The sequence below is a fragment of the Aureimonas sp. Leaf427 genome, from assembly GCF_001425485.1.
GTDB lineage: Bacteria > Pseudomonadota > Alphaproteobacteria > Rhizobiales > Rhizobiaceae > Plantimonas.
The window spans coordinates 169,422-227,092 of the sequence record NZ_LMQW01000001.1; the positions used below are offsets into that span (position 1 = coordinate 169,422).

The window sequence follows — 57,671 nt, forward strand, 5'->3', positions numbered from 1 at the left end:
CGTTGCGGCTTTTCGACGGAAAAGCCGCTCTCGTGATGGGGTCGGGAATGCGGCCCGCTCCTTGGAGCGGGCGGGTCTATGCCGTCAGGCGCCTATTCGGCCGCCTCCTGCATCCGGATCGACGGACCGAGTTCGCCGCGCGCGTAGCGCTTGGCCATGTCGTCGAGAGGGATCACCTTGATCGTCGAGGCCTTGCCCGCCGTGCCGAACTGCTCGTTGCGGTCGATGCAGAGATCGCGCAGCGCGTCGAGCGCCGGCTGGAGGAACTTGCGCGGATCGAACTCCTGCGGCTTCTCCTGCGCGATGCGCCGGAACTGCCCGGTCATGGCCATGCGGCAGTCCGTGTCGATGTTGACCTTGCGCACCCCGTGCCGGATGCCGCGCACGATCTCCTCGACCGGTACGCCCCAGGTCTGGGGCATCTCGCCGCCATACTTGTTGATGATGTCCTGCAGCGCCTGCGGCACCGAGGACGAGCCGTGCATAACGAGATGCGTGTTCGGCAACTTCCGGTGGATCTCTTCGATGATGCTCATCGCCAGGATGTCGCCGTCGGGCTGGCGGGTGAACTTGTAGGCGCCGTGCGAGGTGCCCATGGCGATGGCGAGCGCGTCGACGCCGGTGCGCGCGACGAAGTCCACCGCCTGATCCGGATCGGTCAGGAGCTGGTCGTGCGAGAGCACGCCCTCCGCCCCGTGGCCGTCCTCAGCCTCCCCCTGCCCGTTTTCCAGCGAGCCGAGGACGCCGAGTTCGCCCTCCACCGAGGCGCCGACCCAATGGGCCATGCGTGTGACGCGCTCGGTGATGTCCACGTTGTATTCGTAGTCGGCGGGCGTCTTGGCGTCCGCCTTCAGGGAGCCGTCCATCATCACGGAGGTGAAGCCGTGACGGATGGCCGTCATGCAGGTGGCCTCGTCGTTCCCGTGGTCCTGATGGATGCAGACCGGAATCTGCGGATACATCTCCACCAGCGCGTCCATCATCTTGGACAGCATGATGTCGTGCGCATAGGACCGCGCGCCCCGCGAGGCCTGGAGGATGACGGGGGCGTCGCACTTCGACGCCGCCGCCATGATGGCGAGTCCCTGCTCCATGTTGTTGATGTTGAAGGCGGGGACGCCGTAGTCGTGCTCGGCCGCATGGTCGAGGAGCTGTCTCAGTGTGATCTTGGCCATGCGGTCGGTTCCTCCAGGTCGTGAGGCCTCTTAAGAGGCGCGTTGCTCCGGCGCGGCCGGGGGCGCCTTCAGGATCTCGATGCCGGGAAGCTCGCGCCCCTCCAGCCATTCGAGGAAGGCGCCGCCGGCCGTCGAGAGATAGGTGAAGTCGTCGGCCGCGCCCGATGCGTTGAGCGCCGCGACCGTGTCGCCGCCGCCCGCCACCGTGACGAGCGTGCCGGCCTTGGTGAGCCGCGCCGCCGCCAACGCCACCGCGTTGGTCGCGGCGTCGAAGGGCGTGATCTCGAAGGCCCCGAGCGGGCCGTTCCAGAGCAGCGTCCGGCAGGTCTCGAGCGCCGCGGTGATGGCCGCGATCGTCTTCGGCCCGACGTCGAGCGCCATGGCGTCGGCCGGGATGGCATCGACGCCGACCGTCTCGTTCGCGGCATTGGCCTTGAACTCGCGGGCGACGACGAGGTCCACCGGCAGGTGCAGCTGGCAGCCCGCCTCCTCGGCCATGCCCATGACCTTCTTCGCCGTCTCCAGCGCGTCCGGCTCGTAGAGCGACTTGCCGACGTCGTGACCCTGCGCGGCCAGGAACGTGTTCGCCATGCCGCCGCCGATCACGAGGTGATCCATCTTCGGCACGAGAAACTCCAGAACGCCGATCTTGGACGAGACCTTCGCGCCGCCGACAAGGGCGGCGACGGGGCGCTTGGGCGTCGTCAGCGCCGCCTCCAGCGCGCCGACCTCGGCCATCAGCGACGGGCCGGCATAGGCCGGAAGGATCGTCGCCAGCTGGTATGTCGAGGCATGCGCCCGGTGGGCGCAGGAGAAGGCGTCGTTGACGTAGAGATCGCCGACCACCGAAAGGCGCAGCGCGAAGTTCCGGTCGTTGGCCTCCTCGCCGGGATGGAAGCGCACGTTCTCGAAGACGGCGATCTGCCCGTCCTTGAGCTCGCCCGCGACCGTCTCGGCCTCGGGGCCGACGCAGTCGTCGGCAAAGCGCACGGGGCGCTTCAGGATCTCTGCCAGCGCGTCGGCGACGGGCCGCAGCGAGAAGGCGCGGTTCACCTCGCCGTTCGGACGGCCGAGATGGCTGAGGATGACGACCTTCGCGCCGCGATCGGCCAGATCCGCGACGGTCGGCGCGAAACGCTCCAGGCGCGTCGCGTCGGTGACGCGGCCGTCCTTCATGGGCACGTTCACGTCGGCCCGGATGAGGACCGTCTTGCCGGCGACGTCGACGCCGGCGATGGGACGAAGCGCGCCGCTCAACCGACCAGCTCCTTGGCGTTGGAGACGATTGCGTCGGCCGTGATGCCGAACATCTCGTAGAGCTTGGGCGCGGGGCCGGAGGCGCCGAAGGAATTCATGCCGATGAAGCGGCCGCTCTCGCCGATCCAGCGATCCCAGCCGAAGCGCCCGGCCGCCTCGATGGCGATGCGCGGCGCGGTGCCGAGCACGGACTTGCGATAGGCCTCGTCCTGCTCCTCGAAGAGCTCCCAGGAGGGCATGGAGACGACGGCGGCCCGGATGCCCTCGGCCTTCAGCTTCTCCGCGCCGGCCAGCGCGATCTCGATTTCCGAGCCCGTGGCCAGGATCGTCACCTGACGTGTCCCGCCTTCGGCTTCGCGCAGGACATAGGCGCCCTTGCGCGAGCGGTTCTCCGCGACGTCTCCGGCGCGCACGACCGGCAGGTTCTGGCGCGACAGCGACAGGACGGACGGACGGGTCGTCTCCGTCATCGCGATCTCCCAGGCCTCGGCGGTCTCGATCGCGTCGGCGGGGCGGAAGACCAGCATGTTCGGCGTCGCGCGCAGCATGGCGAGATGCTCGATCGGCTGATGCGTCGGGCCGTCCTCGCCAAGACCGATGGAGTCATGGGTCATGACGTAGATGACGCGGATGCCCATCAGGGCGGAGAGACGCATGGCGCCGCGGGCATAGTCGGAAAAGACCATGAACGTGCCGCCATAGGGGATGAACCCGCCATGCAGCGCGATGCCGTTCATCGCCGCGGCCATGCCGTGCTCGCGGATGCCGTAGTGCAGGTAGCGGCCGGAGAAGTCGCCGGGCTTCACGCTCGTCATGCCCTTGGTGAGGGTGAAGACCGAATGCGTGAGGTCGGCCGAGCCGCCGATGGTGATGTCGGTGGCGTCGTTGATGACCTGGAGCGTCGCCTCGGAGGACTTGCGGGTCGCGATCTTCGGCTGCTCGACGGAGAGCTTCTCGCGGAAGGCGGACATGGTCTCGGCGAAGTCCGCCGGCAGCGTCGCGGCGTTCGCCGTCTCGAACTCGGCCTTGCGGTTGGACGAGGCGAGGCGCTTGTCCCACTCGGCCTTGGCCTTGGCACCCTTCTCGCCGACCGTGCGCCAGCCCTTCACGACCGCGTCCGGCAGGACGAAGGGCTCGGACTCCCAGATCAGCTCCTTGCGGGCGACCGCGATCTCCTCGTCGCCGAGCGGGGCGCCATGCGCCTTCTCGGTGCCGCGGACCTTCGGCGAGCCGTAGCCGATGACCGTGCGGCAGGCGATCAGCGCCGGCTTGTCCGAGTTGCGCGCCTTGGCGATGGCCGCGTGGATCGCGTCGTCGTCATGGCCGTCGATCGCCACCGTCGTCCAGCCGGCCGCCTCGAAGCGCTTCAGCTGGTCCATCGAGGTCGAGAGCGAGGTGCGCCCGTCGATCGAGATCTCGTTGTCGTCCCAGAGCACGATCAGCTTGTTCAGCTTCAGGTGCCCGGCGAGATCAATCGCCTCGTGGCTGATGCCCTCCTGAAGGCAGCCGTCGCCGGCGATGACATAGGTGTAGTGATCGACGATGTCGTCGCCGAAGCGCGAATTGGCGAGACGCTCGGCGATCGCCATGCCGACGGCGGTGGCGATGCCCTGGCCGAGCGGGCCGGTCGTCGTCTCGATGCCGAGCGCATGGCCGTATTCGGGATGGCCGGCGGTCTTGGCGCCGATCTGGCGGAAGTTCTTGAGCTGGTCGATCCCCATGTCGGTGTAACCGACGAGATGGTGGATCGCGTAGAGCAGCATCGAGCCGTGGCCGGCCGAGAGCACGAAGCGGTCGCGGTCCGGCCAGGACGGGTTCGCCGGATCGATCTTCACGAAGTCGCGGAAGAGGACGGTCGCGACGTCGGCCATGCCCATCGGCATGCCAGGATGGCCGGAATTGGCCTTCTGGACGGCGTCCATGGCGAGGGCGCGGATGGCGTTCGCCATGTCGCGGGGATTGCGGTCGACCGTGCCGTCGGCGGGCTTGGGGGTGGAGAGAACGTTGGACATTTCAGCCTTCGAAATCAGGACGCGCGTCGCTTGCGCTCGATGAGCTGCAGGATCAGCGGCGTCAGGATGAGTTGCATGGCCAGATCGAGCTTGTTGCCCGGGACCACGATGGAGTTCGCCCTCGACATGAACGAGTTCGGGATCATCGAGAGAAGATAGGGAAAGTCTATACCCCGCGGGATCGCGAAGCGGATGACGAGCATCGACTCGTCGGGTGTCGGAATCCAGCGCGCGATGAACGGATCGGACGTGTCGACGATCGGCACGCGCTGGAAATTGATGTTCGTCAGGGCGAATTGGGGACAGATGTACTTCACGTAGTCCGGCATGCGCCGGAGGATGACGTCCATCACCGCCTCGGTGGAGTAGCCGCGCGTCGCCTTGTCCCGGTGGATCTTCTGGATCCATTCGAGATTGATGACGGGAACGACGCCGATCTTCAGGTCCACGTGCTGCGCGAGATCGACCGTGTCGGTCTTCACGCAGCCGTGGAGACCTTCGTAGAACAGAAGGTCGCTTTCGGGCTGGAAAGCCTGCCAGTCGCTGAAGGTGCCGGGATTGGCACCGTAGATCTTGGCCTCTTCGGCATCGTGGATGTAGTGGCGCGTCTCGCCGCGACCCTTGCGGCCATAGTCCGCGAAGACCTCTTCCAGCTTCTCGAGGACGTTCGCCTCGGGGCTGAAATGCGAGAAATGCTTGTTCCCGGAAGCGTCTTCCTCCGCGATCTTGTCCTTCATCGCCTGGCGGTCGTAGCGGTGGAACGCGTCGCCCTCGATGAAGACCGCATCCACCCGCTCGCGCCGGAAGATCTGCTCGAAGATCCGCTTCACAGACGTGGTCCCGGCACCGGACGAACCCGTGATCGCGATGATGGGATGCTTGGCGGACATCGACTTCTCCTCCAGACGAATGATCAGGCCCTGAACAGGCTTCTTTTTCCAAAGAGCGGCGAGCGGTCGCCGATGGCCGACGGATCGGTCAGGTAGCGGGTGACGCGCGCGACCTCGCGGGCCGAGCCGAACACGAGCGGGGTGCGCTGGTGGAGGGTTTCGGGCACGATATCGAGGATGCGGGTCACGCCGTCCGTCGCCGCGCCGCCGGCGTTCTCGACGCAGAAGGCGATCGGATTGGCCTCGTAGAGGAGGCGCAGGCGGCCCTTCTGGTAGCCCTTCCGCCCGTCGCCGGGGTAGAGGAAGATGCCGCCGCGAATAAGGATGCGGTAGCAGTCCGCGACCATCGAGGCGATCCAGCGCATGTTGAAGTCGCGCTCGCGCGGTCCCTCCGTGCCGGCCAGGCAGTCGTCGATGTAGAGGCGCATCGCCTCGTCCCAGTGGCGGTAGTTCGAGGCGTTGATAGCGAACTCGCTGGCCTTCTCGGCGATGCCGATGGAGGGGCGGAACTCGACATAGCCGCCGAAGCTCGGCGAGAAGGTGAAGACATGCGTCCCGTTGCCGAGGCTGAGGACGAGGAGAAGCTGCGGCCCGTAGATGAAGAAGCCGGCAGCCAGCTGCCGCGAACCCGGCTGCTTGAAGACGCTCTCCGCGTCCGAGCGATGCGCCTCGGAGACGGGCAGGATGGAGAAGATCGTGCCGATCGAGACGTTGGTCTCGATGTTGGACGAGCCGTCCAGCGGATCGATGGCCAGCGCCAGGGCGCCGTCGGGCTTCAGGGCGACGGACTCGTCCTGCTCCTCGGAGCCGTAGAAGGCGATGTCGGAGGCCTTGGCGGCTTCCAGGAAGACGCGGTCGGCGAGGACGTCGAGCTCTTTCTGGATGTCTCCGCCGCCATTGCCGACGTCGCGGCTGGCGCCGAGATTGTCGGAGGACGAGCCCTGGATGATCGTGTTGCGGACCTTGACGGAGGCGGCGGCCAGATGCCGAATGGCATCCGCGACCTTCAACCGTATCGGGTCCGTCCCGGCCTCAGAGCCGAGATGGGCGTCGAGTGACGATGCCATGCGTTTCTCCCTGTCGGTTCCCGGAGTTCTATGACCCCGTGTCCCCGATACAGTCAGACTATGCAGAGTGCGACGCGCTTAGTAAAATTTATTCTCTTTACCTACGTCGTAACTTTTACTAATCATCTGAAATGCGCACCCTGACCCTCCGCCAGCTCCGCTCCGTGCAGGCCATCGAGCGCCACGGCACGATCGCCGCCGCCGCCCGGACGCTTGGCCTGACCGCACCGGCGATCACTTTGCAGATCAAGCAGTTGGAGGAGGAGTTCGGCCTCATGCTCTTCGACCGCACGAGCGACGGCATGCATCTGCGCGAGGCCGGGCATGCAGTCCTGCGGGCAGCCAACGCGATCGAGACGGTGCTGCGCGGGCTCGGCGACGAGATCGATTCCATCAAGGGCCTGCGCCACGGCTCGATCCGGCTCGGCGTCGTCTCCACGGCCAAGTATTTCGCGCCGCGCCTGATCGCCGCCTTCGGCAAGGAGCATCCCGACATCGACATCAAGCTCACGGTCGGCAATCGCTCGGAGATCATCGACATCCTGCGGTCCTACCGGCTGGACCTCGCTCTGATGGGCCGCCCGCCCCGCGACTTTCCGGTGAAGGCGGAGGCCTTCGGCGACCATCCGCTCGTCATGATCTCCGCGCCCGACCATCCGCTGGCGCAAAAGCGCGACATCGAGAAGGCCGAGCTTCTCGACCATGCCCTCATCATCCGCGAGACGGGCTCGGGGACGCGCAAGGCGCTCGAGACCTTCTTCAGCGCCCTGCCCGATGCGCTGGACCGCGACACGGTGGAGATGGATTCCAACGAGACGATCAAGCAGGCCGTCATGGCCGGGCTCGGCATCGCCTTCATCTCCGCCCACACGGTCGCCTTCGAGGTCGAGATGGGACGGCTCGCCGTTCTCGACGTCGTCGACATGCCGATCCGCAAGCAATGGTTCGCCGTCTCGCGCACCGACCGCGTGCCCTCGCCGGCCGAGGACGCCTTCAAGAGCTTCCTCTCCAACCGCGGCGCGAGCTTCCTGCCGCTGCTCGACCGCCTCTATCCCGCGGGCGCCATCGGCGAGGCGTGAGGCTCGCCGAGAAGCCGCGCGGTGCGCAGGGCCGCGAGGTCCTTGGAGCCCGTGCAGAAGCAGGCGATCCGAAGCTCGGTCTCGACCCTCTCGAAATGCGCGGCGATCGCCTCGGCGGAGGCTTCGGCGGCGGCCAGCCCCGCCGCCGCCTGCCCAGCGAGATCGGCGCCGAGCCGGATCGCCCGCGCCACGTCCAGCCCGTGGCGAACGCCGCCGGACCCGACGACGACGCTGCCCGGGCACGCGGCCCGCACGGCGGCGATCGCGGTCGCGGTCGGGATGCCCCAGTCGGCGAAGAGGAGCGCGGTGTCGCGCGCCGCCGGCGTCGCGGCGCGCTCGGCCTCGACCGCCGCCCAGCTCGTGCCGCCCGCCCCCGCGACGTCGAGCACGCCGACGCCCGCATCCACGAGCCGCCGCGCCACGTCCGCCGACAGGCCTGCGCCGACCTCCTTCACCACGACCGGCACGGACAGGCCCCGCACGAGGCCTTCGATCGCCGCGAGCGCGCCCTTCCAGTTGCGGTCGCCGCCCGCCTGCACGGCCTCCTGCAACGGGTTCAGATGAACGATCAGCGCATCGGCCTCGATCATGTCCACCGCCCGCCGGGCCTCGTCGATTCCGTAGCCGAGAACGAACTGCGCGGCGCCGAGATTGGCGAGGATCGGAACGTCGGGCGCGAGCCGCCGCAGGCTCGCGTCGAGCCCGCCATTCCCCCGCCCCTCGATGGCGATGCGCTGCGAACCGACGGCCAGCGCGATGCCCCGCGCCTGCGCCACCTCCGCCAGACGCTCGTTGATCGCCGCCGAGCGCGCGGGTCCGCCGGTCATGGACGAGATCAGGAGCGGCGCCTTCAGCCGGCGGCCGAGAAACGCGGCGGAAAGGTCGATCGCGTCGAAATCGAGCTCCGGCAGCGCCTGGTGTTCGAAGCGTACGGCATCGAACCCGCTGGCCGCGCGCGGCGCCGCCAATCGCGGCGCGAGCACGATATCGAGATGCCGGTCTTTACGATCTCCGATCGCGCTCTCGGTAGTCGATGAATGTCCTGCCGTTTGGGGCCGTTCCATGCGGTCCTTTCGTCGCAGGCGTGCAAAACATAGGGCTCCCTGCCTAGTCGGACTTGGTCAAGGCCGTGCTAGGATCAAGGGATGCAGCGGCTTGGGGACGCAATGGCAGGGCGTAAATCTGACGATGGCGGGCAACGGCCCCTCGGCACTCCGCTCGTCGGCAGGACGGGAGGCTCCAGGACACGCGCGCCCGAAACGCTGAGCGCCTATCGCGCCCGGATCGACGCGCGGCTCGCCGAGCTTCTGCCGCGCGGCCTTCCCGGCCATGCCGCGCTCGGCGAGGCCTTTGCCGACAGCCTTCTCGCGCCGGGCAAGCGCCTGCGCCCGCTGATGACGGTGATCGCGGCCGAGGATCTCGGCGGGCGGACGGAGCCTGCGATCGACGCGGGCTGCGCGGTCGAGATGGTGCATGCGGCCTCCCTCGTCCTCGACGACCTCCCCTGCATGGACGATGCGGCGCTGCGTCGCGGGCGCCCGGCCATCCATGTCAGCCATGGCGAGGACCTCGCCGTCCTCGTCGCCGTGGCCGGTCTCTCCTCCGCCTATGGAACGCTGGCCGGGATCGAGGGCCTTGGCCCCGAGGCGCGTGCCGAATCCGTCGCGATCCTGTCGCGCGCCGTCGGCGTCTGCGGGCTCGTCGGCGGGCAGTTCGAGGATCTGAGGCGCGGACGCACCGAGCGCGGCGTCGCCGAGATCGCGGCCGCCAACGGGCTGAAGACCGGCGTGCTCTTCTCCGCCTCCGTCGAGATCGGCGCGGTCACGGCCGGCGCGTCCGAAGCGGTGCGCGCTCGGCTCCGACACTTCGCGCGCGAGCTCGGCCATGCCTTTCAGCTGCTCGACGACCTTCTCGACGGCGCTTCCGATCCCCATCTCATCGGCAAGGACGTCGGCAAGGACATCGGCAAGTCGACCATCGTCCAGCGCATCGGCGCCCCCTCCGCGCGGCGCCGGATGGAGCGTCACGTGGAAGCGGCAAACGCCGAATTGACGAGCCTATTTGGACCCGACAGCCGGCTGCATCGTCTGGTCGCGGCCATTTTCGACGCCGAACCGGTTATGAGAGCGGCGGCGGACGAGGCGGACGACCGGGTCGGCCAGGAGATCGGCGCCCGCTGAGGGTCCTCCTCCCGGCCGCATGCCGCGACGGGCGTCGGACCATGAACGTGCACGAGGAATTCGACCGATGAGCCTATCGAGCTGGCCCGTCCTCATAGCGGTGACGCTTCTGACCGTCGCGGGCATGGAGGTCTTCGCCTGGTGGGCGCATCGCTTCATCATGCACGAATGGGGCTGGGGCTGGCACCGCTCCCACCACGAGGAGCGCGAGGGCCTGTTCGAGAAGAACGACCTCTACGCCGTCGTCTTCGCCGGCTTCTCGATCCTGCTCTTCTTGCTCGGCCATGTCTTCGCGATCCCGCTGATCACGGCGTTCGCGACCGGCATCACGATCTACGGCTTCCTCTATTTCGTCGTGCATGACGGGCTCGTCCACCAGCGCTGGCCGTTCCGCCACATTCCCCATCGCGGCTATGCCAAGCGCCTCGTCCAGGCCCACCGCCTCCACCACGCGGTCCAGGGCCGCGAGCACGGCGTCTCCTTCGGCTTCCTCTACGCCCCGCCGATCGAGAAGCTCCAGCGCGAGCTGAAGGCCTCGGGCGTCATCGCCCGCGAGCGCGATCTGGCGCGCGGGCGGGAGGCCGCCCGGGCTGGACAGTGATCTGCACTCATGGTTCGCTGCCGCAGATCGGTCGGGGGTCTATGAAGGCGGATGCGGATCGGCTTCGATGAAAGCAAGCGTGTATCGAACCTCATCAAGCATGGAGGGCTCGACTTCAAAGATATCGATCGATCGTTTTTCGACAGCGGAAAGATTGCCATCGCGAAATCCGGGCGACTTATGGCAATCGGCCCCTTTCGAGGGCGTTTGATCTCCATCGTGTTCACGAGACTTGGAACGGAAAGCCTCTCGATCGTGTCGATGAGACCAGCCAGTCGGAAGGAAAGAAGATTCTATGAAGACACTGTTACCTGACATCACGGACGAACGGGAGGCGCAAATCCAGCGCATGATCGCGTCCGATCCGGATAACCCGGAAGCGACGGACGAAGAGCTGGCATCCATGCGCCCGTTCAAGGAGGTCTTCCCGGATCTCTACGCCTCGATGCAGCGCGAATTTATCGTCGAGGAGATGTCTCCCATGCGCGAGGTGTCGATCGAGTTGGAAGAGACAGTAATCGAGAAGTATAAGGCGACCGGTGTGGATTGGCAGATGCTGGTCAATGACGTGCTGAAACGAGCTAAGATCTAAACTTGCGATCCAGGGACTGCTCGCTGTCCGACACCTCGAACGCAACTCAGAACGTCGTCACATCGTGGCGCCAAAGCTTGGCATCCCGACCCACGGCCGTGCCGCGCCGCGGCCCGAACGCCACGACCGCTCCCTTCGCCACATGGCCGAGCTTGTCCGCCTTCGAGGTCGAGACCCGTCCGTCCCAGGCCTTCGGCCCCGCCGCGACCACCCGCAGCCCGATCTCGCGATAAACGCCGAGCGCGGTCGCGACGGCCCAGGCCGAGCGGCGCGGAAGCGCGTCGATGCCGATGCGGGCGGAGGCGTAGTAGGGCTCGGCCGCCGCGACGAGGCGCCCGGCCAGCCGCGCCACCCGCTCGCGGTTCTCCGGCGCCCCCACGGCTCCGCGCTCGATCCCCTCCTCCGCCAACCAGTCCGCCGGCAGGTACAGGCGCCCGACCTCCGCATCCGGCACGATGTCCCGCGCGATATTGGTCAGCTGGAAGGCGAGGCCGAGATCGGCCGCGCGCACCAGAACCGCCGGATCGCGCGCGCCCATGACCCGCGCCATCAGCACGCCGACGACGCCCGCGACGTGATGGCAGTAGTCGAGCACCTCCTCGAAACTCCCGTAGACCCGCCCTTCCGCGTCCATGCGGAACCCGTCCAGATGCTCCAGCGCGAGCGCCAGCGGCAGGTCGTGGCTTCGCGCCACACGCTGCAGCGCCTGGAAGGCCGGCTCCGCCATCGGCTCGCCCGCGAAGGCGCGGCGGGTGCGATCCTCCAATAGGGCGATCCGGTCGAGCGGCGTCGTAGCGCTCGCCGATCCCGCCGCATGGCCGTGGTCCTGGTCGTCGACGACGTCGTCGCAATGCCGGCACCAGGCGTAGAGCATGACCGCGCCCTCGCGCGTCCGGGCGTCGAAGAGGCGCGCGGCGGCGGCGAAGCTCTTGGAGCCCCTGGCGATCGTCGCCTCCGCGGTGGCGCCGAGATCGCGCCCGGCGGCGATCGTCTCAGACATGGGCGGCATCGGCGATCATCAGGCCGGCGGTGGCCTTGGCCGAGCCGACGACGCCCGGCACGCCCGCGCCCGGATGCGTGCCCGCACCGACGAAATAGAGGTTCGGGATCACGTCGTCGCGGTTGTGCGGGCGGAACCAGGCGCTCTGCGTCAGCACGGGATCGAGGGAGAAGGCGGAGCCGACATGGGCGTTCAGCTCGTCGCGGAAATCGATCGGCGTGAAGATGCGGCTCGTCACGAGATCGGCCTTCAAGCCCGGAATGTAACGCTCCTCCAGATAGTCGAGGATGCGGTCGCGATACTTCGGCCCCTCGCTCTCCCAGTCGATGCCGGCCTTGCCGAGATGAGGCACGGGGGCGAGCACGTAGAAGCTTCCCGCCCCCTCCGGCGCGAGCGAGGGATCGGTGACGCAGGGATTGTGGAGATAGAGCGAGAAGTCGTGCGGCAGCGTCGCGCCGTTGAAGATCTCGGCGATGAGGTCGCGATAGCGCGAGCCGAAGCAGACGGTGTGATGGGCGATGTCCGGGCGATGCGTCTTCAGGCCGAAATAGATGACGAAGAGCGACATGGAGAACTTGCGCTTCTTCAGCCGCTTGGCCGCCGCGGCGCCCCGCTTCGTGCCGCGCAGGAGATGATCGTAGGTGTGGACAACGTCGCCGTTGGAGGCGACGAGATCGGCCGCGAACCGCCGTCCGTCGCGCAGCACCACGCCGGTCGCCCGGTCGCCCTCCATCTCGATCCGGTCGGCCTCGGCATCGAGCTCGATCGTGCCGCCGAGATCGGTGAAGAGCTTCGCCATCCCAGCGACCAGCGCGCCCGTGCCCCCGCGCGGAAACCACACGCCCCATTGCCGCTCCAGCGCATGGATCAGCGCGTAGATCGAGGAGGTCGCGAAGGGATTGCCGCCGACGAGCAGCGAGTGGAACGAGAACGCCTGCCGCAGATGCTCGTCCTCGATGAAGCCGGCGACCTTGGAATAGACGCTGCGCCAGGCTTCGAGCTTGGCCAGCGCCGGCCCCGCCTTCACCATGTCGCGAAAGTGCAGGAAGGGCACGGCGCCGAGCTTCAGGTAGCCCTCCTCGAAGACGGCCTTCGAATAGGCGAGGAAGCGCCGGTAGCCCTCGACGTCGCGGGGGTTGCGCGCCGCGATCTGCCGGTCGAGCCCGTCCTGATCGTTGACGTAGTCGAACGTGTCGCCATCCTCCCAGGCCAGCCGGTAGAAGGGGCTGACGGGCAGGAGCTCGACATAGTCGGACATGCGCCGGCCGGCGCTCGTCCAGAGCTCTTCCAGTGCGGACGGATCGGTGATGACGGTCGGCCCGGCGTCGAAGGTGAAGCCCTTGTCCTCGTAGACATAGGCCCGGCCGCCAGGCTTGTCGCGCCTCTCGAGGACCACCGTCCCGATGCCGGCGGACTGGAGGCGGATCGCCAGCGCGAGCCCGCCGAAGCCCGCGCCGATCACGACGGCGCGTCTGGGTCGGCTCGTTTGTGTCGGTCTGTCCAGCATCAGGCGGCGTCCTCGGGGGAGAGGCTTCGGGGAAAGGCGAGCGCGCGCAGCGCCCGGCCGACGGGAACGGGCGGCTTGCCCGCAAGAATGCGCGCCTTGTCGCCGAGCGAGAGCCGCGCGGCGTAGAAGCGCGCGATCAGATCCTCGGGCAGGCGGTGGAAATGCTGGAGGATCTCGTAGCGCCGCTCGGAGGCGCCGGCGAGAAAGAGCATGCGGTTGAGCAGGCGGAAGAACCGCCGCTCGCGCCAGAGCCGGATCGAGTGATCGCGCGTCGCCGCGAAGAGCGCGGGCGCGGAAAGATCGGGCAGCCCCGCCACGAGATCGGCGAGCCGCACGGCATCGGGCAGCGAGTAGCCCGTCGTCGGGTGGAAGAGCGCGGCGGAGAGGCCGGAGGCCGCGACCCCTGCCCGGTCCGCCCAGAAGCCCTCGATGTCGCCACCGAGCGCGATGGGCAGAATGCCCTCCTCCTCGCGCAGGACCTCCGCCGCCGCCCAGCCCCGCTCCGCGACATAGGCCGCGATGCGAAGCGCCAGATCCGCGCCGTCGAGACCCGGACCATCGGCGTAATAGGTGTCCTCGACGAGAAGGCGGCGCTCGTCGAAGGGCAGCGTGTAGACGAAGCGGTAGCCGTCGTCCTGCGCGACCGTCGCGTCCATGACGACGGGGGCACTCAAGCCGTGCGCAGCGCTCAGGCGAAGCTCGCGGCCGAGAAACTTCTGGTAGCCGATGGAAAGGCGCGCGCTCGGCCGCGGCCCGCGCCCGTCGATCACGGCGGCGGCCGCGATCTGCGTTCCATCCGATAGCGTCACGCCGTCCGGCCGCAGTTCGGCGACCCGCATCCCGCAGCGAACGAGCCCCGGCCGCCCCGCCTGCAGCACCTCGGCGAAGCGCTCCGACGTGACGGAGGCATAGCCCGTCCCGAGCCGTCGCAGGCGCCGGGGAAACCGCACGTCGTAGGCCGGCCAGCGATGCACGACGAAGGGCGCGAGCCACGCGGCTTCCGCCTCCGACAGATCGCCTGCGTGAAAGCTCCAGGTGTGGTTGCCGCCGGGCGCCGCCTCGGCCTCCAGAACGAGCACGCCGATGTCCGGCCGCAGCACGGCCAGCCGATGCGCGATCAGCCCGTTGGCAAGCCCGCCGCCGACGAGGACGAGGTCGAACCGCTCAGGCAAGTTCGGTCGCCCGCCAGCTGGCGGCCTCTGCCGGTAGAACGCCCTCGATCAGATCCGCCGCCAAATCCGCTCCGCCCGATGCCGCGATCTCCCGGCCAATGGCGGCCGCGCGGTTGCGAAAGGCAGATGAGGCGAGAAGCGCGTCGAGGGAAGAGGCGATGCGCCGGGGAGACAAGAGGACGCGGGAGGAGCGTAGGCCCACCCCGTGATGCACGATGCGCGCGGCGACGCCCGGCTGGTCGAAGGCGATGGGCAGGCAGAGCATCGGCACGCCCGCTGCCAGGGCGTCCATCACCGTGTTCATGCCGCCATGCGTGATGCAGACGGAGGCGCGCGCGAGAACCGCTGCCTGTGGCAGGTCGGCGAAGACGTGATCGGCGTCGAGGCTCGCGGCCTCCTCGTCCGACAGGCCGCCGCAATGGGAAACGACGAGCGAGGCGCCGACCGAGCGGCACCCTTCCGCCATCGCGCGGAACAGGCCGAGCCGGTGCCCCTGCAGCGTTCCGAGCGAGGCAAAGACGAGGGGGCGCCCGGGATCGGGCGTGAAGGGCAGCGGCGCCGCGCTCGCGGCGGGCGCCTCCCGGATCGGCCCGACCGCATGGAAGATCGGCGAGGGCGGGCGTGGAAAGTCGAAGCCGGCCACCGTCTGCGAGAGGCGAAGGGTCGGCGAGAGACAGTCCGTCAGCGTCGAACGGGACCGCAGTCCGAACCGCTCTGCCCAGGCCTCGATCGTGCGGCGCTGTTCGGTCAGAAGGATCTTCGCGATCCGCGCGCCGCCGCGATTGCGCTTCAGCCCCTTGCGGCTGGGATCGTAGGGCCAGCCGAGATAGGGCGGCGGCATGCCGGGCACGGTCTCGACCGGCAGCGCCGCCGCGACGGAGACGAAGGGCAGGCCGAGGCTCGCCGCGACCAGCCCCGCCGCCGGCTCCATCTCGTCGCCGACGAGGACGTCCGGCCGGACCTCGCGCAACAGTCCCGGCGCGTCGCGGCAGAGCGCCTCGGTAAGGGCGGCCGTGTCGGAGACGGTGCGCAGGATGCCGAGCGGCCCCGTCGGCCGCGCCGCGCGGCGCAGCAGGCCCGCCGGATCGAGCCCCTCGACGGCGCCGACCGAGAGAACCCGCCGCCCCGGCCGCACGAAGCGCTCCGCGCCCGCGTTCAGGACGAAGACCGACTCGTGGCCGCGCGCCTCCAGCCGTCCGGCGAGGGCTTCGAAGACCCGGATGTGGCTCGGGAACGGCGGACAGACGAGGGCGAAACGGGCCATTGCGAGTGTACTTAGGGCATTCGCCGCCCGGCGGCGACGGGGCCGGATGCCACGCGGCAACCAAAGCGGGCCTTCGACGTTCGAACCGGCGACATGACCGACTTGCTCGCGCCCCGCCCCGCCGACCGCACCAGCCCTTTTCCGATGCGGCCGGGCAGGCGCTGCCTTGCCGGCCTCGCCATCGTCGCCGCCATGGCCGCCATTCTCTTCGCCATGGGCCGCGACCTCACCTGCCCCTGCGGGATCGTGCGCCTCTGGCAGCCCGGCCTCGACCCCGCCGAGAACTCGCAGCAGTTCGCCGACTGGTACTCGCTCCTCCACATCGTCTTCGGCATGGGCCTTGCGCTCTTCGTCGCCAAGATGCGCCCGCGCTGGTCGCTCGGCGCCCTCCTCCTCAGCGCCCTCGTCGGCCACTCCATCTGGGAGATCGCCGAGAACACCCCCTGGATCATCGGCCTCTTCTCCGGCGGCGTGAACGCCCCGCACTACGAAGGCGACAGCATCCTCAACTCCCTCGGCGACACGGTCTTCGCGCTCGCCGGCGCGCTCTTCGCGCGGCGGATGCCCTTATGGGCGAGCCTCGCCGTGGTGCTGGCCGTCGAGATCGCGGTGACGGTCGCGATCGGCGACGGGTTCGTGATCGGAACGCTGCGGTTGCTGGGAGTGGATGTCTGACAGGGCTCGATCGACCGGCACCCGCAGGAGACGATTGCGCCCGATGCGCCGCTCCATTTCGAAGACGGCCGTCACGCCCATAGGCGACGACCCGAATGCCTGATCAGCCCGCGGCCTGTTGCACCGGGTAGAGCGAAGACATGGCGCGGGTCTCGACGCTAGGACGGTCGTTATCGGCGGCGGCGGCTTGGACGACGCCGCCCCCTTGCCGCTTGGCCTCGTAGGATGCGGCGTCGGCGCTTTGCAGAAGGACATCCAGCGTCGTGGCATCGTGCGTCGCAACGCAGTATCCGAGGCTCAAGCCGACCGTCACGTCGAAGCCGCCCACCCTGCAGGGCTCGGTGAGACGAGAATGGATCGTCTCGGCCAAGATGCGCGCCTCGCCATCGTCGCGAAGACCGGCTTGCACGAATACGAACTCGTCGCCGCCGAAGCGGGCCGCGATGTCGCGGCCCTTGCACAAGGCCTGGACGCGGGACGCCAAGATGCACAGGAGTTCGTCGCCCGCTGCATGCCCGAGTCGGTCGTTGATCAGCTTGAATCCGTCGAGATCGAAGGCATGGACCGCGATCCGCCGCCGCTCCAAGCTTGGAAGACTCTCGAAGAATTCTCGCAGCGAGAGCCGATTGTGAAGTTTGGTCAAGGCATCGCGGCGCGCGAGATTGGCCATCTGAAACTGCATGCTGATCCGATCGTGAGCGAACCGGTAGGCATGCGCGATGCTGGTCATGGACCCGAAGAAGAAGATCAGGAACACGCACGCGATCACATGAAGCGCCCCGATGTCGGACAGCGCGCACATGACGATGCCGGGCAGCGCCGCGATCGTCACGGCCATGGCCGCAATGCGGGGGCGGGTCGAGAGACGGCCGACGATACCCGAGCAGTATCCGAAGATCAGGCCCGTCGCGAGCAGTTTGACGGTGAGATCCGGCTCGTGAAAAAACACGCCGGCGGACGCGCCGACCGACAGGGCCACGCAAAACGTCGTCAGGCTATGCGCCATCTCGAACCGGCGGGCCTCCGAAAGCGATAGGGGCCCTTGAGCGATGCGCGATCGGTGAAACCCGACGACGCCGAGCTTTGCGATGGAGGCCACGCCACCGTAGGCGACGGCGGCCAAGCCTGCCGGCATCGACGTATCGACCCAGACATACGTTCCGATGACCATGATCGTCAGGGCCATAATGGCGTTCGGAAAAGCGCCATTGGCCAGATCGGCGACTAATGCCTGGTAGACGTCATCGGTCTCACGCACAAAATACATTGTCGAAGGCCTTCCAGCGTTGGACAAACATACGAAGGGCCGAGACGCTTCGGATGGACCGATAGCGCGGATGATCGCCGAAGAAACTTAAATATCTGCCGTAGGGGCATGGCTGGTCGTGCCCTCGGCCTTCACGCCCCCGTCCCCGCCGTGCCGCCCGTCTCAAGCGCGTCTCCTCCAGCTTCGGGGCCGCGATCGACGGGACACCGCCCTGCACCGCTCGATGGGAGGCCGATACCGCATCCTCTCCTCCATCGGGGCGAAGCCACGCCCGGCGGTTGACGCAACCTCCGGCTCGGACAAATGGATGGCAAAGCATCCCTAGGAGGACCGATGACGATCCATCAGACTGCGGGAGGCGGCTCTGCGGCCGACCTCTTCCCGACGCATGTGCTCGGCCGTCCCGAGGTGCGCGACCTGCCGCCGGCGCCCAAGGATACGCGGCGGATCATCGGCCCCGGCATCGTCGCGGCCGGCGTCGGCCTCGCCTCCGGCGAGTTCGTTCTCTACCCCTACATCGCGAGCCAGGTCGGCCTCGTCTTCGTCTGGGCCGCGCTCGTCGGCGTCATGACGCAGTTCTTCCTCAACATGGAAATCGAGCGCTACACGCTAGCGACCGGCGAAACCGCGCTGACGGGTTTCAGCCGGTTCTGGCGCCATTGGGGCCTCGTCTTCGCCCTCATGACCTATTTCGCCAATCTCTGGCCGGGCTGGGTCACGAGTTCGGCGACCATGCTGACCTTCCTCTTCGGCGGCGAGGCGAGCTGGATCGCCATCGCCATGCTGATCGCCATCGGCCTCATCCTGACCCTCGCACCCACCGTCTACGTCGTGCTGGAGCGCATGCAGATGGTGAAGGTCGCGGCGGTCGGCCTCCTGATCGTCGTCTCCGGGATCTTCGTCATTACAGCGGATGCCTGGGCCAGCCTGCCGGAGATCGTCACCCGGGCCTCGATCCCGGCGCAGGAGCTCGGCTTCGCCCTGCTCCTCGGAGCGCTGGCCTTCGCGGGCGCGGGCGGCGGGCAGAATCTCTGCCAGTCGAACTGGATTCGCGACAAGGGCTTCGGCATGGGCCAGTACGTGCCGAAGATCACGAGCCCGATCACCGGCGAGCCGGAAGCCGCGCCGTCGACGGGCTTCGTCTTCGAACCGACGCCGGAGAACATGGCCCGCTGGGACCGCTGGTGGCGTTTCGCCAATCTCGAGCAGTTGCTGACCTTCGTGCTGATCACCTTCATCACGATCATCTTCACCTCGCTCCTCGCCTATGCGACCGTCTACGGCGAGGAAGGCCTCGCCAATTCGATCGCCTTCGTGCAGCGCGAAGGGCAGGTTCTGGCCGAGCGCGTCGGCGGCTGGTTCGGCGCGCTGTTCTGGCTGATCGGCGCCTTCTCGCTCTTTGCGGCGGGCACCGGCATCGTGGACTATACGAGCCGCGTGGCGGCAGACGTTCTGCGCACGTCCTATCTGAAGGACAGCAACGAGAGCCGGCTCTACTTCATGCTCGTCTGGGGTCTCGTCGTGGTCGGCGTGATCGTTCTTCTCGTCGGCCTCACCCAGCCGCTCGTGCTCCTCGTCATCTCGGCCTGCGTCGGCGGGCTGATGATGTTCATCTACTCGCTGCTGCTCATCCGCCTGAACCGCAAGGTGCTGGTGCCCGAAATCCGGCCCGGCGCCGTGCGGGTGGCCATGCTCGTCTGGTCCTTTCTCCTCTTCGGAGGCCTGTCGATCCTGACGATCGTCCAGCAATTGCCGAAGCTTTGGAGCGCGGGCTGAGCAAGAGCCGAGTTCGGCTTACGAGAATGGCAGGCGCCCGCCATGGGCGCCTGCCATAAGGCAGCGGTCGAAGTTCGAAGAACCAGCCTGCTTCGGGGAAAGCCTGCGCTTACAAGGTCGTCGAACGCCGCGCCGCCCGCCGCAGCCTCGCCTCGTCCAGCTTCGGCGCCGCGATCGACTGGACGGAGCGCCAGCCCGTGCCCGTGATCGTCACGACCCGGTTGCCGCGAAAGTCCGTCTCGGCCGTCACCAGCCCGCGATCGGCCATGTAGCCGATGAGGAAGCGGCCCCGCGAGGGCGAGTGGCTGCCATAGGCACGGGCGAGCGCCGCGTCGTCCGGCAGGGGTTCGCCGGCCCGGGCGGCTCTGGCGAGCATGAGATAGACGCCCTGCATCTCCTCGGGCAGCGCGTCCGCGCGCTCGATCACGACCTGCCATTCGGGATCGTCCGCCGCGTCCGAGACGCCGGCCCTTGCCAGCGACAGGCGGCGGCGGAAGGCGGGCATGTCGGTTTCCGCGCCGCGCAGGCGCTTCAGGCGGCAGTGGACGAGGAAGTCCTGGTAGAGAACGGGCACCGGCCGGTAGGCGGCTTCGGGGTCGGAGAGCATGTCCTGGAAGATCGCCTCGACCAGCACCTCGCGGTCCTCGGGCGAGCGCACGTCCTCGTCCTCCGGCGCCTCGGCCTTCGCGGCGGAAACGCGCTCCAGGAGATCGCGCATCGGCACGCGCTCCCGCGAGCGCACGACCGGCATCTCCTCTTCGCCGCCGGCGGGCGCGGAGAAGATGAGATCCTGCATCTGGTCGCGGGTCATCTCGGGCAGCGCCATCAGCGAGGGCCGCCCCGTGCGGCCGCGCGTCTCGACCGAGCCGATGCGGATCGGCACCGGGCGGCGCGAGAGCGCGGGGCCGAGCGCCACGAAATGGCCGGGCTCAAGATCGCGGAACCGCTCGGCCTGCCGGCGTTCCAGGCCGAGGAGATCGGCCGCGCGCGCCATGTCGATGTCGAGGAAGGTGCGGCCCATCAGGAAGTTCGAGGCCTCGGCCGCGACGTTCTTGGCAAGCTTGGCCAGCCGCTGCGTCGCCACGATCCCGGCGAGCCCGCGCTTTCGCCCGCGGCACATGAGGTTCGTCATCGCCGCCAGCGAGACCTTGCGCGCCTCGTCGGAGACCTCGCCGGCGATGGCGGGCGCGAAGATCTGCGCCTCGTCCACGGCGATCAGCATGGGAAACCAGACGCTGTGATCGGCCTCGAAGAGCCCGTTCAGGAAGGCGGCGGCGCATTGCATCTGCACCTCCGTGTCGAGGCCCTCGAGGTTGAGGACGACGGAGGCGCGGTGCTGGCGGATGCGCGCGGCGATGCGCTGAAGCTCGGCCGGCGTGCGGTCGGCATCGACCACGACATGGCCGAAGCGCTCGGCGAAGGAGACGAAGTCGCCCTCGGGATCGATGATCGCCTGCTGCACCCATTCCGCGCTCTGCTCGAGCAGGCGGCGCAGGAGATGCGACTTGCCGGAGCCGGAATTGCCCTGGACGAGAAGGCGCGTCGAAAGCAGCTCCTCCAGATCCATCTCCGCCGGCTCGCCGGTGGCGGTCGTGCCGAGATCGACGGCGACTTTCATCGGGAAACCTCCTGAAGGGACGGGCGAGCCCGAGGAGATAACACCCGGCGCGGTCGAGGAGTCGGGTGCTCCGCCGGATTCCCACAGCTTATCCCGGAAATCCCGTCCCGCCCGTCACTTCGGCTCCGGCACCATGCGCACTGGGCCTGCGGCCGGCGCGGGCAGGCCGGTGGTCTTGGCGTCGCCCAGATGGGCGTCGAGGAAGCGCAGCGCGTCGGCGACGGAGACGCGCCAGAGGTCCCAGGTGTGGTCGCCGTCGGTCATGCGGAACTCGATCGGCCGCTCGTCCGCGCGCATCGTCTCGAAGAGCGCGATGCCGCCGCGCCAGAGAAGATGGCTGTCGTCGTCGCCGACCGTCACGAAAGTCGGCGGAAGCGCGATGTCGCCTGCGATGGCGCGCGCGATCAGCGTGAAGACATTGGCGGCATTGAAGCGCAGCGGCTGGAAGGGCGTGCCGAAGGCGCCGCCGAAATGCTGGCCCTCCGGCGGCTGGTCGATGCCGATCTCGACCGTATCGGCGTCGAGCCGGTGGAAGTAGCGGCTGTCGCGGATCAGCCCGAGCGCCTCGGCGGAGAGGCCGAACTCCTCCGGCGGCACGTTCTGCCAGATCGCGGGCGACAGGGCGGCCACGGCGCCGAAGCGCTCGGGCGCCCTGAAGGCGAGCCGCAGCGCGCCCGCACCGCCCATGGACAGGCCGGCGATCGCCCGGTGGGCGGCGTCGCGGCCGACCGGAAAGCTGGCCTCGACAGCGGCCGGCAGGTCGCGCAGCAGCGCCGTCTCGTAGTCTCCGGGTCCGCCGACGGCAGCGCTGTCCACGTACCAGGAATTGGAGCCGTAGGGCATGACGACGAGGACGGGCCGGATCTCGCCGGCTGCGATCAGCCGGTCGAGCGTCGCCCCGACATCGCCCTCCTCCTCCCAGTCCCGCGCGGTGCCGTCGAGCCCGTGGAGGAGGTAGAGAACGGGCCAGCCGTCGGCGGGCGCCGTACCCTGCGGCACGTAGACGCGCGCGGTCTGCGAGCTGCCGAGCGCCGGCGAGGAGAAGTCGAAATCGGCAAAGGTTCCCGCCGCCGCCGCCGGGCAGGCTGCGGCGAGAAGGCCCACGAGCGCGAGGCCGAGACGCGACACGTCCATCCGCGCCGGCTCTACTTGCCGGAGAGCCAGGTGTCGTAGTCGGAGACGAGGAGATGCAGCGGCGCCTCGTCCTCCTCGATCGTGGAGAAACGGCCGATCGGCTGGCGGAAGATGTTGTCGGTCACGTCGTCGTTGACGGTCGAGACCTCGCCGATCAGCACGTCGGCGCCCTCGCCCCAGAAGGCGTGCCAATGGTGCGGCATGAGCGTGACGCTCTCGCCGGGCAGGAGGCGCAGCTTGTCGCCGGCCTTCAGCCTGCGGGCGAGGCCGTCCGTATAGACCTCCACGTCGGCCGTCTCGTCGACGCCGCCGTCGGGCGCGCGGGTGTAGAGCTCCAGCGTCAGCGTGCCGCCGCCTCGGTTGATGATGTCCTCGGCCTTGATGTCGTGCCGGTGCATCGGGGAGATCTGGTCCTGCCGGGAGATCATGATCTTCTCGGCGTAGAGCATGCCGCGCCCGGAGGCGAGATCGGCATTGTCGCCGTTGCGCACGGTGAAGAGGAAGAGCCCGAGCGCGTCGAACTTGCCCTGCCCGTAATCGGTCACGTCCCAGCCCATGCGGCGCTCGATAATCGTCTTCATCTCGGGCAGCCGGTCCTGCATCTCCTTCGGCGAGAGATAGGCGAAGGGCGGCATGACATAGCCGAAGGAGCGGATGAAGGCGTCGCCCTCGCGCAGGATCTCGTTGACGCGGCTGCGTTTCATGGAACTCTCCCTGGGGCCGGGCCATCCGTCACGAGGATGGTGCGGCAGTCGTTGACATTGGTGAAGGTCGGGCCGGGCACGAAGAGATCGCCGATCGCCTCGAAGAAGCCCGTGGAATCGTTGCGCGCGAGGAACGCGGCGGGGTCGAGCCCGGCGGCGGAGGCGCGCTCGAGCGTATCCGCGAGCGCGAAGGCGCCGGCGGGATCGCTGGCAAGGCCCGTGCCGCCGTCGGTGCCGTCCGTGTCGGCGCTGAGCGCGGCGATGCCGGCGGCGCCGCCGAGCTCCAGAGCCAGCGCCAGGGCATATTCCTGGTTCGGCCCGCCCCGGCCCTCGCCCCGGATCGTGACGGTGAGTTCGCCCCCCGAAAGGATCGCGACGCGGCGCCCGGCGGCCCGCGCCTCGAGGGCGAGCGCCGCATGGCGCGCGGCGACGTCCCGCGCCTCGCCCTCGAGGTCGGAGCCGAGGAGAACCGGCTCGTAGCCGAGCGCCCGCGCCTTGTCGGCGGCGGCATCGAGGGCTGCGGCCGGCGTCGAGACGATGCGGTAGGTGGAGCCGTCGAAGGCGGGATCGCCGGGCTTGGGCGTCTCGCTGGCGGGGTCGTCCAGAACGGCGCGGCAGGCGGCGGGCAGGTCGAGGGCGTAGCGCGCGACGATGGCGCGCGCCTCCTCCAGCGTGGAGGCGTCCGGCACGGTCGGGCCGGAGGCGATGACGGACGGGTCGTCGCCGGGAACGTCGGAAATGGCGAGCGTCGCGAGCCGCGCCGGCCGGCAGGCGGCGGCGAGGCGCCCGCCCTTGATGGCGGAGAGATGCTTGCGCAGCGTGTTGATCTCGGCAATTCCGGCGCCCGAGCGCAGGAGCGCCTTCGTCACCGCCTGCTTGTCCGCCAGCGTGATCGCGCCGCGCGGAAGAAGCCAGTTGGCCGAGCCCCCGCCCGAGATGAGAGCCAGCACGAGATCGTCCGCGCCGGCGCCCTCGGCCAGCGCCATGACGCGACGCGTGGCGTCGAGGCCGGCGGCGTTCGGCAGGGGATGGCCGGCCTCGACCACCTCGATCGACCCGGCCGGGCAGCCATAGCCGTCCCGCGCGACCGCGATGCCGAGGAGCCGATCGGCCCCGAGCCCATGCGCCTGCCGATAATGCGCCTCGGCGGCCGCGGCCATGCTCGCGCCCGCCTTGCCGCAGGCGAGGATGATCAGGCGGCCGGAAGGCGGCTCGGGAAGATGCTGCGCCAGGATATGGGCGGGATGCGCGGCCGCGACGGCGGCGTCGAAGATCGCCGTCAGCTCCGCCCGCATATCGGTGTCGTCCATCGTCGCCCTCCCCCGTTCCAGGCTCCGCCGCGAACAGTCTCTGACAGAAAAGACCGGCCCTTGGGAGGCCGAAAATCGACACCGTTCCGCCCGTGCGTCATCGCCTTCCGCGGTCCGGCGGCTCCGGCCGGGATGCAGATCCCCTCGATGGGCAGGGAAGCGCCGGCCACGCGAAGCGGGCCGCAGCGGGAAGCGTCAAAATTCTAATAATGCCTTAGTAACATCTTTGTTAAACAAAAGTGTGTAGTATTCGCTATAGTTTTACTTCAGCAAGCGAGCGAAACGCGATGTCCCTCTTCAGCAACATCAAAGTGGGCACGAAGCTCGCTCTGTCTTCCGGCACGGCCGTGCTCCTCATCGTCGCCAGTGCGGCGAACCAGTACGTCAGCACGGCCAACATCGTCGTCGCCAAGGCAACGCTCGAACGCGAACAGACCATTCTGGACGGCGTCGTCGGCGCCGAACTCGCCCTTGCCAATCTTCGTTTCGATACGCGCAGTCTGGAACGCGTGACGTCCAGGGACGAGATCGACGCGGTCGTCAAGCAGATCAAGACGTCGCGCGAGCACGGCTGGCAGGCTCTGGAGACGCCGATCGCCATCGCCATGAAGCCGGCGGTGCTTCAGGATATCCGCACGTCCATCAAGGACTACGAAGCGAGCGCGCTCCGCCGCGCCGAGGCCATATCGGCCGGCCTGTCCGACCGTCCCGCGGGCACCGACACGGGCGCCTGGGTCCGCACCCTCGCTCAGAAGGTTCCCAGCAGCACCTTCAACGAGATCACGGACAAGGCCCATGCGGCGGTCGACCAGTCCAAGACCAACGCGACCGGATTCACCAAGGACGCCAATCTCGCCCTGTCCGACGCCATCTCGCGCGCCAACACGATCGGCCTCTCCATCGCGCTTCTGGTGATCGCGGTTCTCCTGACCTCCGCTTACGCGCTCTTCGCCGGGATCGCGCGTCCCATCCGTCATATGGCCGCCCTGATGCGCCGTCTGGCTGAGGGCGACACGTCGATCGAGCTGCCCTATGCCGGCCAGACCGACGAGATCGGCGAGATGGCCGGAGCGGTCGAGATCTTCCGCAAGGGGGCGATCGCCAATCGCAGCCTTCAGTCCTCCGCCGAAGAGGGCCGGGTCAGATCCGACGCGGAGCGTGTCGCGGCGCAGCGCCAGGCCGAGACCGATGCGAGCGAACGCCTCTCGCTTGCCACGGCCGGCCTTGCCGGCGGCCTTCGCAAGCTCGCGGAGGGCCAGCTGAACTTCCGCCTCACCGAGCCCTTCTCCCCCGAGTTCGAAGCGCTGCGCGAGGATTTCAACAGCTCCATCGCCCAGCTCGACACGACGATCGGCTCCGTCGTCGGCGCCGTCGGCGCCATCCGCACCGGGCTCGGCGAGATCACGGTGGCTTCCGGCGATCTGTCCCAGCGCACCGAGCAGCAGGCGGCGAGCCTCGAAGAGACGGTCGCGGCGCTCGCCGAGGTCGTTCGCGGCGTGAACGCGACGGCCGAAGCGGCGGGACAGGCGCAGAGCACGGCCGCCAACGCGCAGAAGAACGCCGAGAAGGGCGGCGCGATCGTGACGCAGGCGGTCCAGGCCATGTCCGCCATCGAGGAATCGTCCGACAAGATCGGCAAGATCATCGGCGTCATCGACGAGATCGCCTTCCAGACCAACCTCCTCGCCCTCAATGCCGGCGTCGAGGCGGCGCGGGCCGGCGAAGCGGGCCGAGGCTTTGCGGTCGTCGCGCAGGAGGTGCGCGGTCTTGCCCAGCGCTCGGCCGAAGCGGCCAAGGAGATCAAGAACCTGATCTCGGCCTCCTCCGTCCAGGTCGAGCAGGGCGTGAAGCTCGTGACCGCCTCCGGCCACTCGCTGGAGGAGATCGTCTCGGGCGTCGGCGAGATGACCGAGGTCGTCTCGATGATCGCGAAATCGGCCCGCGAGCAGGCTTCGAGCCTTCGCGAGGTCTCCACCGCCGCCGACCAGATGGACAAGGTCACACAGCAGAACGCGGCCATGGTGGAAGAGACCACCGCCGCCGCGCAGACGCTCACCAGCGAGACCGAGGATCTGGCCCAGCTCACCGGACGCTTCGTCACCGGCGCGAGCTCGGCCCCGTCGTCGGCGACCCGGCAGACGAACCGGCACCGTCCGGCGGCGCGCCCCGCAGCAGCGCCGCGCCCGGTCGTCCAGATGCGCGCGACGGGCACCGGCGGCGCGGCGCCGAAGCCCGCCGGCCAGGAAGACTGGATGGACTTCTGACCGAAGGCTCGACGCGGGAGAGGCCGAAGCCTCGGCCTCTCCCGACGCTTCGTCGTCCCCGACGCCTGCCCTGAACCTTCGAGGCTTGCCAGCGCCCCCTCTTCCCTGCCACCCTGTTCGGCAGCGCAGCATCCCAGTTCGACGAAGGCGACACGCCAGCGCATGACGCAGACCGGCCTTGCCATCCTCATCGTCGACGAGAACCGCCTTCGCGCGACCATCATCGAGGACGGCCTGCGCGAGGCCGGGCACGAACGGGTTCACGTCGTGCGCGAGATGCAGGGGCTGGTGCGCGAGATCGAGGCCTTCGCGCCCGACGTGATCGTCGTCGATCTCGAAAATCCCAACCGCGACCGGCTGGAGCAGTTCTTCCAGGTCACGCGCTCGGTGCGCCGCCCCATCGCCATGTTCGTCGACCGCTCGGACGCCGCCTCCATGGAGGCGGCCATCGACGCCGGCGTCTCGGCCTATGTGGTGGACGGGCTGAAGAAGGAGCGCGTGAAGGCCATTCTCGACATGGCGATCCTGCGCTTCGGCGCCTTCTCGCGGCTGCGCGACGAGCTGGACGAGGCGCGTTCCGAGCTGGCCGACCGCAAGGTGATCGAGAAGGCCAAGGGGCTGATGATGCGGATGCGAGGGCTTTCGGAAGAGGAGGCCTATCGCCTCATGCGCCAGACCGCGATGAACGAGAAGAAGAAGCTCGTCGAGATCGCCCGCTCCGTCGTCACGGCGGCCTCGCTTCTCGGCGGAGAGGGCTGCAAATGAGCGGGTATCCGGTCGTTCGCCTCGGCTTCATCCCGCTGATCGACGCCGCCGTGCCGATCGCGGCGCGGGCGCTCGGCTTCGACCGGCGCGAGGGCGTCGCGCTGGAGCTGGTGCGCGAGGTCTCCTGGTCGAACATCCGCGACCGTCTCGCCTTCCGCCAGTTCGACGTCGCCCATCTTCTGGGGCCGATGGCGGTCGCCTCGCAGCTCGGCCTCGGCTCCAACCCCTATCCCGTCATCGCGCCCTTCGCGCTCGGGCGCGGCGGCAATGCCATCACGCTGGCGACACCCCTCTTCGAGGCGATGCGCGAGGCGGCGGGGGACGCCTATGCCGACGAGGCGCGCTCCCATGGGCGCGCGCTCGCCAAGGTCGTCGCCGCGCGCCGCGCCGCCGGACGCCCGCCTTTGGTCCTGGCCATGACCTACCCCTTCTCCTCCCACAATTACGAGTTCCGCTTCTGGATGGCGGAGGCCGGCATCGATCCCGATCGCGACGTCACGATGACGGTCGTCCCGCCGCCGCTCGCGCCCGACGCGCTGAAGGCCGGCGCGATCGACGGATTCTGCGTGAACGCGCCCTGGAACGTCCTCGCGGTCGAGTCCGGGATCGGGCGCATCGTGGCGGTGAAGGCGGATGTCTGGCCCTCATCGCCCGAAAAGGTCCTCGGCATGCGGCCGGACTGGTGGAGCGCGAACCCGGACACCGCCGCGCGCCTTCTCCTCGCGCTCGATGCGGCGGCCCGCTGGTGCGACGTGCCGGCCAACCGGCCGGAGCTGGCCGCCATCCTCGCCCGTCCCGAACATGTCGGCGGCTCCGAGGCCCTGATCGGCGAGCTTTTGTCGGGGCATCTGCCGGTCGATCAGGACGGCACGCGCCGCGCCATCCCCGACTACCTCACCTTCCACGCGGATGCCGCGAACCTACCCTGGTCAAGCCAGGCGCTCTGGGTCTATGGGCAGATGGCGCGCTGGGGCCAGGTGCCCCTCGACGCGAAGGGCGCCCGCGCCGCGCTCGGCGCCTTCCGGCCCGATCTCTATCGCGAGGTTTTCGCCGGCCGCATCGCGGACCTGCCTCTCTGCGACACCCGTATCGAGGGCACGACGGCGGGCGACGCGATCAGCGACGGCCGCCCCTTCGACCCCGCGGATGTGCGCGCCTATGTCGAAGGCTTTCCCATCCGCCATCTCGGCGAGGGCGCCGGCAACGGACCGGACTGACGCGGGGGCTCGCCTTCGCCGCCGCCACTCACCATCACCCAACACCACCGTCATTCTCGGGCCCCGTCCCGAGAATCCAGGGACGCATCTCCGACGTCGGACGCGGCACGTCCCGGACTCTCGGAACGAAGCCCGAAAGCGCCGACAGTGAGGACGCGGACTCCTCTCGGCGACCCTTGGCAACCCCGGCACCGTGCACCATCGACGGACCCGAAAACCCTTCGCCCCCCCTGCAATAAAACCCCTTCGCAGCACGCGGCTCACGCAATGCAACAAATTCATGCAGGACGATGCTTCCTGCGTCACACGCCTGCACCACGCTGAAACCCCTTGCCACAAGGCGTTTCAGCGCCTCATGCTCAAAATTTCGGCATGCTGCATTGCCGTACATTTGGACTTTTCAAATCATTCCAATTGCCGCTCAATAGAACCGTGCCCGTCAAGGACGACAGGGCCGCCGAGCACCCCAAGTCGGGTGCCACTCCGAGACATCGACGTCGCGAGACCTTCCTGACGATCCCCCTGCCAGCGGGATCGAACCGAAGAGACCGCGGCGTTTTTTTGTTTTTCGCCCCCGCCTTCCGCTTCCGCTCCCGACGCCATCCGAGGATTTCCATGTCCGATACCGTCAGCATCAGCCGCCGCCGCTTCCTCCAGTCCACCACCGCCGTGGCCGGAACGGCCGCGCTGTTCTCGGCCATCGGCGCCAGCTTTCCCGCCGGGGCTTTCGCCCAATCCGCCGGCCCGGAGACGACCAAGGCGATCCTCGGCTTCATCGCGCTGACCGATGCCGCGCCGCTGATCGTCGCCAAGGAGAAGGGCTATTTCGAGAAGCACGGCATGCCGGACGTGGAGGTCGTCAAGCAGTCCTCCTGGGGCACGACGCGCGACAATCTCGTGCTCGGCTCCGACGGCTCGGGCATCGACGGCGCGCACATCCTGACGCCGATGCCCTACCTCATGACCGCCGGCAAGGTGACGCAGAACAACCAGCCGCTGCCCATGGCGATCCTCGCCCGGCTCAACCTCGACGGACAGGCGATCTCGCTCGGCAAGGCCTATGCGGACCTCAAGGTCGGCCTCGACTCCGGCGCCCTCAAGGACGCCTTCGCCGCCAAGAAGGCGGCCGGCAGCCCCGCCAAGATCGCCATGACCTTTCCCGGCGGCACGCACGATCTCTGGATCCGCTACTGGCTCGCCGCCGGCGGCATCGATCCCGACAGCGACGTCGAGACCATCGTCGTCCCGCCCCCGCAGATGGTCGCCAACATGAAGGTCGGCACGATGGACGCCTTCTGCGTCGGCGAGCCGTGGAACGCGCAGCTCGTCGAGCAGGGCATCGGCTACACCGCCCTCACCACCGGCGAGCTTTGGAACAAGCATCCGGAGAAGAGCTTCGCCATGCGGGCGGACTGGGTGGAGAAGAACCCGAAGGCGACCGTCGCGCTCCTCATGGCCGTGCAGGAAGCCGCCCAGTGGGCCGACGACATGGCCAACAAGGACGAGCTGGCCGAGCTCTTGGGCAAGCGTGCCTGGTTCAACGTCAAGCCCGCCGATATCGGCCCGCGCATGAAGGGCACGATCGACTACGGCAACGGCAAGCTCGTCGAGGCCTCCCCGCATTTCATGAAGTTCTGGCAGGCCGACGCCTCCTATCCCTTCAAGAGCCACGACGCCTGGTTCCTCACAGAGGACATGCGCTGGGGCAAGTTCGAGGCGACGACCGACGTCAAGGCGATGGTCGACAAGGTGAACCGCGAGGATCTCTGGCGCGAGGCCGCCAAGGCGCTCGGCGTCTCCGCGATCCCCGCCTCCACCTCGCGCGGCCCCGAGACCTTCTTCGACGGCAAGGTCTTCGATCCCGAGAACCCGAGCGCCTATCTCGCCAGCCTCGCGATTTCCCGCATCGCCTGACCCGACAAGCGCCCTCCTCGCAGAGGGCGCCCTCGACCTTCGTGCATCGGCCGACACCGGAGACGCATCATGTCCCAGCCCATCCTGTCCCCCATCGGGATCAAGACATCCGCCGCCGGCGTGGTCCAGCTGCCAAAGGGCGCCGCGACCGTGGTTCCCCTGAAGCGGCAGGGCCCGACGGCGGCGGAGCGCCTCGGCCGGGTCGGGCGCTATCTCGCCGAGAACCTTCTGCCGCCGCTGGTGACGCTGGTCGTCCTGCTCGCGCTCTGGGAGGTGCTCTGCTCGGGCGCCGGCTCCGCCCTGCCGCCGCCGAGCCAGGTCGTCACCGACACATGGGAGCTGATCGCGAGCCCGTTCTACATGAACGGCGGCAACGATGTCGGCCTCGGCTGGCAGATCTGGGCGAGCCTCCAGCGCGTCGCCATGGGCTATTCCATCGCCGTCGTCGTCGGCATCTCGCTCGGCGTCCTCGTCGGCCAGTCGCAGCTCGCCATGAAGGGCCTCGACCCGATCTTCCAGGTCCTGCGGACCGTGCCGCCGCTGGCCTGGCTGCCGCTCTCGCTCGCCGCCTTCCAGGACGGCCAGCCCTCCGCGATTTTCGTCATCTTCATCACCGCCGTCTGGCCGATCATCATCAACACCGCGGTCGGCGTGCGCAACATTCCGCAGGACTATCGCAACGTCGCCAAGGTCCTGCGCCTCAACGGCCTGGAGTTCTTCCTCAAGGTCATGATCCCCGCCGCGGCCCCCTACATCTTCACCGGGCTTCGCATCGGCGTCGGCCTTTCCTGGCTCGCCATCGTCGCGGCCGAGATGCTGATCGGCGGCGTCGGCATCGGCTTCTTCATCTGGGACGCGTGGAACTCCTCGCTCATCTCGGACATCATCCTGGCTCTCGTCTATGTCGGCATCGTCGGGTTCGTCCTCGACCGCATCGTCGCCGCCATCGGCAAGGCCGTCACCCGCGGCACGTCCGCCTGATCCCCCACAGATCCAGCCGGACCGGAGACGAGACCATGACCAGCCAAGACAAGCCGTTCCTTTCCATCGAAGGCGTCACCAAGCGCTATTCGCGCGGCGGCGTGACGAGCGAGGTCCTGAAGGACGTCGACCTCACCGTCGACAAGGGCGAGTACATCTCGATCATCGGCCATTCCGGCTGCGGGAAGTCTACGCTCCTCAACATCGTCGCCGGCCTCACCGACGCGACGATGGGCGTCATCCTCCTGGAGGACAAGGTCGTGGACCAGCCCGGCCCCGATCGCGGCGTGGTCTTCCAGAACCACTCGCTCCTGCCCTGGCTCACCGTCTACGAGAACGTCGCGCTCGCCGTGGACAAGGTCTTCCGCGGCAAGAAGAGCGCCGCCGAGCGCCGCGACTGGACGATGCAGAATCTCGAGCTCGTCCATATGGGCCACGCCAAGGACAAGCGCCCCTCCGAGATCTCCGGCGGCATGAAGCAGCGCGTCGGCATCGCCCGGGCGCTCGCCATGGAGCCGAAGATCCTCCTCCTCGACGAGCCCTTCGGCGCGCTCGACGCCCTGACCCGGGCCCATCTGCAGGACCAGGTCATGCAGATCCAGGCCAATCTCGGCACGACCGTCATGATGATCACCCACGACGTGGACGAGGCCGTGCTTCTGTCCGATCGCATCGTGATGCTGAGCAACGGCCCCTCGGCCGGCATCGGCGAGATCCTCTCCGTGCCGCTCCCCCGCCCGCGCGACCGCATCAAGCTGGCCACCGACCCGACCTATCTGCGCTGCCGCCAGTCGGTTCTGAAATTCCTCTACGAGCGCAACCGCTTCGTCGAAGCGGCCTGACCGCAACGAACTTTCTTCTCCCCTTTGGGGGGGAGGTTCCGACAGGGGGGATGAGGGGCGGCCTGCCGCCTCCGTCGCACCCCCCTCATCCGGCCGCTTCGCGTCCACCTTCTCCCCGCCGGGGAGAAGAATGGCGCCCTTCCTCTCGACGTATCCGCTGAACCGAACTTTGGCGAGAAGGACCCGACATGCCCGAAAAACTCGTCGTCATCGGCAACGGCATGGCCCCCGGCCGGATGCTGGAGCACCTCTTCGAGAAGGCCCCCGGCGCCTACGAGGTGACGATCTTCAACGCCGAGCCGCGCGTCAATTACGATCGCATCATGCTCTCCCCGGTCCTGTCGGGCGAGAAGAGCTTCGAGGACATCGTGATCCATGGCGACGGCTGGTACGTCCAGCACGGCGTCACGCTCTACAAGGGCCACAAGATCGTCGCCATCGACCGCGAGGCGAAGACGGTCACGTCGAACCACGGCGTCACGGAGTCCTACGACCGCCTCGTCATCGCCACCGGCTCCTCGCCCTTCATCCCGCCGGTCCCCGGCAAGGACCTGCCCGGCGTCCTTTCCTATCGCGATCTCGACGATGTCGAGGCCATGATCCTCGCCGCCCAGGCGCGGGCGAAAGCCGTGGTCATCGGTGGCGGCCTGCTCGGCCTGGAAGCGGCTGCCGGCCTTCGGGCGCAGGGGCTCGACGTCACCGTCCTCCACCTCATGCCCTCGCTGATGGAGCGCCAGCTCGATCCGGCCGCCGGCTACCTCCTCCAGAAGGCTCTGGAGAAGCGCGGCATCGAGGTCGTGACATCGGCCAACACCAAGGCGATCCTCGGCACGGAGCGCGTCGAAGGCGTCGAGCTCGCCGACGGCCGCGTGATCCCGGCCTCGCTGGTGGTCATGGCCGTCGGCATCCGCCCCTCCTCGGCCCTCGCCAAGGAGGCCGGCCTTGCGGTCGGACGCGGCATCCATGTCGACGAGCACATGGTGACGTCGGACCCTTCCGTCCTGTCGCTCGGCGAGTGCGTGGAGGTGGACGGGCGCGTCTACGGCCTCGTCGCGCCGCTCTATCAGATGGCCGAGGTCGCCGCGCGCCACCTCGCCGGGGAGCCGGGCCAGGGCTTCCGCCATTCCGACACGTCGACCAAGCTGAAGGTGACGGGCATCGACCTCTACTCCGTCGGCGACTTCGCCGATGCGCCGGATCGCGAGGAGATCGTGCTGCGCGACGCGACGGCGGGCATCTACAAGCGCCTCGTCATCCAGGACAACAAGATCCTCGGCGCGGTTCTCTACGGCGAGACGGCCGATGGCGGCTGGTTCGGCGATCTCATGAAGAAGGGATCGGACATCGCCGAGATGCGCGATACGCTGATCTTCGGCCAGAGCTACCAGGGAGGGTCTCCGCTGGACCCTATGGCGGCCGTTGCAGCCTTGGGCGATGACGCCGAGATCTGTGGCTGCAACGGCGTCTGCAAGGGCAAGATCACCTCGACCATCACGGCCAAGGGCCTGACCACGCTCGACGAGGTGCGCTCGCACACCAAGGCCTCCTCCTCCTGCGGCACCTGCACCGGGCTTGTCGAGCAGCTGATGAGCCTGACGCTCGGCGACGCGTTCAACCCGAACGCCGTCAAGCCGATGTGCACCTGCACCGACCTGTCCCATGGCGACGTCCGCCGCCTGATCGTCGCCAAAGAGCTGAAGAGCATTCCCGCCGTCATGCAGGAGCTTCAGTGGAAGACCTCTTGCGGCTGCGCCAAGTGCCGGCCGGCGCTCAACTACTATCTCCTGGCGGACTGGCCGGGCGAATATGTCGACGACAAGCAGTCGCGCTTCATCAACGAGCGCGTCCACGCCAACATCCAGAAGGACGGCACCTATTCGGTCGTGCCGCGCATGTGGGGCGGCGTCACCTCCTCGGCCGAGCTGCGCGCCATCGCCGACGTCGTGGACAAGTTCGCCATCCCGACCGTCAAGTGCACGGGAGGCCAGCGCATCGATCTTCTCGGCGTGAAGAAGGAGGACCTTCCCGCCGTCTGGGGCGATCTGAACGCGGCCGGCATGGTCTCGGGCGCCGCCTATGCCAAGGGCCTTCGCACGGTGAAGACCTGCGTCGGCACGGACTGGTGCCGCTTCGGCACCCAGGATTCCACCGGCCTCGGCATCCGCATCGAGAAGTTCATGTGGGGCTCCTGGACCCCCGCCAAGCTGAAGATGGCCGTCTCCGGCTGCCCCCGCAACTGCGCGGAGGCCACCTGCAAGGATGTCGGCGTGATCTGCGTCGATAGCGGCTACGAGATCCACTTCGCGGGCGCCGCCGGCCTCGACATCAAGGGCACCGAGATTCTCTGCCACGCCAAGACCGAGGACGAGGCGCTGGAGATCATCGTGGCGTTGACGCAGCTCTATCGCGAGCAGGGCCACTATCTCGAGCGCATGTACAAGTGGCTGAAGCGTGTCGGCATGGCCTCGATCAAGGCCGCCGTCGTGGAGGACCTGGAAAAGCGCGCCCACTACTTCGAGCGCTTCGTCCATTCGCAGAAGTTCAGCCAGAAGGACCCTTGGGCCGAGCGCGCCACGGGCGCCGTCGCCGCGCACGAGTTCGCGCCGATGGCCGAGATCGCCCCCTTCCGGGAGGCCGCGGAGTGAGCATGGACACGAACTGGACCCTCATCGGCAACGTCGCCGACATTCCCCGGCGCGGCGCGCGCTGCGTGAACTCGCCGCTCGGCCGCATCGCCGTCTTCCGCACGATGGAGGACGAGATCTTCGCCACCGAGGATCGCTGCCCCCACAAGGGCGGCCCGCTCAGCCAGGGCATCGTCCATGGCGGCGCCGTCACCTGCCCGCTGCACAGCCAGGTCATCGCGCTCGACACCGGCCTCGTCCAGGGGCCGGACGAAGGGCGCGTGCGCACCTTCCCCGTGCGGGTGGACAAAACGAGCGGCGCGATCGAGCTGCTCGTCCTGCCCGAGCCTGCCCTGGCCATGGCGGCGGAATAGGATGGAAGCGGCCGGCGTCCCCTCGGGCACGAAGACGACATGCCCCTATTGCGGCGTCGGCTGCGGCGTCGTGGCAACGCCCATGCCCGACGGCACGGTCGGCATCGCGGGCGACACGCAGCATCCCGCCAATTTCGGCCGCCTCTGCTCCAAGGGCTCGGCGCTGGCCGAGACGCTGATCCCGGACCGCCGGCTTCTCCATCCCGCGATCGGCGGCCGGAAGGCCTCATGGGACGAGGCTCTCGACCTCGTCGCCACGCGCTTTCGGGCCGCGATCGACGGCTACGGGCCGGATTCGGTCGCGCTCTACGTCTCCGGTCAGATGCTGACGGAGGACTATTACGTCGCCAACAAGCTGATGAAGGGCTTCGTCGGCTCCGCGAACATCGACACCAATTCGCGCCTCTGCATGGCCTCCTCCGTCGCCGGCCACAAGCGCGCCTTCGGCTCGGACACCGTGCCTGGCACCTACGATGACCTCGAGGAAGCCGATCTCCTCATCCTCGTCGGCTCCAATCTCGCCTGGTGCCATCCCGTCCTCTTCCAGCGCATCCTGGCCGCCAAGGCGCTGCGGCCCGAGATGACGATCGTCACGATCGACCCCCGCGAGACCGCGACCTCCGCGCAGAGCGACCTTCATCTTCCCATCCGGGGCGACGGTGACGTCGCGCTCTTTCTCGGCGTGCTCGCGCATCTGGAAAGCGAGGGCGCGATCGACGACGCCTATGCCGGCGCGCACACGACCGGCCTCGACGCCGCGCTCGCCGCCGCGCGCCCCTATGCCCATCTCGGCCTGCTCGCCAAGGCGACCGGCCTCGACACCGACCGGCTGGAAACCTTCCTTCGCCTCTTCGCCCTGACGACGAAGACCGTCACCGTCTACAGCCAGGGCGTCAACCAGTCCGCGACCGGCACGGACAAGGTCAACGCCATCCTGAACTGCCACCTCGCGACGGGGCGCATCGGCCGGCCCGGCATGGGGCCCTTCTCCGTCACCGGACAGCCCAATGCCATGGGCGGGCGCGAGGTCGGCGGGCTCGCCAACCAGCTCGCCGCCCATATGGAGATCTCCGATCCCGCCCATCGCGCGATCGTGCAAGGGTTCTGGAAGGCCCCGACGATCGCGGAGGAAGCGGGCCTCAAAGCCGTCGATCTCTTCGAGGCCGTTCTCGACGGGCGCATCCGGGCGCTCTGGATCATCGGCACGAACCCCGTCGACAGTCTGCCCGACGCCGACCGCGTCAAGGCGGCGCTAGCCGCCTGCCCCTTCGTGGTGGTGTCCGACATCGTCGAGGACACCGACACGATGGCCTTCGCCGATGTCGCGCTGCCGGCGACGGGCTGGGGCGAGAAGGACGGCACCGTCACCAATTCCGAGCGCCGCATCTCGCGCCAACGCGCCTTTCTTCCCGCGCCCGGCGAAGCCCGGCCGGACTGGTGGGCCCTCGCCGAGATCGGCAAGCGCCTCGGTCATGCCGAGGCCTTCGACTATCCGAACGCCGCCGCGATCTTCCGCGAGCACGCCGCCCTTTCGGGGACGGCAAACGAGGGCACGCGCGACTTCGACATCGGCGGCCTCGCCGATCTCGGCGATCCCGCCTACGAGGCGCTGGCGCCCGTTCGCTGGCCGCTCCGGCGCAACGGTTCCGGCGCGGAGCGCTTCTTCGCGGACGGCGGCTTCTTCACGCCGGACCGCCGGGCGAAGCTTCTGCCCGTCACCGACCGCCGCATCGATCTGACGACGCCGGAGCGCCCCTTCCTCCTCAACACCGGGCGCATCCGCGACCAGTGGCACACGATGACGCGCACCGGTCGCTCGCCCCGCCTCTCCGCGCACATGCCCGAGCCTTTCTGCGAAATTCACCTGGAGGATGCCAGCGCGAAGGGCATCGCGGAGGCCGACCTCGTCGAGGTCGCCAGCGAGCACGGCAGCGCGATCCTGCGCGCGCTGGTCACGCCCCGCGCCCCGCGCGGCACGCTCTTTGCCCCCATGCACTGGACCGGCGAATTCGCGTCGAAGGCTCGCATTAACGCGCTCGTTCCCCCGCGCGTCGATCCCGTCTCCGGCCAGCCCGCCTCGAAGGCCCTTGCGGTTTCGGTGGAAAAGCTCGCCGCCACCTGGCACGGCTTCGCCGTCTCGACCGAACGGCCGGACCCGGCGGGCGCCGATTACTTTGCCCTCGCCCGCGCGCCCGGCGGCTGGCGGGTGGAACTGGCGGGGCTTGCCGCGCCGGCCGATCCCGACGCCTTCGCGCGGCAGGTGCTGTGCCTTGCCGAAACCGCCGAGATCCTGTCCTATATCGACGGAACCGGCCATCGCCGCTGCGCCGCCTTCGCGGACGGCCGGTTTCTCGGCGCGCTCTGGATGTCCGGCGGGCCGGTCGCCGTGTCCCGTGCCTATGCCGTCTCCTGCCTGACCGGCGCCCCGCCGGAATCGGCCAAGCGCTTCAAGATCCTGGCCGGGCGAACCGGCGCGGACAGGCCGGACCCCGGCGCGCTCGTCTGCTCCTGCTTCGGCGTCGGAGCCGACGATATTCGCAGGGCTCTGGCGGGGCCGGACTGCGCCAGCGTCGGCGATGTCGGGCGCCACTTGAAGGCCGGCACGAATTGTGGCTCCTGCAGGAGCGAGATCCAGGGATTGATCGATGCCAAGCCTGTCGTCCCAGAACCTGTCTGACGAAGCCGCGCCCGCCCCGCGCCCGCAGCGCATGGGCGATCTCAGCGTCCTGCCCGTCTTCTTCGACCTGAAGGGCAAGCGCGTCGTCATGTCCGGCGGCGGCGACGGCGCGGCCTGGAAGGCCGAGCTGATGGCGGCGGCCGGCGCGCAGGTCGATCTCTACGAGCCGACGGATGGCATCGGCGAGGAGATGCGCACCGTCCTCGGCCTCGCCTTTGCCGACGGCGCGATCCGCCATCACGACCGGCCCTGGGCGCTCGACATCTTCGAAGGCGCCGCGCTCGCCGTCGCCGATTGCGAGACGGACGCGATGGCCAAGGCCTTCTTCTGCGCCGCGCGCGCGGCGGGCGTGCCGGTCAACGTCATCGACAAGCCCGCCTTCTGTCAGTTCCGCTTCGGCACGATCGTCAATCGCTCGCCCGTGGTCGTCGGCATCTCGACGGACGGCGCGGCGCCGATCCTCGGACAGGCGATCCGCCGGCGCATCGAGACGCTGCTGCCCGCAACGCTCACCGGCTGGGCCAAGCTCGCCGCCAAGGTCCGCGCCGAGGTCATGGACCGGCTCGACGCCGGCCCGCTTCGCCGCGCCTTCTGGGAGCGCTTCTCCGACGAGGCCTTCACCCGCAAGGCCCCGGACGAAGCGGCGGAAGCCGATGCGAGGCGCTTCGTCGCCGATCTCGCGAGCCGTCCGCTCGCGGGCGGGCGCGTCACGCTGGTCGGTGCCGGCCCCGGCGAGGCGGAGCTTCTGACGCTGAAGGCCGTTCGCGCGCTCCAGGCGGCGGACGTCATCCTCTTCGACGATCTCGTCTCCGACGACATTCTGGAACTCGCCCGCCGCGAGGCCAAGCGCATGCTGGTGGGCAAGCGCGCCTCGCGCGACTCCTGCAAGCAGGAGGACATCAACCGGATGATGGTGCAGTTCGCCAAGGCCGGAAAGCATGTCGTGCGCCTGAAATCGGGCGACGTCTCCGTCTTCGGCCGCTCCGGCGAGGAGATCGCGGAACTGCGCCGCGAGGGCATCCCGGTCAGGATCGTGCCCGGCATCACGGCGGCCTCCGCGCTCGCGGCCGGCTTCGGCGTCTCGCTGACGCATCGCGACTGCGCCCAGCAGGTCCGTTTCGTCACCGGCCATTCCAAGAAGGGCGACCTGCCCGACGACATGAACTGGGCAACGCTCGCCGACGACCGCGCGACGTCGATCTTCTACATGGGCGGCCGCATGGCGCCGCGCATCTCGGCCAAGCTCATCGAGCACGGCCTGTCGCCGGAAACCCCGGTCGCGGTCGCCGCCTCGATCAGCCGCGAGGACGAGACGCGCGCCATCGGCACGCTGGCCACCCTCGGCGAGATCGTCGCGCGGATCGGCGTCGACCGTCCCATCCTCATCGGCGTCGGCCGTGTCTTCGCCGATTGCGAGCCGGAGGCGCTGGAAGGCTTCGAGCCCAAACGCGATGTGGCGCCGACAGCCGTTTCGCGGCTCAAGGCCCGGGTCGGGTGAGCCGATCGTCCGGCGAAAAGGCCGACATCGGAAAGGGAAAACACGACGTGACGTAAGGTAAGTCTTTATGATAGTCCGGCGCGGATGGCGGGGGGTCATCGCCAGTGCCGGAGATCGAACGCATGGTTTCGTTCGACGTTCTGTTCGCCTTCGTCCTGACGACGGCGATCATGGCCTTCGTGCCGGGACCGGCCGTCCTCTACGCGATGGCCCGCACGGTTGCGAGCGGGCGCCGAGCCGGCCTTCTCGCCGCCCTCGGCATTCATCTCGGCACCTACGTGCACATCGCGTCGACCTCTGCCGGGCTTTCCGCGCTCTTTCGGGCGATGCCGGCGCTCTATGTCGGCGTGAAGCTCGCCGGGGCCGCCTATGTCGTCTGGATCGGCATCTCGATGATGCGCTCGACGATCGGCGCCGACAAGACGTCCCGCGCCGCTGCCCCGCGCTCGGGCAGCCGGGCCTTCGTCGAAAGCGTCTTCGTCGAGATCCTCAACCCGACGACGGCCCTCTTCTTCCTGGCCTTCCTGCCGCAACTGGTGAATGCCGGCTCTGCGGTTCCGCATTGGGCCCAGCTCGCGATGCTCGGAACCGCCGTCGGCTTCGTCTTCACCCTCGCGGACGTGACCTATGTTCTGCTCGCCTCGACGGTGCTGGAACAGCTGAAGCGCTCGTCGCATCTGGAGGCGCGCTGCCGACAGGTCGGCGGCCTTCTCCTCATGGGTCTCGGCGTCCAGATGGTGCTGCGCGCGAGCTGAAAGACCCGGCTCGCCGGACCGGCGCGGCGCTCCATAATAGGGCCGGCGGAACCGGCCGGCTCCGCTGATCCGAGCGGAGCCCCGCATGCAGCCCCCGATTGCCGAAACCGCTCGTCGTCAAGTAGCGAACGCCCGGCTGCGCCCCACTCAGGGCGCACGCCCATGACCGCCCGCTGGCTCTGGCGGCTCGGCCAGATCACGCGCCGCATCTGGTTCCGCGCCAGCCTCTTCTCGCTGCTCGCCATCGTCACGGCCTTTCTCGGCATCTGGCTCGCGCCCTTCATCCCGGCCGACATCCCCGCGCAGATCGGCTCGGATGCGGTCGACAACATTCTCGGCATTATCGCCTCCTCGATGCTGACGGTGACGACCTTCTCGCTCTCCACCATGGTCGCCGCCTATTCGGCCGCGACGAGCAACGTCACGCCCCGCGCGACCAAGCTGATCATGGAGGACCCCACCACCCAGACCGTCCTCTCCACCTTCATCGGCTCCTTCCTCTTCAGCCTCGTCGGGATCATCGTCCTCTCGACGGGCGCCTATGGCGAGCGCGGGCGGGTGGTGCTCTTCGCGGTCACGATCCTCGTCATCATCTTCATCGTGGTCACGCTGCTGCGCTGGATCGACCATCTGTCGCATCTCGGCCGCGTGACGGAGACGACGCAGCGCGTGGAGAAGGTCGCCGGCGACGCCATGCGCCGGCGCCGCGACAGCCCCTATCTCGGCGGGCGGGCGCTGATTGATCCCGAGACGACCATCCCGAAACACGCGCTCACCGTCTTCACCAAGAGCTTCGGCCACATCCAGCATGTCGACGTCGCCGCGCTTTCGGCGCTCGCCGAGGCCGGCGGCGGCGAGATCTACCTCGTCGCCATTCCCGGCAGCTTCGTCGATCCGACGCGCCCGATCGCGGCCTGTTCGGGGCTGCAGGACGAGAATATCGCAGCCAAGATCCTTGAAGGCTTCACCATCGGCGACGTCCGGTCTTACGATCAGGACCCGCGCTTCGGCGCGTCGGTGCTGACGGAGATCGGCAGCCGCGCGCTGTCGAAAAGCATCAACGATCCCGGCACCGCGCTCGACGTCGCCGGCCGCGCGCTGCGCGTCCTCGCCATCTGGGCGGAGCCGCCCGAGGGCGACGTCGAGATCGCCCATCCGCGCATCCACGTGCCGCCGATCGCCGTCGCCGATCTCTTCGAGGACTTCTTCGGGCCCCTCGCGCGGGACGGCGCCGGCCTTCTCGAACTCGGTATCCGCCTCCAGAAGGTCTTCCTGACGCTGACACGGCTCGGCCGCGAGGACTTCGCCGCCGAGGCCCGCCGCCACTCGCGCCTCGCGCTCGCGCGGGCGGAGGCCGAACTCGTGCTCGACGAGGACAAGGCCATCCTGCGCGCACTCGCCGCCGAGGTCGCGAAGTAGGAACTACCTCAGCGCGATTTCCGGCACGGTGCGGCGCACGAGGCCCATATCGGCGGCGAAGGCTTCGGTCTCGCGCGCCTGGGCCTCCGGGTCGGGCAGGCGCAGGATATAGGCGGGGTGGACGGTGACGAGGAGCTTGGTTGCCTCGTCGAGATCGATCAGGCGCGAGCGCGTGTCGCGGATGGTGACGCTCTTGCCGAGAACGGAGGCGGCCGCCGTCGCGCCGAGCGCGACGATGAGCTTCGGCTTCACGATGTCGCGCTCGATCTCCAGCCAGAAGCGGCAGGCGCGCACCTCGCCGACATTGGGCTTCTGGTGGATGCGCCGCTTGCCGCGCGGCGTGAACTTGAAGTGCTTCACGGCATTGGTGACGTAGGCCTGCGCACGGTCGATGCCGGCCGTCGCCAGCGCCTGGTCGAAGACGCGGCCGGCCGGGCCGATGAAGGGCTCGCCCGCCAGATCCTCCTGGTCGCCTGGCTGCTCGCCGACGAAGAAGACGGGCGCGTCGTCCGGCCCCTTGCCGAAGACGGTCTGCGTCGCCGGCTCCCAGAGCGGGCAGGCCTTGCACCCCCTCGCCTCCTCGCGGGCCTCCTCGATCGTCGTCGGCTGGTTGCCCGTCCGGGGCTGCGCTGCGACCCGTGCCATCTCGTCCCGCTCCGCCTGTTTCATGTGGCGGAAACTCGGCAGGGTCGGCGCGGTTTCCAGCATGCGCCGCGATGCCGCTTCCGCGCCCCGGATCAGCGGCTCGATCAGCTGGGCCTCGGGCAGGTTGTGCCAGTATTTCTTCGGCATCTCCGCCTGCATCGCCTTCACCTTCAGGCGCGCGGGATTGAAGATCGAGGCATAGTAGGTCAGCCAGAGCGCCTCCATGTCGTCGTCCTTCGGCCGGTCCTCGACCGAGGCCGGCGGCCCGAAGGTCAGCTCCGCCCCGTCCCAATGGGCCGAACGCTTCGGCGTCAGGATCGACCAGACCATGCCGGTGAAGCGCCGGACGAAGAAGGGCGCGGTGCGCTCCACGATGTGATGGGTCGGCTCGAACCAGGCGATGTAGTGACGCGTGCCGTCCTCTGTCTCGATCTCGCGAAACCGGACGAAGGCCTTCATCTTGTGGCTGTCGCGCCGGACCGCCTTGTCCATTTCGACGGCCGCGATCACGTCGCCGTCGGAGGCGACCTCCAGAAGCCCCTTCTCCGTCTGGAGCCGCCAGAGAAGGCGATAGGCCAGGACGAAGCGCTCGGGATCGGAATGACAGACGACGCGGCCCGCCAGCTCGGGAAAGGCCTTAGCCACCGTCACGCGACGCTCCGGCTCCGGCGCGCGATCGGGCAGCGGCTCGGCGAAGAGATTGGCCACCTCCTCGCCCACCGCGAAGCTCATCTCCTCCGGAGGAATGCCGAGCTCCACCGCCGTCCGCGCCGCCTCGCGCCAGCCATCGAAGTCGGCGGGATGGGCGAGGCGGGCGACATACATGGCGCATTCCGATGCGGATGACGGGTTTCCGTCACATGGAACACGGATGTCCGCCCGCAACCGGCGACGGCGTCGCATCGATCGACGGGGGCGGGATGCGACGAGACGACGCCCGGCTGATCGCAGCGCCGCGGGCGAGGTCGGCGGGACGGTGCGAGAGACGCGACAAGGGTCGAAGCCGGGAGCGGAACGACGGGCACTCGTATCGGGCGCATCGGCACGTCGTCCAATCCACATCGCCCAATATCGTCATTTGAAATGACCAAAGGGAGCGCGAGCTTTCGAGGGACTTTCCTTGAATGCAAAGAAGTCTTCCCCCGTAAATCCGGCCAGAACGACTTGCCTTCCGCGACGTTGCGCCGCACGACTTGCCGCAGGGGAATCGTCGGGTTCGCCGCTGCAATGGGGGTTGCACATGATCAGGAAACTCGCCGCCGAGGCTTTCGGCACGTTCTGGCTGGTCTTCGGGGGATGCGGCAGCGCCGTGCTCGCCGCCGGCTTTCCCGAACTCGGCATCGCCCTCGCGGGCGTCGCGCTGGCCTTCGGCCTCACCGTGCTTACCATGGCCTATGCCGTCGGCGGCATTTCCGGCGGGCATTTCAACCCGGCCGTCTCGCTCGGCCTTGCCGCCTCCGGTCGCTTTCCGCTGAGCGAACTCGTTCCCTACTGGATCGCGCAGGTTCTCGGCGGCCTTCTCGGCGCCGCCGTTCTCTACGCCATCGCCTCCGGCAAGCCCGACTTCGTGGCCGGCGGCTTCGCCTCCAACGGCTACGGCCTGAACTCGCCGGGCGGCTACAGCCTCGGCGCAGCTTTCATCGCCGAATTCGTGCTGACGGCGGGCTTTCTCGTCATCATCCTCGGCTCGACCGCCAAGGCGGCGCCCGCCGGCTTCGCGCCGATCGCCATCGGCCTCGGCCTGACGCTCATCCACCTCATCTCGATCCCGGTCACGAACACGTCCGTGAACCCCGCCCGCTCGCTGGCGGTCGCGGTCTTCGCCGAAAACGGCGCGCTCGGCCAGCTCTGGCTCTTCTGGGTCGCGCCGCTCGCCGGCGCCGTCGTCGGCGCCCTCATCTGGCGCTACGTCCTCTCGCCCGGCGAGTCCCCGCGCGGCATCGGCGGCGACGACACCAAGGCGCCGTAAACCGCGACGGTCCGACGGACCACGATGCGGCGGCTGGAAACGGCCGCCGCATTCTAGAAAAGGCTGAGTTGCTGCGCCGGCTTCGGCCTCGGCATGAAGTCGAGCTTCAGGTCGGCCTTGTCGGTCAGCCCGCCCGGCGTCCAGTCGAGCGCGGTCAGGAACGGGCGCACCTTGGCGATGGACTGGCAGAGCTTGGCGACGTCGTCGAGCCGCAGCGTGCGATGGCGGCGCGTCGAGAGGATGCGCTTCACCGCCTTGGTGCCGAGGCCGGGCACGCGCAGCAGCATCTCCTGATCCGCCTTGTTGACGTCGACGGGGAAGCGCTCGCGGTGCTTCAGCGCCCAGGCGAGCTTCGGATCGATGGAAAGGTCCAGCATCCCGTCCTCGCCCCCGGAAACGATCTCGCCGCGATCGAAACCGTAGAAGCGCATCAGCCAGTCCGCCTGATAGAGCCGGTGCTCGCGCATCATCGGCGGCTTCTGCAGCGGCAGGCGCGAGGAGGCGTCCGGGATCGGCGAGAAGGCGGAATAGTAGACCCGCTTCAGCTGATAATTCCCGTAGAGATTCTCCGAACGGCCGAGAATCGCGTCGTCGTCGGAGGCATCCGCGCCGATGATCATCTGCGTCGATTGCCCCGCGGGCGAGAAGCGTTTCGGCTTGGCGCGATCCTTCGCCTCGCCCTTGTGCTCCTCGATCTTGGCGCGCAGGTGCCCCATCGAGCGCCGGATGTCGCGCGGGTCCTTCTCGGGCGCGAGCGAGGTCAGCGAGATGTCGGTGGGCAGCTCGATGTTGATCGACAGGCGGTCCGCGAAGAGGCCGGCCGATTCGATGAGGGCGGGCGAGGCGTCGGGGATCGTCTTCAGGTGGATATAGCCGGAAAAGTTCTCCTCCATGCGCAGCTTGCGCGCGATTTCCACCATCTGCTCCATCGTGTGATCGGAGTTCTGGATGATGCCGGAGGAAAGGAAGAGCCCCTCGATATAGTTGCGCTTGTAGAACTCCATCGTCAGCTTCACGACCTCCGCCGGCGTGAAGCGGGCCCGCGCGACGTTCGAGGAGGAGCGGTTCACGCAGTAGATGCAGTCGTAGATGCAGAAGTTCGTCATCAGGATCTTCAGGAGCGAGATGCACCGCCCGTCCGGCGCATAGGCGTGGCAGATGCCCGAACCCTCCGTCGATCCGATGCCCTTGGTCTTCTCCGACGACCGCCGCACCGTTCCGCTCGACGCGCAGGACGCATCGTATTTCGCCGCGTCGCTGAGGATCGCGAGCTTGTCCATAAGCGTCATCTTGGCCATGGGCAGGATATAGCGTTCGCCCTCCGTTCCGCCCACCCTCCAGGGCGCCGGGGATGTGGAAAGGCGCCGCGGAGGCTGTGACGGATTGCCGCCCGGCACTTCACGCCCGGCCGTTCGCGATCATGAATTCGCGGCAAGGAATGGAACGCTCGCCTCACGCCATCCATTGGAACCGCGCAGGGACAGACCGGCCGCCTCGCCTTGGGCGGGGCCAAGCCATTGGAGGACTGAGCTTTTCATGAAGATGCTGATCAAGGCCGTGACGACCTTCGCCGTCGTCGCGACGAGCTTCGTCTCGATCGCCCCGACGCCCGCCGAGGCGCAAGGGTTCCGCGAGCGCCAGCGCTATGTCGAGCGCTACTGCGCCCGCAACCCGCGCGACCGCGACTGCCGCGACTTTCGCCGCGACGCCCGCCGTTGGGACAACGGCCGCTACCAGCGCTTTGCCCGCGACCGACGCGACATCCGGCGCGACGCAACAGCCGCGGCGATCTTCGGCCTCGCCGCCGGCGCCATTGCGGGAGCCGCCGCCGCGAACAACGGCGGCAACGACCGCAACCACGTCCAGCGCTGCCTGAACCGCTACCGCTCCTACGATCCGCAGACCGACACGTTCCTCGGCAATGACGGCCGCCGTCGGGCCTGCAATCTCTGACGATTCGACGATGAGAAAAGCCGGCCGGTGCGGATGCATCGGCCGGCTCTTTCGTATGCGGACGGTGGGCGGTTCAGGCGGAAAGGCAGGGCGCCAAGCCCCCTCATCCCCTACCGGACCTTCTCCCCGAAGGGGGAGAAGAACGAGCTTTCGACCGTCACGACCGCCATCCGTTTCTGGCAATGCTTCTTCTCCCCTCCGGGGAGAAGGTCGCGGCAGCGGGATGAGGGGCGACGCGCCGCAGCGCTCTCCGCTCTTATTCTCACCCCTGCCCGATCGCCTTCTTCACCGCCCGCTTCGTCACGACCTTCACGAGGTTCGCGCGATAGGAGGCCGAGCCGTGGAGGTCGGACAGCATGTTGTCCTCCGGCACCGACAGGCCATCCAGCGCCGCCGCGTCGAAGCTCGACGAGAGCGCCGCCTCGGCCTCCGTCCAGCGATAGGCGCCGCCCTGGCCGGCGCCCGTCACGCCGATGCGCGCCTCGCCGCCGCGCCGCGCCGCGAAGACCGCGCACATCGCATAGCGCGAGGCGGGGTTGCGGAACTTCTCGTAGCCCGAAGCATCGGGCGCCTCGAAGGACACGCCGGTGACGATCTCGCCGTCGCCGAGAGCGGTTTCGAACATGCCGAGGAAGAACTCGTCGGCCGAATAGCTGCCCTTGTCCGTGTGAACCGTCGCGCTGAGCGCCAGGAGCGCGGCGGGATAGTCGGCGGCGGGGTCGAAATTGGCGACCGAGCCACCGATCGTCCCCATGTGGCGCACGGCGGGATCGCCGATCACGCTGGCGAGATAGTGGAAGCCGGGGGCGATCGCCTCCATGCCCTTGTGGGCCGCGATCTCGGCATGGGTCGTGCCGCCGCCGATCTTCACCGACCGGCCGGAAACCTCGATCCCGGTCTTCAGTTCCGCGACATGGCGAAGGTCCACGAGATCGGACGGCGCGGCGAGCCGCTGCTTCATCGTCGGGATCAGCGTCATCCCGCCGCCGAGATATTTCGCATCCGCGCCGCCCGATAGAAGCGAAGCGGCTTCGGCGAGCGAGGTTGGGCGGTGGTACTGGGTCTCGTACATGGAAGAGGTCCTTGTCTGGCGGGCCGGGTCTTCGTCACCGCTGGAGCGATGGAGCCGCGCGGCCGGTTGAGCTTTGAATTGCGGACCGGCCGGATGCTTTCACCCGGCCGGCTCGGGACGATCAGGAGGCCGCGTTCAGCGCCTTCCACACCTTTTCCGGCGTCGCCGGCATGGAAAGGTCGTTGTTGCCGATCGCATCGGTGATCGCGTTGATGACGGCCGGCGGCGAGCCGATCGCGCCGGCCTCGCCGCAGCCCTTGATGCCGAGCGGGTTCGACGGCGAAAGCGTTTCCGTCGTCGAGACCTGGATCATCGGCAGGCTGGAGGCGCGCGGCATGGCGTAGTCCATGTAGGACGCCGTCACGAGCTGGCCGGTGTCGTCGTAGACCGTGCCTTCCAGAAGCGCCTGCCCGATGCCCTGCGCGACGCCGCCATGGACCTGGCCCTCGACGATCATCGGGTTGATCACCCGGCCGAAATCGTCGGCGGCGATGAACTGGATGATCTCGGTCGCGCCCGTATCGGCATCCACCTCGACCTCGCAGATGTAGCAGCCGGCCGGGAAGGTGAAGTTCTGCGGATCGTAGAACGCGCCTTCCTTGAGGCCGGGCTCCATCCCGTCCGGCAGCTTGTGGCCGGTATAGGCGTTGAGCGCCACCTCGTGCCAGGCGAGCTTCTTGTCCGTCCCCTTCACGCGCACTTCGCCGTTGGCGATCTCGATGTCGCCCTCGTCGGCCTCCAGCAGATGGGCCGCGATCTTCTTGGCCTTGGCCTCCACCTTGTCGAGCGCCTTGACGATGGCCGACATGCCCACCGCGCCGGAGCGCGAGCCGTAGGTGCCCATGCCGAACTGCACCTTGTCGGTGTCGCCGTGGATCACCTGGACACTGTCGATGGGCAGGCCGAAGCGCTCGGCGATCAGCTGGGAGAAGGTCGTCTCGTGGCCCTGGCCGTGGCTGTGCGAGCCGGTGAGGATCTCGACGGTGCCGACCGGATTGACCCGAACCTCCGCCGATTCCCAGAGACCGACGCCCGCGCCGAGCGAGCCGACGGCCTTGGACGGCGCGATGCCGCAGGCCTCGATATAGCAGCTCATGCCGAGGCCGCGCAGCTTTCCGTGCTTGGCCGCTTCCGTCCGGCGCGCCGGGAAGCCGTCGACGTCGGCCGCCTTCATGGCGGCATCGAGCGAGGCGTCGAAGTCGCCGGCGTCGTAATTCATGATGACGGGCGTCTGGTGCGGGAAGGAGCGGATGAAGTTCTTCCGGCGGAACTCGGACGGCGACAGCCCGAGCTCGCGCGCCGCCGTCTCGATCGTGCGCTCGACCACGTAGGTCGCCTCCGGCCGCCCTGCCCCGCGATAGGCGTCCACCGCCACCGTGTTCGTGTAGACGGCCCGCACGTTCGCGTGGATGGCGGGAATGTCGTACTGGCCGGAGAGCAGCGTCGCGTAGAGATAGGTCGGCGTCGCCGAGGAGAAGAGCGACATGTAGGCGCCCAGATTGGCGATCGTGTCGACCTTCAGCCCGAGGATCTTGTGATCCGCGTCGATCGCCATCTCGACCTCCGTCACATGGTCGCGGCCATGCGCGTCGGTCAGGAAGGCCTCCGTCCGGTCGCTCGTCCACTTCACGGGAACGCCGGTCTTCTTGGAGGCCCAAAGGCAGACGATCTCTTCGGGATAGATGTAGATCTTCGAGCCGAACCCGCCGCCGACATCGGGCGCGATGACGCGCAGCTTGTGCTCGGGCGCGACATTGTAGAAGGCGCTCATCACGAGCCGGGCGACATGCGGGTTCTGCGACGTCGTCCAGCAGGTGTAGTGCTCCTCGGCTGGGTCGTAGAGGCCGAGCGCGGCGCGCGGCTCCATCGCGTTCGGCACGAGGCGGTTGTTGACGATGTGGAGCTTGGTGACGTGCGCGGCCTTGGCGAAGGCGGCCTCGGTCGCCGCCTTGTCGCCGATCTCCCAGTCGAAGATGAGATTGCCGGGCGCTTCGGGGTGGAGCTGCGGCGCGCCGGGCTCGAGCGCCTTCACCGCCTCGACCACGGCGGGCAGCTCGCTATAGGCGACCTCGACGGCCTCCGCCGCGTCGCGCGCCTGCGCCTTGGTCTCGGCCACGACCACCGCGACGGCCTGTCCGACATGGCGCACCGTCCCGACGGCCAACGCCGGCCAAGCGCCCATCTTCATGGGCGAGCCGTCCTTGGAATTCACCGCCCAGCCGCAGATGAGATTGCCAATCCCGTCCGCCTGCAGCTCGGCGCCGGTGAGGATTCCGATCACGCCCGGCATGGCCTTGGCGGCGGAACTGTCGATCGAGGAGAAGGTGGCGTGGGCATGCGGCGAGCGCACGAAGGCGGCATATTTCATGCCGGGCACCGTCATGTCGTCGACGTAGCGCCCCCGTCCCGTGATGAACCGCTTGTCTTCCTTGCGCAGAACGCTCGCGCCGATGCCTTCGATACCCATGCCTGCAACCTCCCGGAGTTCAGTCCCCGCGGGTGGCGGCCGTTTGTCGGCGCTCGCCCCGCTTCGGATACGATCGTTGTCGTCTGGCTTTATACCAACGGCCGAGAATGCTGACGCATCCGGCCGTTGAAGAATTGCGAATGTCTCAATTGCATCAAAGGCTTGAGACATTCGCAAGCGGAATACCGCGAGTCATTTTCAATGCCTCTCGGTATTATTCCGCGGCGATGCGCTGGCTGCCCGCGCCGCTCTTCTCGGCGGCCGACAGGATGGCCTTGACGATGTTGTGATAGCCGGTGCAGCGGCAGATGTTGCCTTCCAGCTCCTCGCGCACGGTCTTCTCGTCGAGATCGCCGTCGTGCCGGCGGATCATGTCGACCGCCGTCATGATCATGCCGGGCGTGCAGTAGCCGCACTGAAGGCCGTGGTGCTCGCGGAAGGCCGTCTGCACCGGATGTAGCTCCTGCCCGTTGGCGAGGCCCTCGATCGTCGTGACCTCGGAGCCGGAAGCCTGGACGGCGAGGATCGTGCAGGACTTCACCGCGCGGCCGTCGACATGGACCACGCAGGCGCCGCATTGCGACGTGTCGCAGCCGACATGGGTGCCGGTCAGGCCGAGCTGGTCGCGAAGATACTGCACGAGGAGCGTGCGGTCCTCGACCTCGCCCGTCATCGCTTTGCCGTTCACGGTGATGGAAACCTGGCTCATCTACGTCCTCCCGTCGTCATCGGGCGGGCCGGGTGGCCGCGATACGGTCCCTTGGCTCCTGCCCTTCAAGTCCGTGGCGAAGGTCGTGGCAGCCTTCGCGTCGGGGCGGAGATTGCAACTTGGCCCGGGGATCGTCCAGCGGTTTCTAGAACTATTCCATGCGACGAAGGGCGCAGGTCCGACCCCCTTGGCGTTTGCTCCGAGCCGCCGGGACGTTAGCCGCCTGTGTCACTCGGGAGGCACAGGGCGCCGGGGGAATGACCGAAATCACAATGAGGTCAGCTTCGCGCAGGCAAGTGCGGTTGTTATTTCAAACTTTACCCGCATCCTTAAGGCTCTCTTCGAAGAAGCGGGCCGGACCGACGTCGTCCCTCCCGTTCCGAGAGGCGAACCCTTCCAAGGGTTTGGAAATGACGATGCCATGTCCGAGGTGCGCGTGATCCCTGAAAAGTCGAAACCCGAGGGTGGACGGTTCCGACCAGGCAAAAGCGCCAAGGCGTCCGCCTGCGCGACATCGCTGCTTCTGGCCGCCGCCCTCGCAGGGGCCGTGCCGAGCCAGGCCTACGCCTTCGAGATCTTCGGGTGGAAGTTCTTCGAGAAGGACGAGGAAACCGCCGATCTCGTCGACCCCGTCAGCTACAGCGTCACGCTGACCGTCGTCGGCGCCGCGCCCGACGAGGCTAAGACGCTGCAGGAGGAACTGGAAGGCGCCTCGACGCTCGTCTCCGACAAGGACGATCCGGTCTCCGGCTCGCTCGGCCTCCTCTCCAAGGCCAAGGGCGACCGCAAGCGCCTGGTCGCCTCGCTCTACGAGAACGCCCGCTACGAAGGCCTCGTCACGATCCGCATCCAGGGCCAGGATATCGCCGATCTCGCGCCGGATGCGGCCTTCGACACCGCCTCGGGCCCCGTGCCGGTGGAGATCACGGTCGAGCCGGGCGCGCTCTTCAAGCTCGGCGCCGTGGACATCACCGCCGACGGCACGCCCGTTCCCCCCGATGCGACGGAGCTCGCCCCCGGCGGCACGGCGGAATCGGTGCGCATCCTGCGCGAGGAAGGCCGCCTCTTCGAGCGCCTGCGCGGCGAGGGCCGGCCCTTCGTCGCCGTGACCGACCGCGACGTCGTGGCGGACGGCGCGACGAAGACGCTCGACTACCGCCTCGCCGTCTCGCCCGGCGAACCCGTGCCCTTCGGCGAGATCTTCGTCGAGGGCGCCAAAGACGTCGATCCCGGCTTCATCGCCTACATGGCCGGCATCGAGCAGGGAAAGGTCTTCACGCCCGCCGACCTCAAGAAGGCGCGCGAGCGGCTCCTGAAGCTCGACGTCTTCTCCAGCGTCACGGTCAAGGAGGCCAAGGGGCAGGCAGAGGACGGCACGCTGCCGGTGCAGATCGAGGTCGGCGAGCGCAAGTTCCGCTATTACGGCGTCGGCGCGACCTACTCGAACACGGAAGGCGCCGGCGTCAACGGCTATTGGGGCCATCGCAATCTCTTCGGACGGGCGGAAAGCCTTCGCATCGACGCCGCCGTCTCGCGCATCGGCGCGACCGCCGTCAGCGACACCGTGCGCGAGACCGACGACTTCGACTACAAGCTCGGCGCCGTCTTCAAGAAGCCGGGCGTGCTCGGGCCGGACTCGGTCTATATCGGCTCGATCGAGGCGGTCAGCGAGCATCCGCTGGCCTACGACCGCGACAGTTTCGCGGTGACGTCGGGCGTTCAGTACGAACTGAGCGACCAGCAGACGATCGAGGCTCGCATTCGCGGCGAGTACGAGGAGATCACCGACTATCTCGGCACCGAGGACTTCCTCATCGCCTCCGTTCCCATCACCTACACGTTCGACGGGCGCGACGACAAACTGAACCCGACGGAGGGCTTTCTCGCCAAGCTCTACGCCGAGCCCTCCTATGAAATCTCCAACGGCACCCCCTTCGTGAAGGCGCGCGGCGACCTGTCGGCCTATCTCTCCCTTTCCGAGAGCGACCGCTTCGTGCTCGTCGGCCGCGTCGCCTACGGCTCGGTCTTCGGCGCCGACCTTCAGGACATTCCGAACGACCGGCGCTTCTATGCCGGCGGCGGCGGCTCGGTGCGCGGCTACGCCTTCCAGACGATCGGCCCCTACTACCCCTCCGTTCCCCGGCCGGGCGGCGATCCCTCCTTCGTCGATACGCCGACGGGCGGCCTCTCGCTCTTCGAGGCCTCCGCGGAGGTGCGCATCGGCGTCACCGAGAAGATCCAGATCGTCCCCTTCGTCGATGCCGGCGCGGTGTCGGACGAACTCACCCCCGATTTCTCGAACCTCAAGATCGGGACGGGCATCGGCGCGCGCTACCTGACGAGCTTCGGGCCGATCCGCGTCGATGTCGGCATTCCGCTCGACCCCGGCCCGCGCGACGGCGACTTCCAGATCTATGCCGGCATCGGACAGGCCTTCTGACCATGACGAGACACGCTTTCCTCGCCGCGCTCCGCGTCGCAGCCCTCGGCCTCGCCCTCCTCGCTCCCGCGACGGGCGCGAAGGCGCAGGCCTTCATCGCGGGACAGATCGAGAACCTTCTCTCCACCAACACGACCAAGGTCGAGATCGAGGGCCTCACCGGCGCGCTGTCGGGCGCCGTGCGCATCGACCGCGTCACGGTCTCCGATCCGAAGGGCGTCTTCCTCACCGCCAGCGACCTTGCCATGGACTGGTCGCCGCTGTCGCTGGCGCGCCTCAACGTCTCGATCGAGGCCCTCACCGCCGGGCAGATCGTGCTGGAGCGCCTGCCGGAAGCCGCCCCCGCCGATCCGAACGAGCCGGCAGGCTCGGGCTTCAGCCTGCCCTCGATCACCGCCGACATCCGGAAGATCTCGCTCGGCGAGTTCGTGATCGGCGAGGCCATCGCCGGCACGCGCGCGCGCCTCTCGGCCGAAGCCAGGCTCGGCCTCTCCAAGGACCCGGCGCGGCTCGACGTCTCCGCCGACATCCAGCGCCTGGACCAGCCCGGCACGATCGCGGCCAATCTCCTCTTCGCTCCGGGCGAGAACCGGCTCGACGTGAACATCGACGCCAGCGAACCCGCCGGCGGGCTCGTGGCGTCGCTTCTGAAGATCCCCGGCGCCCCGGCCGTGAACCTCACGGTCAAGGGCCAGGGCCCGCTCTCCGATTTCATGGCGAACGGCGCGCTGACGGTCGGCTCCGACACGGCCGCGACCCTGACGGCGCAGGTCACAGACACTGGCGAAGGCCGCCGCATCGCGGCCTCGCTCGGCGTCTCCGCCGAGAAATACGTGCCGACGACCTATGCGGCCTATGTCGACGGCGGCGTCGATCTCGACGCGCAGTTGCTCATCCGCCCCGACGGCACGATCGCGATCGATCAGGCCTCGCTCGTCTCCGGCCGCATCGACGCGCAGGCCTCCGGCACCTACGACCCCGCCGGCGCCGGCAATGCGCTGAACCTTGCCGTTTCCGGCCGCGGCGGCGGCACCGTGCCGATCCGCCTCGGTGCGGAGGGCGCCAGGACCGCGATCGACATCGCCAGCCTGAAGGCGACGCTGAAGGGCGCCCTGTCCGCCGCCGCGATCGAAGCCTCCGCCACCCTGCCGACCGCCGGCTACGGCCCCTATGTCGCGACGGACCTCGCGCTCGCCGCCGCCTCCCCCGCCTTCGACGTCAACGCGCTCGCCGGTCCCCTGACGATCACCGCCGACGCCGCGTCGCTGACCGCACCCGAAGGCATCCAGGACCGCTTCCTCGAAGGCGCCATCCGCATCGAGGCGGAAGGCGCGCTCTCGGGCAGCGGCCTCAGCCTCACGACCGGCCGCGTCACCACCGGCGTCGCCAATGCCGGGATCACCGGCTCGGCCGCGTTCAACTTCTCGACCTTCGATCTGAAGCTCACCTCCGACTTCGAGACGCTCGCGCTCTCGGCCGCCGCCGTGCCGCTGGCGGGCGACCGGCTGAACGTCTCCGGCGCCGTGACGCGGGGCGCGGACGGAACGTTGACGGCTCGCGACCTCGCCGTACGCGGAACGGGCCTTGCGATCGACGGCGGCGCGACGCTGACGAACGAGACCGTCACCGCCGATGTTACCGGCCGCATCGACGCGGCCGATGCCGAGAACGCTTCGATCTCCGGCAAGGCCGAGTTCAAGCTCACCGCCAACGGCCCCGTCGCCGCGCCCGACGTCGATGTGAGCCTGACCAGCCAGGGCCTTCGTGTGAACGGTCGCGAGCTGGCCAATCTGAAACTCGAAGCGCGCGGCGCCTTCACCTCCGCCACCCCGTCCGGCACGGTCGATCTCTCCGGCACGCTCGACGGCGTTCCGCTCACCGGCACCGCGCTCGTCGAGACGCTCGCCAATGGCGAACGCCGCGTCTCCAACCTCACGATCGTGCAGGGACCGAACCGCATTTCCGGCGAGCTTCGCTTCACCGAAGCACCTGCCCCGCTCGGCCGCCTCGACTTCGCGGTCGCCGATATCGGTCCGCTCGCGGCGCTGGCGCTTCAGCAGATGCAGGGCGACCTCAACGGCACCGTCGCGCTCTCCATGAACGAGGCCGACTTCCCGCTCGCCGACGTGAACCTCACCTCGCAGCGCCTCGCCGTCGCCGGCACGGTGCTTCAAGGCGTCGCGATCGATCTCGGCATCGCGGACTATCTCGGCCGCCCCTTCCCGGTCGGCAAAGTGACCGCGAATGCCTTCGAAGCCGGCACGGCCACCGTCTCCGATCTCGACCTCGACCTGACCCGCAGCGGCGACTTCACGCGCCTCGAAGCCACCGCCAAGGCGAACGGCGCGCCCGTCACGTTCGCCGGCCAGGCCAATCTCGCGCCGACGGAAACGGTGATCGGAATCGAGACGCTGACCGCCGACATCCCGAACGCCGCCATCGCGCTGACCGCGCCCGCGACGATCACCCTTCGCGACGGCACGACCGAGATCGGCAAGCTGGAGCTGAAGACCGGCGACGGCTCGCTCTCGCTGGTCGGCCGAAGCGGCGCGGCGCTCGATCTCGACCTTTCGCTCGACCGCGTTCCCGCCGCCGTCGCCAACCCCTTCGTGCAAGGGCTCGACGCATCCGGCACCTTCACCGGCTCGGCCCGCGTCACCGGCGCATCGAGCGCGCCCGAAGCCGTCTTCGACCTTCGCGCGGAAGGGCTTGCCACCAGCCAGACCCGCGCGGCGAACCTGCCCGCGCTCGAAGCCCTCCTCGCCGGCACCTTCAAGGAGAACGTGCTCGCCCTCGAAACCGCCAATCTCGACATCGGCGAGGGCTCGCTCTCGGCGAGCGGGCGCGTCGGCCAGAGCATCCTCGATCTGCAGCTGGCGCTGGACAAGCTGCCCGTCGCGCTCGCCAACGACTTCGTCTCCGGCCTCGGCGCCTCCGGCACGATCTCCGGCACCGCGACCGCGACCGGAACGATCGCCGAGCCCGTCGCCGAATTCACGCTGTCGGGCACCGGCATCACCGCCCGCGAGATCGCGAGCGCCGGCATCGAGCCGATCGAACTCGACGCCGCCGGCCGCTATGCGACGCGCACGCTGACGCTCGATCGCGCAAGGGCCACCGTCGGGCCGGGCTCGCTCACCGCCTCCGGCACGATCGGCGACACGCTGAACGTCGAGGCCGCCATGACCGAAGTTCCGGTCGGCCTCGCCAATGCCTTCGTCCCCGACCTTCGCGCCACCGGCACGATCTCGGGCACCGCCAAGGCGACGGGGCCGTTGACAGCTCCCAACGCGGTCTTCGACCTCGCCGGCTCCGGCATCGGCGCGCGCGCCATCGCAGAGAGCGGCATTCCGCCGATCGACCTGCGCGTCGCGGGCACGGCGGCGGACGGCTCGGCAACGCTGCAGACGGCCGTCGCCACGATCGGCGAGGCCTCGCTGACCGCCACCGGCACGGTCGGCCGCACGCTCGATCTCGACATTCGCGCCGACAGGATCCCCGTCGGCCTCGCCAACGGATTCGTGCCGAACCTCGACGCCCGAGGCACGATCTCGGGCACGGCGAAGGCGACGGGCACGCTCGCCGCGCCGAACGCGGTCTTCGATCTCTCCGGCGGCGGGCTGACCGCCCGTCCCCTCGCCGCGAGCGGCCTGCCCCCGGCGGACCTTCGCCTCGCCGGCCGCTACGACCAGGGCACCGCCACGCTTCAAACGGCCAATGTGCAGCTCGGCGAGGCCTCCGTCACGGCCACCGGCACGGTCGGCCAGCGCCTCGATCTCGACATTGCCGCGCGCGATCTGCCGGTCGCCGTCGCCAACGGATTCGTCTCCGGCCTCGGCGCCTCCGGCACGATCTCCGGCACGGCCAAGGCGACGGGCTCTCTGTCGAATCCAGCCGCCACGTTCGACATCGCGGGCCGCCGCATCACGACGGACAAGCTGAAGGCGTCCGGCACGCCCGCCATCACGCTCGACGCCAAGGGTCGCTATGCCGATGGCTCGGCCGAGCTGGAAACGGCGCGCGCGAGCGTCGGCGACGGCTCGCTGACCGCCTCCGGCACGGTGGGCCAGCGGCTGAACGTCAAGGCGACGCTCGATCGCCTGCCGGTCGCCCTCGCCAACGCCTTCGTCGCCGATCTCGGCGCGCGTGGCACGATTTCGGGCTCCGGCACCGCCGTCGGCACGCTGGCCGATCCGCAGGCGACCTTCGACCTCACCGCCTCCGACGTCTCGACGCGGCAGACGCGCGATGCCGGGGCGCCGCAGGTGGATGCCGTCGCGCGCGGCCGCTATGCCACCGGCACCGCGGACATCGAGACGGCACGCGTCGATATCGGGCGCGGCCGCATCACCATTGCCGGGCGGGCGGGCCGGGACCTCGATCTCGACGTGACCATCGCCGACTTGCCCGCCTCCATCGCGGGCGCTGCCGCCGAAGGCCTCGACCCCGCCGGCTCGATTGCCGGGCGCATCCGCGCGACCGGTCCGATCGCGGCGCCCGACGTCACCTTCGACATCGACGGACGCGGCCTTTCCGTCGCTCAGACCCGCAATGTCGGCGTCGCCAACCTGTCCTTCGACGCCAACGGGCGCTTTGCCGCCAATGTCCTGACGCTCGACGCCAACCTTGCCGGCAACGGGCTCGCCCTGCGCGCCAATGGCACGGTCGCGACCTCGGGCACGCCGCAGCTGAACCTTGCGGTCAACGGCACGGCGCCGCTCGCCATCGCCAATGCCGTTCTCGCCGAGGGCGGGCGGTCGGTGAACGGCACGGTCGCGATCGACGCCACCGTGACGGGCGCGGCCT

Annotated in this window: 43 protein-coding genes (1 of these 43 only partly in view); 23 read left to right on the top strand and 20 right to left on the bottom strand. The window is 68.6% G+C overall.

Annotated features, from left to right (window positions below; translation table 11 throughout):
* Positions 1-92 precede the first annotated feature (92 nt).
* The 5 genes from fba to ASG62_RS00725 are packed head-to-tail and all read right to left on the bottom strand — an operon-like array spanning position 93 to position 6,401.
* Positions 93-1,175 (bottom strand): class II fructose-bisphosphate aldolase, encoded by a 1,083-nt coding sequence (gene fba, locus ASG62_RS00705; protein WP_056694706.1) that lies wholly within the window; start codon positions 1,173-1,175, stop codon positions 93-95.
* Between the two features lie 30 nt (positions 1,176-1,205).
* Complete coding sequence (locus ASG62_RS00710) at positions 1,206-2,432, bottom strand: phosphoglycerate kinase (protein ID WP_056694705.1); 1,227 nt, start codon at positions 2,430-2,432, stop codon at positions 1,206-1,208.
* A complete protein-coding gene (tkt, locus tag ASG62_RS00715; RefSeq protein ID WP_082537202.1) occupies positions 2,429-4,444 on the bottom strand; it encodes a transketolase in 2,016 nt (671 codons plus the stop codon). Before tkt ends, ASG62_RS00710 begins: the two co-directional genes overlap by 4 nt.
* 14 nt (positions 4,445-4,458) lie before the next feature.
* Positions 4,459-5,334: a phosphoribulokinase gene (locus tag ASG62_RS00720; RefSeq protein ID WP_056694702.1), complete on the bottom strand. Its 876-nt coding sequence runs from the start codon at positions 5,332-5,334 to the stop codon at positions 4,459-4,461.
* A gap of 23 nt (positions 5,335-5,357) precedes the next feature.
* Entirely contained in the window at positions 5,358-6,401 is a 1,044-nt protein-coding gene (locus ASG62_RS00725; RefSeq protein WP_056694700.1) for a class 1 fructose-bisphosphatase, read from the bottom strand.
* Positions 6,402-6,532: 131 nt separating this feature from the next.
* On the opposite strand from ASG62_RS00725, the gene ASG62_RS00730 reads away from it, so the two are divergent.
* Positions 6,533-7,480 (top strand): LysR family transcriptional regulator, encoded by a 948-nt coding sequence (locus ASG62_RS00730; protein WP_056694699.1) that lies wholly within the window; start codon positions 6,533-6,535, stop codon positions 7,478-7,480.
* On the opposite strand, the gene fni is transcribed toward ASG62_RS00730, so the two are convergent.
* Complete coding sequence (gene fni / locus ASG62_RS00735) at positions 7,450-8,544, bottom strand: type 2 isopentenyl-diphosphate Delta-isomerase (protein WP_056694697.1); 1,095 nt, start codon at positions 8,542-8,544, stop codon at positions 7,450-7,452. The genes ASG62_RS00730 and fni overlap by 31 nt on opposite strands.
* A 102-nt stretch (positions 8,545-8,646) precedes the next feature.
* Between fni and ASG62_RS00740 the strand changes: the two genes are divergently transcribed.
* From ASG62_RS00740 to ASG62_RS00750, 4 genes are all read left to right on the top strand, one after another.
* Complete coding sequence (locus ASG62_RS00740; RefSeq protein WP_082537201.1) at positions 8,647-9,660, top strand: polyprenyl synthetase family protein; 1,014 nt, start codon at positions 8,647-8,649, stop codon at positions 9,658-9,660.
* 67 nt (positions 9,661-9,727) lie between these two features.
* Positions 9,728-10,261 (top strand): sterol desaturase family protein, encoded by a 534-nt coding sequence (locus tag ASG62_RS00745; RefSeq protein ID WP_056694695.1) that lies wholly within the window; start codon positions 9,728-9,730, stop codon positions 10,259-10,261.
* 51 nt (positions 10,262-10,312) lie between these two features.
* On the top strand, positions 10,313-10,576 hold the full coding sequence (locus tag ASG62_RS25205) for a BrnT family toxin (protein ID WP_082537200.1): 264 nt from the start codon (positions 10,313-10,315) through the stop codon (positions 10,574-10,576).
* Positions 10,557-10,853, top strand: coding sequence for a BrnA antitoxin family protein (locus tag ASG62_RS00750; RefSeq protein WP_056694693.1), 297 nt, complete (start codon positions 10,557-10,559; stop codon positions 10,851-10,853). The genes ASG62_RS25205 and ASG62_RS00750 overlap by 20 nt, the downstream gene beginning before the upstream one ends.
* Positions 10,854-10,899: 46 nt before the next feature.
* On the opposite strand, the gene ASG62_RS00755 is transcribed toward ASG62_RS00750, so the two are convergent.
* From ASG62_RS00755 to ASG62_RS00770, 4 genes are read right to left on the bottom strand one after another with little or no spacing between them, the layout of a single operon-like run.
* The gene (locus tag ASG62_RS00755; RefSeq protein ID WP_056695011.1) at positions 10,900-11,853 is read right to left on the bottom strand and encodes a phytoene/squalene synthase family protein; all 954 of its coding nucleotides are present in this window, start codon (positions 11,851-11,853) and stop codon (positions 10,900-10,902) included.
* Positions 11,846-13,360, bottom strand: a complete 1,515-nt coding sequence (locus ASG62_RS00760; protein WP_056694691.1) for a phytoene desaturase — start codon at positions 13,358-13,360, stop codon at positions 11,846-11,848. The genes ASG62_RS00755 and ASG62_RS00760 overlap by 8 nt, the downstream gene beginning before the upstream one ends.
* A complete protein-coding gene (gene crtY, locus ASG62_RS00765) occupies positions 13,360-14,532 on the bottom strand; it encodes a lycopene beta-cyclase CrtY (RefSeq protein WP_056694689.1) in 1,173 nt (390 codons plus the stop codon). Before crtY ends, ASG62_RS00760 begins: the two co-directional genes overlap by 1 nt.
* Positions 14,525-15,796, bottom strand: coding sequence for a glycosyltransferase (locus ASG62_RS00770; protein WP_056694688.1), 1,272 nt, complete (start codon positions 15,794-15,796; stop codon positions 14,525-14,527). Before ASG62_RS00770 ends, crtY begins: the two co-directional genes overlap by 8 nt.
* A 93-nt stretch (positions 15,797-15,889) precedes the next feature.
* Between ASG62_RS00770 and ASG62_RS00775 the strand changes: the two genes are divergently transcribed.
* Positions 15,890-16,471 carry a DUF2585 family protein gene (locus ASG62_RS00775; RefSeq protein WP_056694685.1) on the top strand — a complete coding sequence of 194 codons (582 nt, stop codon included), beginning with the start codon at positions 15,890-15,892 and terminating at the stop codon, positions 16,469-16,471.
* 103 nt (positions 16,472-16,574) lie between these two features.
* Here the strand turns inward: ASG62_RS00775 and ASG62_RS00780 are convergent, their stop codons facing one another.
* On the bottom strand, positions 16,575-17,738 hold the full coding sequence (locus ASG62_RS00780; RefSeq protein WP_082537199.1) for a GGDEF domain-containing protein: 1,164 nt from the start codon (positions 17,736-17,738) through the stop codon (positions 16,575-16,577).
* A 333-nt stretch (positions 17,739-18,071) separates the two neighbouring features.
* Here ASG62_RS00780 and ASG62_RS00785 point away from each other — a divergent pair, with 333 nt between their 5' ends.
* Positions 18,072-19,514 carry an Nramp family divalent metal transporter gene (locus tag ASG62_RS00785; protein WP_056694682.1) on the top strand — a complete coding sequence of 481 codons (1,443 nt, stop codon included), beginning with the start codon at positions 18,072-18,074 and terminating at the stop codon, positions 19,512-19,514.
* Positions 19,515-19,623: 109 nt separating this feature from the next.
* Here the strand turns inward: ASG62_RS00785 and ASG62_RS00790 are convergent, their stop codons facing one another.
* The 4 genes from ASG62_RS00790 to ASG62_RS00805 form a co-directional block, all read right to left on the bottom strand.
* A complete protein-coding gene (locus tag ASG62_RS00790; protein WP_056694680.1) occupies positions 19,624-21,132 on the bottom strand; it encodes an ATP-binding protein in 1,509 nt (502 codons plus the stop codon).
* Positions 21,133-21,246: 114 nt separating this feature from the next.
* The gene (locus ASG62_RS00795) at positions 21,247-22,266 is read right to left on the bottom strand and encodes an alpha/beta hydrolase (RefSeq protein WP_156381908.1); all 1,020 of its coding nucleotides are present in this window, start codon (positions 22,264-22,266) and stop codon (positions 21,247-21,249) included.
* A gap of 11 nt (positions 22,267-22,277) precedes the next feature.
* Complete coding sequence (locus tag ASG62_RS00800) at positions 22,278-22,970, bottom strand: D-lyxose/D-mannose family sugar isomerase (RefSeq protein ID WP_056694679.1); 693 nt, start codon at positions 22,968-22,970, stop codon at positions 22,278-22,280.
* Positions 22,967-24,280, bottom strand: coding sequence for a glycerate kinase (locus ASG62_RS00805; protein ID WP_056694677.1), 1,314 nt, complete (start codon positions 24,278-24,280; stop codon positions 22,967-22,969). The genes ASG62_RS00800 and ASG62_RS00805 overlap by 4 nt, the downstream gene beginning before the upstream one ends.
* 287 nt (positions 24,281-24,567) lie before the next feature.
* Here ASG62_RS00805 and ASG62_RS27790 point away from each other — a divergent pair, with 287 nt between their 5' ends.
* The 12 genes from ASG62_RS27790 (at position 24,568) to ASG62_RS00865 (ending at position 41,610) form a co-directional block, all read left to right on the top strand.
* Positions 24,568-26,544: a methyl-accepting chemotaxis protein gene (locus ASG62_RS27790; RefSeq protein ID WP_056694676.1), complete on the top strand. Its 1,977-nt coding sequence runs from the start codon at positions 24,568-24,570 to the stop codon at positions 26,542-26,544.
* A gap of 162 nt (positions 26,545-26,706) precedes the next feature.
* Entirely contained in the window at positions 26,707-27,309 is a 603-nt protein-coding gene (locus ASG62_RS00815; RefSeq protein ID WP_056694675.1) for an ANTAR domain-containing response regulator, read from the top strand.
* Complete coding sequence (locus ASG62_RS00820) at positions 27,306-28,526, top strand: CmpA/NrtA family ABC transporter substrate-binding protein (RefSeq protein WP_082537198.1); 1,221 nt, start codon at positions 27,306-27,308, stop codon at positions 28,524-28,526. The genes ASG62_RS00815 and ASG62_RS00820 overlap by 4 nt, the downstream gene beginning before the upstream one ends.
* Positions 28,527-29,141: 615 nt before the next feature.
* Positions 29,142-30,440 carry a CmpA/NrtA family ABC transporter substrate-binding protein gene (locus ASG62_RS00825; protein WP_056694668.1) on the top strand — a complete coding sequence of 433 codons (1,299 nt, stop codon included), beginning with the start codon at positions 29,142-29,144 and terminating at the stop codon, positions 30,438-30,440.
* A gap of 69 nt (positions 30,441-30,509) precedes the next feature.
* Complete coding sequence (gene ntrB / locus ASG62_RS00830) at positions 30,510-31,421, top strand: nitrate ABC transporter permease (protein WP_082537197.1); 912 nt, start codon at positions 30,510-30,512, stop codon at positions 31,419-31,421.
* Between the two features lie 35 nt (positions 31,422-31,456).
* Positions 31,457-32,263 carry an ABC transporter ATP-binding protein gene (locus ASG62_RS00835; RefSeq protein ID WP_056694666.1) on the top strand — a complete coding sequence of 269 codons (807 nt, stop codon included), beginning with the start codon at positions 31,457-31,459 and terminating at the stop codon, positions 32,261-32,263.
* A 188-nt stretch (positions 32,264-32,451) separates the two neighbouring features.
* Positions 32,452-34,908, top strand: a complete 2,457-nt coding sequence (gene nirB / locus ASG62_RS00840; protein WP_056694664.1) for a nitrite reductase large subunit NirB — start codon at positions 32,452-32,454, stop codon at positions 34,906-34,908.
* Between the two features lie 2 nt (positions 34,909-34,910).
* Entirely contained in the window at positions 34,911-35,261 is a 351-nt protein-coding gene (gene nirD, locus ASG62_RS00845) for a nitrite reductase small subunit NirD (protein ID WP_056694662.1), read from the top strand.
* Position 35,262: 1 nt separating this feature from the next.
* Entirely contained in the window at positions 35,263-37,938 is a 2,676-nt protein-coding gene (locus ASG62_RS00850; RefSeq protein ID WP_056694659.1) for a nitrate reductase, read from the top strand.
* 31 nt (positions 37,939-37,969) lie between these two features.
* Positions 37,970-39,436: a siroheme synthase CysG gene (cysG, locus tag ASG62_RS00855; protein ID WP_056694658.1), complete on the top strand. Its 1,467-nt coding sequence runs from the start codon at positions 37,970-37,972 to the stop codon at positions 39,434-39,436.
* Between the two features lie 122 nt (positions 39,437-39,558).
* Entirely contained in the window at positions 39,559-40,191 is a 633-nt protein-coding gene (locus tag ASG62_RS00860) for a LysE family translocator (RefSeq protein ID WP_056695006.1), read from the top strand.
* A gap of 162 nt (positions 40,192-40,353) precedes the next feature.
* Positions 40,354-41,610: a DUF2254 domain-containing protein gene (locus ASG62_RS00865; RefSeq protein ID WP_056694656.1), complete on the top strand. Its 1,257-nt coding sequence runs from the start codon at positions 40,354-40,356 to the stop codon at positions 41,608-41,610.
* A gap of 3 nt (positions 41,611-41,613) precedes the next feature.
* On the opposite strand, the gene ASG62_RS00870 is transcribed toward ASG62_RS00865, so the two are convergent.
* Positions 41,614-43,080, bottom strand: coding sequence for a UdgX family uracil-DNA binding protein (locus ASG62_RS00870; protein WP_056694654.1), 1,467 nt, complete (start codon positions 43,078-43,080; stop codon positions 41,614-41,616).
* Positions 43,081-43,495: 415 nt separating this feature from the next.
* On the opposite strand from ASG62_RS00870, the gene aqpZ reads away from it, so the two are divergent.
* The gene (aqpZ, locus tag ASG62_RS00875; protein ID WP_056694653.1) at positions 43,496-44,224 is read left to right on the top strand and encodes an aquaporin Z; all 729 of its coding nucleotides are present in this window, start codon (positions 43,496-43,498) and stop codon (positions 44,222-44,224) included.
* 53 nt (positions 44,225-44,277) lie between these two features.
* Here the strand turns inward: aqpZ and ASG62_RS00880 are convergent, their stop codons facing one another.
* Entirely contained in the window at positions 44,278-45,522 is a 1,245-nt protein-coding gene (locus ASG62_RS00880; RefSeq protein ID WP_056694652.1) for a putative DNA modification/repair radical SAM protein, read from the bottom strand.
* Between the two features lie 238 nt (positions 45,523-45,760).
* Here ASG62_RS00880 and ASG62_RS00885 point away from each other — a divergent pair, with 238 nt between their 5' ends.
* Entirely contained in the window at positions 45,761-46,177 is a 417-nt protein-coding gene (locus ASG62_RS00885) for a BA14K family protein (protein WP_056694650.1), read from the top strand.
* Positions 46,178-46,439: 262 nt separating this feature from the next.
* Here the strand turns inward: ASG62_RS00885 and ASG62_RS00890 are convergent, their stop codons facing one another.
* The 3 genes from ASG62_RS00890 to ASG62_RS00900 form a co-directional block, all read right to left on the bottom strand.
* Positions 46,440-47,249: an FAD binding domain-containing protein gene (locus ASG62_RS00890; RefSeq protein WP_056694648.1), complete on the bottom strand. Its 810-nt coding sequence runs from the start codon at positions 47,247-47,249 to the stop codon at positions 46,440-46,442.
* 121 nt (positions 47,250-47,370) lie between these two features.
* Positions 47,371-49,716 (bottom strand): xanthine dehydrogenase family protein molybdopterin-binding subunit, encoded by a 2,346-nt coding sequence (locus ASG62_RS00895; RefSeq protein WP_056694646.1) that lies wholly within the window; start codon positions 49,714-49,716, stop codon positions 47,371-47,373.
* A 214-nt stretch (positions 49,717-49,930) separates the two neighbouring features.
* Entirely contained in the window at positions 49,931-50,425 is a 495-nt protein-coding gene (locus ASG62_RS00900; protein WP_056694644.1) for a (2Fe-2S)-binding protein, read from the bottom strand.
* A gap of 421 nt (positions 50,426-50,846) precedes the next feature.
* Between ASG62_RS00900 and ASG62_RS00905 the strand changes: the two genes are divergently transcribed.
* Both ASG62_RS00905 and ASG62_RS00910 read left to right on the top strand, forming a co-directional pair.
* On the top strand, positions 50,847-52,865 hold the full coding sequence (locus tag ASG62_RS00905) for an autotransporter assembly complex protein TamA (protein WP_082537195.1): 2,019 nt from the start codon (positions 50,847-50,849) through the stop codon (positions 52,863-52,865).
* Between the two features lie 2 nt (positions 52,866-52,867).
* Positions 52,868-57,671: the 5' portion of a translocation/assembly module TamB domain-containing protein gene (locus ASG62_RS00910; protein ID WP_056694641.1), read on the top strand. The gene runs 1,160 nt beyond the window's last position; only the first 4,804 of its 5,964 coding nucleotides appear in the window; its start codon is at positions 52,868-52,870; the stop codon falls past the right edge of the window.

Coding starts and splice junctions, on each gene's coding strand:
- fba (WP_056694706.1), bottom strand. CDS start 1,175: ATGGCCAAGATCACACTGAGACAGCTCCTCGACCATGCGGCCGAGCAC.
- tkt (WP_082537202.1), bottom strand. CDS start 4,444: ATGTCCAACGTTCTCTCCACCCCCAAGCCCGCCGACGGCACGGTCGAC.
- ASG62_RS00720 (WP_056694702.1), bottom strand. CDS start 5,334: ATGTCCGCCAAGCATCCCATCATCGCGATCACGGGTTCGTCCGGTGCC.
- ASG62_RS00725 (WP_056694700.1), bottom strand. CDS start 6,401: ATGGCATCGTCACTCGACGCCCATCTCGGCTCTGAGGCCGGGACGGAC.
- ASG62_RS00730 (WP_056694699.1), top strand. CDS start 6,533: ATGCGCACCCTGACCCTCCGCCAGCTCCGCTCCGTGCAGGCCATCGAG.
- fni (WP_056694697.1), bottom strand. CDS start 8,544: ATGGAACGGCCCCAAACGGCAGGACATTCATCGACTACCGAGAGCGCG.
- ASG62_RS00740 (WP_082537201.1), top strand. CDS start 8,647: ATGGCAGGGCGTAAATCTGACGATGGCGGGCAACGGCCCCTCGGCACT.
- ASG62_RS00745 (WP_056694695.1), top strand. CDS start 9,728: ATGAGCCTATCGAGCTGGCCCGTCCTCATAGCGGTGACGCTTCTGACC.
- ASG62_RS25205 (WP_082537200.1), top strand. CDS start 10,313: ATGCGGATCGGCTTCGATGAAAGCAAGCGTGTATCGAACCTCATCAAG.
- ASG62_RS00750 (WP_056694693.1), top strand. CDS start 10,557: ATGAAGACACTGTTACCTGACATCACGGACGAACGGGAGGCGCAAATC.
- ASG62_RS00755 (WP_056695011.1), bottom strand. CDS start 11,853: ATGTCTGAGACGATCGCCGCCGGGCGCGATCTCGGCGCCACCGCGGAG.
- ASG62_RS00760 (WP_056694691.1), bottom strand. CDS start 13,360: ATGCTGGACAGACCGACACAAACGAGCCGACCCAGACGCGCCGTCGTG.
- ASG62_RS00770 (WP_056694688.1), bottom strand. CDS start 15,796: ATGGCCCGTTTCGCCCTCGTCTGTCCGCCGTTCCCGAGCCACATCCGG.
- ASG62_RS00775 (WP_056694685.1), top strand. CDS start 15,890: ATGACCGACTTGCTCGCGCCCCGCCCCGCCGACCGCACCAGCCCTTTT.
- ASG62_RS00780 (WP_082537199.1), bottom strand. CDS start 17,738: ATGTATTTTGTGCGTGAGACCGATGACGTCTACCAGGCATTAGTCGCC.
- ASG62_RS00785 (WP_056694682.1), top strand. CDS start 18,072: ATGACGATCCATCAGACTGCGGGAGGCGGCTCTGCGGCCGACCTCTTC.
- ASG62_RS00790 (WP_056694680.1), bottom strand. CDS start 21,132: ATGAAAGTCGCCGTCGATCTCGGCACGACCGCCACCGGCGAGCCGGCG.
- ASG62_RS00795 (WP_156381908.1), bottom strand. CDS start 22,266: ATGGACGTGTCGCGTCTCGGCCTCGCGCTCGTGGGCCTTCTCGCCGCA.
- ASG62_RS00800 (WP_056694679.1), bottom strand. CDS start 22,970: ATGAAACGCAGCCGCGTCAACGAGATCCTGCGCGAGGGCGACGCCTTC.
- ASG62_RS00805 (WP_056694677.1), bottom strand. CDS start 24,280: ATGGACGACACCGATATGCGGGCGGAGCTGACGGCGATCTTCGACGCC.
- ASG62_RS27790 (WP_056694676.1), top strand. CDS start 24,568: ATGTCCCTCTTCAGCAACATCAAAGTGGGCACGAAGCTCGCTCTGTCT.
- ASG62_RS00815 (WP_056694675.1), top strand. CDS start 26,707: ATGACGCAGACCGGCCTTGCCATCCTCATCGTCGACGAGAACCGCCTT.
- ASG62_RS00820 (WP_082537198.1), top strand. CDS start 27,306: ATGAGCGGGTATCCGGTCGTTCGCCTCGGCTTCATCCCGCTGATCGAC.
- ASG62_RS00825 (WP_056694668.1), top strand. CDS start 29,142: ATGTCCGATACCGTCAGCATCAGCCGCCGCCGCTTCCTCCAGTCCACC.
- ntrB (WP_082537197.1), top strand. CDS start 30,510: ATGTCCCAGCCCATCCTGTCCCCCATCGGGATCAAGACATCCGCCGCC.
- ASG62_RS00835 (WP_056694666.1), top strand. CDS start 31,457: ATGACCAGCCAAGACAAGCCGTTCCTTTCCATCGAAGGCGTCACCAAG.
- nirB (WP_056694664.1), top strand. CDS start 32,452: ATGCCCGAAAAACTCGTCGTCATCGGCAACGGCATGGCCCCCGGCCGG.
- nirD (WP_056694662.1), top strand. CDS start 34,911: ATGGACACGAACTGGACCCTCATCGGCAACGTCGCCGACATTCCCCGG.
- ASG62_RS00850 (WP_056694659.1), top strand. CDS start 35,263: ATGGAAGCGGCCGGCGTCCCCTCGGGCACGAAGACGACATGCCCCTAT.
- cysG (WP_056694658.1), top strand. CDS start 37,970: ATGGGCGATCTCAGCGTCCTGCCCGTCTTCTTCGACCTGAAGGGCAAG.
- ASG62_RS00860 (WP_056695006.1), top strand. CDS start 39,559: ATGGTTTCGTTCGACGTTCTGTTCGCCTTCGTCCTGACGACGGCGATC.
- ASG62_RS00865 (WP_056694656.1), top strand. CDS start 40,354: ATGACCGCCCGCTGGCTCTGGCGGCTCGGCCAGATCACGCGCCGCATC.
- ASG62_RS00870 (WP_056694654.1), bottom strand. CDS start 43,080: ATGTATGTCGCCCGCCTCGCCCATCCCGCCGACTTCGATGGCTGGCGC.
- aqpZ (WP_056694653.1), top strand. CDS start 43,496: ATGATCAGGAAACTCGCCGCCGAGGCTTTCGGCACGTTCTGGCTGGTC.
- ASG62_RS00880 (WP_056694652.1), bottom strand. CDS start 45,522: ATGGCCAAGATGACGCTTATGGACAAGCTCGCGATCCTCAGCGACGCG.
- ASG62_RS00885 (WP_056694650.1), top strand. CDS start 45,761: ATGAAGATGCTGATCAAGGCCGTGACGACCTTCGCCGTCGTCGCGACG.
- ASG62_RS00890 (WP_056694648.1), bottom strand. CDS start 47,249: ATGTACGAGACCCAGTACCACCGCCCAACCTCGCTCGCCGAAGCCGCT.
- ASG62_RS00895 (WP_056694646.1), bottom strand. CDS start 49,716: ATGGGTATCGAAGGCATCGGCGCGAGCGTTCTGCGCAAGGAAGACAAG.
- ASG62_RS00900 (WP_056694644.1), bottom strand. CDS start 50,425: ATGAGCCAGGTTTCCATCACCGTGAACGGCAAAGCGATGACGGGCGAG.
- ASG62_RS00905 (WP_082537195.1), top strand. CDS start 50,847: ATGTCCGAGGTGCGCGTGATCCCTGAAAAGTCGAAACCCGAGGGTGGA.